The sequence below is a fragment of the Kitasatospora sp. NPDC004240 genome (assembly GCF_053603215.1).
Genome location: NZ_JBSGFD010000066.1, coordinates 1 through 42,482 on the forward strand (window position 1 = coordinate 1; position 42,482 = coordinate 42,482).

Consider the following 42,482-nt stretch of genomic DNA (forward strand, 5'->3'; position numbering starts at 1 on the left):
TCGCCAATGCTCCGCAGTGGCTCCCTCCTCCGCCTTGCGATGCACGCACCCCAACGCCGCGGCCTATCCGACAAGATCCACAAGACACGCCCTAGCCCCCCAGGTCCGATCACGGCCCGGTTCCCCCCTCGCGGGGGAGCCGGGCCGTGTGCATTCCGGCCGGATCGGCGGCCCGCCCGGCCTGCCCGGACCTGTGCGGCCCCGCTCCGTACGGCCTCCCTCCGTGGGCGAACCGGTGGCGTGATCTCCACCCGGGCCCGTTGACCGTGAACATGTCGCACACGAGACTTTCACGCGGCCTCCACAACTGGCGCACCGTCACCACGGTTCACGGGCCAGCGGGTCGACCGGCTCACCGTCTACGGAAGGACCTCCTCGATGCGTCGTACCGCCGCCGTGTTCGCCACCGCCCTGCTGGCCGGGGCCGCCGCGCTCACCGCGCCATCGGCGAGCGCCGCTCCGGCCGCGCAGTCCGCCACGACCCGCCCGGGCCCGGGCGGCATCGGGAGCTGCACCGAGTCCGGCAACTCCGCGACCTGCACCGGCCTCGACCCGATGCAGACCTGGAGCGTCGGGGGCACCTGCGCGACCTGGGACTTCACCACCAACATGTACGTCTTCTCGCAGGCGTGGAGCGGCACGATGACCGGCGACGGCACCGCCACCGCGACCTGCTGGGGCATGGGCATGTGGTGGGGCGGCGGCGTCTCGTTCGGCCCCGCCGTCCCGGCCGGCCCGGTCGGGCAGATCAGCGGCTACGCGGGCAAGTGCGTCGACGTGCGGGGCGGCGTCGTCAACAACGGCACGCCCGTCCAGATCTGGGACTGCCTCGGCAACGTCAACCAGCGGTGGAAGATCGGCGCCGACGGCACCATCCGCGCCCTCGGCAGGTGCCTGGACGTCCAGGGCGGCAGGACCGGCAACGCCACCCGGGTGCAGATCTACGACTGCAACGGGACCGGCGCGCAGCAGTGGCAGGTCCGGGCCGACGGCTCGATCCTCAACCCGCGGTCCGGCCGCTGCCTGGACAACCTGGGCTTCTCCACCACCAACGGCAACCAACTGGGCATCTGGGACTGCAACGGTGCCGCGAACCAGGTCTGGCACGTGCCCGCCTGATGCGCGCGGCAGCCCGGTCCACCGACTCACCCTCACCCCTAAGGACTTCTTCGATGCGTCGTACCGCCACCCTGTTCGCCACCGCCCTCCTCGCAGGAGCCGCCGCGTTCATCGCGCCGGCCGCCAGTGCCGCGCCGGCGGCTCCGGCCGCGCAGTCCGCCACGACCGTCCCCGGCCCGGGCGGCGTCGGGAGCTGCACCCAGTCCGGCGCATCCGCCACCTGCACCGGCCTCGACCCGATGCAGACCTGGACCCTCGGGGGTAGCTGCGCGACCTGGGACTTCAACACCAACTCGTACGTCTTCTCGCCGCTGTGGAGCAGCTGGGTCACCGGCAACACCACCACCTCCGCAGGCTGCATCGGCATGGGCACGCCATGGTGGGTCGGCGTCTCGTTCGGCCCCGCCGTCCCGGCCGGCCCGGTCGGGCAGGTCACCGGCCTGGCGGGCAAGTGCCTGGACGTGCGCGGCGCCAGCATGGCCAACAAGACGCCCACCCAGGTCTGGGACTGCCTCGGCAACGTCAACCAGCGGTGGAAGATCGGCACCGACGGCACCATCCGCGCCGTCGGCGTCTGCCTGGACATCTGGGACGGCCGTACCGGCAACGGCACCCAGGTGCACACCGGCCCCTGCAACGGCAACATCGCCCAGCAGTGGTGGGTTCGCGGAGACGGCGCGATCGTCAACACGAAGTCCGGCCGCTGCCTGGACATCCGGGGCTACGACACCACCAACGGCAACGTCGTCCAGCTCTGGGACTGCAACGGCACCTCGAACCAGCTCTGGCACCTGCCCGTCTGATGCCGCGTCGCGGCCGCCCGGCCCGGGGGGAAGACCCCGGGCCGGGCGGCCGCCGTTTCGTCGTGCCCGCGAAGGCGCCCCGGCGGGGCCCGTTCAGGCGGGGCCGTTCAGGCGGTGAGGGCGGAGGCGGCCGCCGCCGTCGCCCGGGCCCGGTCGTAGCGCTCCAGGAGGAGGGCGGCGACCTCGGGGGCCGGGCCGAGGACGTCGGCGAGCAGGTCGGCGCAGCCGGTCGAGGCCTCGGCGATGCGGTCGGGGAGCTGGCCGGGGGCGAGCAGATAGGGGGCGACGGCGACCCGTTCCGCGCCGCGCGCGCGCAGGGCGGCCACGGCCTCGGGGACGCGCGGGCCGGCGGCGGAGGCGTAGGCCACCTCGACGGCGGCCCAGCCGCGGGTGAGCCGCCACTCGGCGGCGACGGCGCGGGTGGCGGCGTCGGCGGCCGGGTCGGAGGAGCCGGCCGCGGCCAGGACGACGCCGGTGCGGGCCCGGACGCCGGGGTCGGCGAGGTCCGGCGCGGCCTCGGCGAGGCGGCGGTCCAGCGCGGCGAGCAGGAGCGGTGACGGGCCGAGGACGTCCGCGACGGGGAGGTCGGCGCCGGCGGAGCGGAGCGCGGCGGGGATGTCGTGCTTGGCGTGGAAGGCCCGGTTGAGCAGCAGCGGGACGGCGACGGCCGGGGACAGCCGGCCGACCACCTGCGGGATCCGCGGCGCACAGTGGTCCAGGTAGGCGGTGGCCACCTCCGGCCCGGGGCGCAGTGCCCGGACCTGTTCGACCAGGGCGGCCACCGTCGCGGCGTGCCGGGGGTCGCGGCTGCCGTGGGCGATCAGCAGCAGGGCGGGGCCGCCCGCCGCCACCGGGGTGGCGGGGGCGGCGGACAGCCGGCGGGTTCGCACGGGACGGGTGCCTTACTTCGCGGCGGCCAGCAGGCCGCGGTTGCGCAGTACCCGGCGCTCGATCGGGGTGAACACCAGCAGTTCGATGGCGATCCCGACGAGCAGGATGAGGATGATGCCGAGCAGCACGCCCGCCATGTCCGAGAACTCGCGCTGGTTCTCCAGGTACCGGCCGAGGCCGAGGCCCAGGTCGGGGGAGGAGGCGACGAGTTCGGCGGCCATCAGCGAGCGCCAGGAGAACGCCCAGCCCTGCTTGAGGCCGGCCAGGTAGCCGGGCAGTGCGGCGGGCAGCAGGATGTGGCGGGCACCGGCCAGGCCGGAGGCGCCGATGGTGCGGCCGGCCCGCAGGAACAGCGGCGGCACCTGGTCGATGCCGGCCACCAGGCCGTTGGCGATCGAGGGGACGGCGCCGAGCAGGATGACCGCGTACATCATCGAGTCGTTGATGCCGAGCCAGATGACGGCGGCCGGCACCCAGGCGACCGAGGGCAGCGACTGCAGGCCGGAGAGCACCGGGCCGAGGGCGGCCCGGACCGGCTTGACCCGGGCGACCAGCAGGCCGATCGGGGTGCCGATGACGACGGCGACGACGAAGCCGGAGATGCCCCGCCAGACGCTGGTCCAGATGATCGAGAACAGCGTGCCCGCCGTCCACAGGTCACCGAGGGCGGCGCCGACGTCGGCCGGGCTGGGCAGCTTGTACGCGGTGGTCACGTGCAGGCTGTACGCGCCCTGCCAGACCGCGAGCACCAGCGCCACGCCGAGCAGCGGGGGCAGGGCCTTCTGCCGCAGCGTCTCGCCGACGGACCGCTTGGTGGTGACGACGGCGTCGAGCGCGTCCAGCCCGGCCTCGACGCCGGCGGTGTCGGACTCCGGGCGCTTGTCCAGGGTGGGGGTGGTCTCAGTGCTTGCCATGGCGGCGGATCTCCCCACGCAGTTCTTCGGTGATCTCGATGGACAGGTCGGCCACGCCGGCGGACTCGATGCGGCGCGGCTGCGGCAGGTCGATCCGCCACTCACGGGCGACCCGGCCGGGGCGGGAGGAGAGCAGGACGACGCGCTCGGCCAGACGGACGGCCTCGCGCACGTTGTGGGTGACGAACAGGACGGTGAGCCGGCGCTCGGCCCAGATCCGGGTGATCTCGTCGTGCAGGACGTCCCGGGTGATCGCGTCGAGGGCGGCGAACGGCTCGTCCATCAGCAGCACCTGGCTGCCCTGGGCGAGGGCGCGGGCCATCGCGACGCGCTGGCGCATGCCGCCGGACAGCTCGTGCACGCGCTTGCCGTACGAGCCGCCGAGGCGGACGAGTTCGAGCAGCCGCTCGGCCTCGGCCCGGCGCTCGGGGCGGGGGACGCCGTTGAGCCGCAGGGCGAGTTCGATGTTCTTGCCGGCCGTGAGCCAGGGGAACAGCGCGTGCTCCTGGAACATCAGCGCGGGACGGCCGCCGGGCACCTCGATGGTGCCCGCGGAGGGCTTGTCGAGTCCGGCGACCAGGTTGAGCAGGGTGGACTTGCCGCAGCCCGAGGCTCCGAGCAGCGTGACGAACTCGCCGGGGGCGACGTCGAGGGTGATGTCGTCCAGGACGTGGGTCGCCGCTCCGGGGCGGCCGAAGGACTTGTGCACGTTCGAGATCCGGACGGCGGGCGCGCCGTCGCGGGCCTCGGTGCCGGGGACGTCTTCCGAGGTGGTCAGTGCCGTGGTCATCCGGGCACCTCCTGCGTGAGTGGTCATGGCCCCTCTCCCCCGGCCTGAGCGGCCGGGGGGACCCCCAGCCCGCCGGCGGGCTGGGAGGGGAAGGGATGGCGAAGTGGGAGCCGGGGTCCGGCCCCGCCCGGCCCGTGACTGGGCATCGACCGGGCGGGCGGGGTTCCGGACCGCGGAGCTTGAGCGCGGCGGCGCGTTCACCGGAGGGTGGGTCGCGCCTACTTGGTGCCGAGTCCGGCGTCCGCCACGGGGCCCTGGCCCTTGGCCTGGAGCACCTTGTTGAGCAGCGTCAGGTCGTAGATGCCGTTCAGGTTGGGCTTCTTGAGCAGGCCGGCGGTCACCGCGTTGTCGGCCTCCTTCTGCAGGGTCCCGGCCAGCGGGTCGTCCAGGAAGTCGATGTCCGCCCAGGCCGGGTCGAGGACGGCCGCCTCCAGCGCGTTGCCGGCCTCCTTCTTGATGGCCTCGTTGGCGATCGCCTTGGCCTTGTCGGGGTCGGCCTTGATGAAGGCGTTGGTGTTCACCGAGCCGCGCAGGACGGCCTCGACCACGTCCGGGTGCTCCTTGAGGAACTTCTGCGAGACGATGATGTTGGTGATCACGAACTTCTTGTCCGGCCAGAGGTCCTTCTCGTTGAGCAGGACCTTCGCGCCGAGGGTGACCAGCTTGGACGCGGTGGGCTCGGGCACCCAGGCGCCGTCGATGGAGCCCTGCTTGTAGGCGTCCGGGGTGACCTTGTTGTCCGAGCGGACCACCGAGACGTCGCCGGCGCCGGACTGCGCGTCCACCTTGTAGCCCTTGCCGGCCAGGTAGTTGAGCAGCGCCACGTCCTGGGTGTTGCCGAGCTGCGGGGTGGCGATCTTCTTGCCCTTGAGGTCGTCCAGGGAGGAGATCTTGTCCGGGTTGACGACCAGCTTGACGCCGCCGGAGGCCGAACCGCCGACGATCTTCAGGGACTTGCCCTCGGACTTGGTGTAGCCGTTGATCGCCGGGGAGGGGCCGATCCAGCCGATGTCGATGGAGCCGGCGTTGAGCGCCTCGATCTCGGCCGGGCCCGCGTTGAAGACCTGGGTCTTGATCTTGGTGCCGCCCAGCTCCTTCTGGATCAGGCCCTCCTGCAGGCCGACCAGCGCGGTGCCGTGGGTCAGGTTGGCGAAGTAGCCGATCTTGACCGTGTCGGCGGAGAGCTTGGCGCCCGAGGAATTCGCGGCCGGAGCCGCGTTGTCGGACTTGCTGTCCTCGCTCTTGGAGCCGTAGCCGCAGGCCGTGAGCAGGGCCACCGCGGTGAGCCCGGCTATCGCGGCCGCGGCCGGCCGTCTGATCCGGCCGGCCGCCGGGCGTGCGGGCCTATCGGAGGCGTGGGCGTGCGGAAGTTCCTGGTTCGGTGCCATGGGGTGCGTCCTGTTCTGGACGGGACCGCCGGGGCGGTCTCGGACGGAGGTCGGAAGGCTGTGCTTGCGGCATCCCGCGATGCCGGGCAAGCCGGGCGGACGTCGGCTGTGGGATGACGGCCGCCCGGTGACAGGGGATCAGTGCCCCTGTCGGCCCACACATCGGGTCAGCCCGCCCTGGCCGCTGCCGAGGACGCCGCTGCCGATGCGGCCGCCTTCCTTGTCCATGCCCGAGAACGCCTCGCTGGGCATCAGACCCAGTCCTCCTCGTCGGGTGCGTCCGGCGCGCCGGCGGCGCGCACGGTCTCGAAGGCCTCGCCCGCCATGCCGGCGGTGAGGGTGGTGCCGTCGGCCGGGTCGATCAGCAGGAACGATCCGGTCCGGCGGTTGTCGGTGTAGTCGTCGAGCGCCAGCGGCTCCGCGGTGCGCAGCACCACGTGGCCGATGTCGTTGACCCCCAGCCCCTCGGCGCCGGGGCGCTGTTCGAGGCTGTCGATGTCGATCCGGTACGAGATCTCCTTGACCAGCGCGCGCACCGTGCGGGTGGTGTGCTTGAGCAGCACCTTGGCGCCGGGGAGCAGCGGACGCTCGTTGAGGTGGCAGACCGTGGCCGCGATGTCCTTGACGGGCTCGGGGGCCGGGCCGGCCGCGATCAGGTCGCCGCGGGAGACGTCGATGTCGTCGGCGAGGCGCACGGTGACCGACTGGGGGGCCCAGGCGATGTCGGTGGCCCTGCCGAGGGCGTCGATGCCGGCGATGGTGGTGGTGTGGCCGGAGGGCAGGACGGTGACGGGGTCGCCGACGCGCAGGACGCCGGAGGCCAGCTGGCCGGCGTAGCCGCGGTAGTCGGGGTGCTCGTCGGTTTGCGGGCGGATCACGTACTGGACGGGGAAGCGGGCCGGCTCGGCGCTGGGGTCGCTGCCGACCGGGACGCTCTCCAGGTGCTCCAGCAGGGTGGGGCCGCCGTACCAGTCCATGTGGGCGGAGGGCTCGACGACGTTGTCGCCGGCCAGCGCGGAGATCGGGACGGCGACGACGTCCTCGACGCCGAGGGAGGCCGCGTAGGCGGTGAACTCGGCGGCGATGGCGGCGAAGACGGGCTCGGCGTAGTCGACGAGGTCCATCTTGTTGACGGCAAGGACGACGTGCGGCACCCGCAGCAGGGCGGCGACGGCGGCGTGCCGGCGGGTCTGCTCGACGACGCCGTTGCGGGCGTCGACGAGGACCACGGCGAGCTCGGCGGTGGAGGCGCCGGTGACCATGTTCCGGGTGTACTGCACGTGGCCCGGGGTGTCGGCGAGGATGAACCGGCGCCGGGCGGTGGCGAAGTAGCGGTAGGCCACGTCGATGGTGATGCCCTGCTCGCGCTCGGCGCGCAGGCCGTCGGTGAGCAGCGCCAGGTCGGGGGCGTCCTGGCCGCGGTTGCGGGAGGCGTGCTCGACGGCCTCCAGCTGGTCGGCGAGGACCGACTTGGAGTCGTGCAGCAGCCGGCCGACCAGGGTGGACTTGCCGTCGTCGACGGACCCGGCGGTGGCGAAGCGCAGCAGCGAGGTCGCGCTGGTCTCGATGGTCGTGCTCATTTAGAAGTACCCCTCGCGCTTGCGGTCTTCCATCGCGGCCTCGGACAGCTTGTCGTCGGCCCGCGTCGCGCCGCGCTCGGTGAGGCGGCTGGCGGCGATCTCGGCGATGACGGCCTGGATGTCGGCGGCGTCCGAGTCGACGGCCCCGGTGCAGGACATGTCACCGACCGTGCGGTAGCGGATGAGGCGGCGCTCGACCGTCTCGTGCTCCTTGGGGCCGCCCCACTCACCGGCGGTCAGCCACATGCCGCTGCGGGCGAAGACGTCGCGCTCGTGGGCGTAGTAGATCTCGGGGAGCTCGATGCCCTCGCGCTCGATGTACTGCCAGACGTCCAGCTCGGTCCAGTTGGAGAGCGGGAAGACGCGCACGTGCTCGCCGACGGCGTGCCGGCCGTTGTACAACGACCAGAGCTCGGGGCGCTGGCGGCGCGGGTCCCAGGCACCGAACTCGTCGCGCAGGGAGAAGACGCGCTCCTTGGCGCGGGCCTTCTCCTCGTCGCGGCGGCCGCCGCCGAAGACCGCGTCGAAGCGGCCCTTCTCGATGGCGTCCAGCAGCGGGACGGTCTGCAGCGGGTTGCGGGTGCCGTCGGGGCGCTCGCGCAGCCGGCCGTCGTCGATGAAGTCCTGGACGTGGGCGACGTGCAGGCGCAGGTTGTGCTCGGCGACCACGCGGTCCCGGTAGGCGATGACCTCGGGGAAGTTGTGGCCGGTGTCCACGTGCAGCAGCGAGAAGGGCACGGCGGCCGGCCAGAAGGCCTTGAGCGCCAGGTGCAGCATGACGATGGAGTCCTTGCCGCCCGAGAAGAGGATCACCGGGCGCTCGAACTCCCCCGCGACCTCGCGGAAGATGTGCACCGACTCGGCCTCCAGCGCGTCCAGGTGGGACAGCGCGAAGGGGGTGTCGTCGGCGTGCACCAGGTGCTGGGTCGCGGTCGTCATGCGAGGCCCCTCTCGGTCAGGAAGGCGTGCAGCTCGGCGGCGCTCTCGGCCACCTCGCGGCCCTGGGTCTGCAGACGCAGCTCGGGGTCCACGGGGGCCTCGTACGGGTCGTCCACGCCGGTGAGTCCGGAGATCTCCCCGGCGGCCTGCTTGGCGTACAGGCCCTTCACGTCGCGCTCGGCGCACAGCTCCACCGGGGTGGCGACGTGGATCTCGAGGAACGGGGTGCCGTTGGCGGCGTGCCGCTCGCGCACGGAGGTGCGGGAGTCCGCGTACGGGGCGATGACCGGGGCCAGCACCTTGACGCCGTTGGCGGCGAGCTTCTCGGCGACGAAGCCGATCCGGGTGACGTTGGTGTGCCGGTCCTCGCGGGTGAAGCCGAGGCCCTTGGAGAGGAACTCGCGGATCTCGTCGCCGTCGAGGACCTCGACCCGGTGGCCCTCGGCACGCAGCCGCTCGGCCAGCGCGAAGGCCAGCGTGGTCTTGCCCGCGCTCGGCAGACCGGTCAGCCACACCGTGGCGCCGCGCTCGCAGGGGGCGGCCGCGGGGGCCGCCTCTGCGGCTCCGTCGGCGGCCGGGGTGGTGGCTGTGCTCACGGTCGTTTCTCCAGTTGGTCGTTGACGGTGGGTCGGGTCGGGGTCAGAGATGGATGCCGCACTCGGTCTTGCCGGAGCCGGACCAGCGGCCGGCGCGGGCGTCCTCGCCCTCGGCGGGCTTGCGGGTGCAGGACAGCGGCGAGCAGCCGATCGAGGTGTAGCCCTCCCACAGCAGCGGGTTGAGCAGCACGCCGTGGGCGTTGACGTAGGCGTCGACGTCCTCCTGCGTCCACCGGGCGATCGGGGCGAGCTTCACCTTGCGGCGCTTTGCGTCCCAGGACACCACCGGGGTGTTCGCGCGGGTCGGCGACTCGTCGCGGCGCAGGCCGGTGGCCCAGGCGTCGTAGCCCGCCAGGCCGCGGTTGAGTGGCTCGACCTTGCGCAGGGCGCAGCACAGGTCCGGGTCGCGGTCGTGCAGGTTCGGCCCGTACCGGGCGTCCTGCTCGGCCACGGTCTGCAGCGGCGTCAGGGTGATGACGTTGACCGGCAGGACGGCCGCCACCGCGTCGCGGGTGCCGATGGTCTCGGCGAAGTGGTAGCCGGTGTCCAGGAACACCACGTCCACGCCGGGCATGACGGTCGAGGCGAGGTGGGCGACGACCGCGTCCTCCATGGAGGAGGTGACGCAGAACCGCTTGCCGAAGGTGTCGGCGGCCCACTTCAGGATCTCCTGGGCGCCGGCCTCCTCCAGCTCACGGCCGGCCTCGGCGGCGAGCCGCTCGTGGTCGACGTCAGTCGCGCTGGTCATGTGCGGTACCCCCGTGGGTCGGTGACAGCAGGCCGAGGAACTTCAACTGGAAAGCCCGGCGGCAGCCGTGGCATTCCCAGGCGCCGTGTCCGGTCTCGGACGGACGCAGGTCCTCGTCCCCGCAGTAGGGGCAGTGGAAGGGCGCGGCTCGCTCGCTCATCGCCCACCTCGCTCCGCTCGGCGCCCGCTTCGCGAGCACACGCACAGCTTGTTGGTTCTCCCCCGGCCTTCGGCCAGGGGTACCCCCATGCTCCGCTCGCTCACGACAGCTGCTCCTCGCTGGCCCGGGCCGTCCACTGGGCGAAGCGCTCGCCCTCGGCGCGGTCCTCGCGGAAGCGGGTCAGGACGCGCTCGACGTAGTCGGGCAGGCCCTCCTTGGTGACCTTGAGCCCGCGGACCTTGCGGCCGAAGCCGGCCTCCAGGCCCAGCGCGCCGCCCAGGTGCACCTGGTAGCCCTCGACCTGGGCGCCGTTCTCGTCGCTCACCAGCTGGCCCTTGAGGCCGATGTCGGCGACCTGGATGCGGGCGCAGGCGTTGGGGCAGCCGTTGATGTTGATGGTCAGCGGCTCGTCGAAGTCCGGCAGGCGCTTCTCCAGCTCGTCGATGAGCGTGCGGCCGCGCTCCTTGGTCTCGACGATGGCGAGCTTGCAGTACTCGATGCCGGTGCAGGCCATGGTGCCGCGGCGGAACGGCGACGGGGTGACCCGCAGGTCCAGCGCCTCCAGGCCGGCCACCAGCGACTCGACCCGGTCCTCGGCGATGTCGAGGACGAGCATCTTCTGCTCGGCGGTGGTGCGCAGCCGGTCGCTGCCGTGGGCGGCGGCGAGGTCGGCGACCTGGCCCAGCAGCTTGCCGTCGACCCGGCCGACGCGCGGCGCGAAGCCGACGTAGTAGCGGCCGTCCTTCTGCCGGTGCACGCCGACGTGGTCGCGCCAGCGGCCGGCGGGCTGGGCGGGGGCGGGGCCGTCCACCAGCTTGTACTTGAGGTACTCGTCCTCCAGCACCTGACGGAACTTCTCCACGCCCCAGTCGGCGACCAGGAACTTCAGCCGGGCGCGGTTGCGCAGGCGGCGGTAGCCGTAGTCGCGGAAGATGCCGATGACGCCGCCGTAGACGTCCGCGACCTCGTCCAGCGGGACCCAGGCGCCCAGGCGGACACCGAGCTTGGGGTTGGTGGAGAGGCCGCCGCCGACCCAGAGGTCGAAGCCGGGGCCGTGCTCGGGGTGGACCACGCCGACGAAGGCGACGTCGTTGATCTCGTGCGCGACGTCCAGCAGCGGGGAGCCGGAGACGGCGGACTTGAACTTGCGCGGCAGGTTGGAGAAGTCCTTGTTGCCGATGAAGCGGCGCTGGATCTCCTCGATGGCGGAGGTGCCGTCGATGATCTCGTCCTCGGCGATGCCGGCCACCGGGGAGCCGAGGATGACGCGCGGGGTGTCGCCGCAGGCCTCGGTGGTGGACAGGCCGACGGCCTCCAGCTTCTGCCAGATCGCCGGGACGTCCTCGATCCGGATCCAGTGGTACTGGACGTTCTGCCGGTCGGTCAGGTCGGCGGTGTTGCGCGCGTACTGCTCGGAGACCTCGGCGATCGCCTTGAGCTGGGCGACCGTCAGCCGGCCGCCGTCGATGCGCACGCGGAGCATGAAGTACTCGGCGTCCAGCTCGTGCGGCTCCAGGATCGCGGTCTTGCCGCCGTCGATGCCCTCCTTGCGCTGGGTGTACAGCCCCCACCAGCGCATCCGGCCGCGCAGGTCCGCCGGGTCGATGGAGTCGAAGCCCCGGTGCGCGTAGATCGTCTCAATACGTGTCCGCACATTGAGACCGTCGTCGTCCTTCTTGAACTGCTCGTTGGCGTTCAGAGGGGTGAAGTGGCCCATGCCCCACTGGCCCTCGCCGCGGTGACGGGTCACCTTGCGAGCGGCGGCGGGGCGCCGCGCGGGGGCGCGGTCGGCCGTGGGCTCGGCGGTCTCGGGGGAGGTGGCCATGGTGAAGTCCTTCGGGGCAGGTGGCTCTGGCGCCGGGTGGTCGCGGGGCGGTGCTCGGCGGTGCGGTGCTGCTGTGACCTGCTGGTTTCTCAGGGCCGGGAGAAGCAGTGACCGTGGCCGGTGGGCGCCTGCGCGTCCGCGTCGGCGGGGACGGCGAGGTGGTGGCGCCGGGGTGCGGTGGAGGCAGCGGGGTGGGGCTCAGGTCACCGGACAGATGGCGCTGGACACGCGAAGGAGATCGACGTGGAGTCGACCTACTAGGGTGGTTCCGGCGCTTGGCATGGCAAGAGATTCGCACGGGGAGCGACGTGCGGTCCACTAACGTCCGCATGATGGACGTTGAGGACTCGCATTTCGAGACGCTCTGACGTTCCGGCCGCTCGCCGGATCCCCGGCCCGGCGGCCCGTCCACGAGCCGCCCGCGAGCCGTCCACGAACCGCCCGCGCGGGCGTCGACGGTACTCCGAACTCCCGGCCCCGGGGCGGCCCCTCCCACGTCCCGGTGCGGCCCCTCCCGCGTTCCGTGCGGGCCCGTACGGCCCCGGTGCCGGCCCGCCCGCCGCCGAGCGGTCCGCATCACAGCCCGGCGAGATCGGCCCCCGTCGCCCGGCCCGATACCGTTAGCCCTGTGCAACCAGCAGGCGAAACGACGAAACCGAACCCCGAGCGGCCCTCACGTCGTCGGGGCAAGGGATCCCGGCGCGCGGCGAAGCAGGTGACCTGGCGCAGTACCGCCTGGGCCCTGATCAAGGACACCACCAACACCTGCGTCGAGTACCGGGTCACCGGACTCGCCGCGGAGGCCGCCTTCTTCACCCTGCTCTCGATCCCGCCGCTGCTGCTCTGCCTCGCCGGCACGCTCGGGTACCTGGACGAGTTCCTCGGCGCGGGCACGATCGACAAGCTGAAGCAGGACATCCTCTCGGCAGCCGGGACGGTCCTCTCCGACTCGTCCATCAAACAGGTCGTCGTCCCGCTGCTGGACGACGTCTTCGACCACACCCGGCCCGACCTGATCTCGATCGGCTTCCTGCTGTCGCTCTGGTCGGGCTCCCGGGCGCTCTACATCTTCATCGACACCATCACCGTCATGTACGGGCTGGACGGCAAACGCGGCATCGTCAAGACGCGGCTGATGTCGCTCGGCCTCTATCTCGGGGCGCTGGTGATCGGCTCGCTGGTGCTGCCGCTGCTGGTGGCCGGCCCGGGCCTGGTGGTGGCCGCCGTCCCCGACTCGGCGACGCTGGTCAACGCGCTCTACTGGCCCGCCGCGATCCTGCTGCTGATCGTCTCCCTCACCACGCTCTACCACCTCGCCGTGCCGGTCTCCACGCCCTGGCGCGAGGACATCCCGGGCGCCCTGGTCGCGCTGGTCGTCCTGGTGGTGTGCAGCGTGCTGCTCCGCCTCTACCTGGTCAGCTCCGTCGAGGGCCCCTCGGTGTACGGCTCGCTGGCCGCGCCGGTGGCCGTCCTGCTGTGGATCGGCGTGGTCGCGCTGGCCGTCCTGATCGGCGCCGCGATGAACGCCGCCATAGACCGCCGCTGGCCCACCCTGGAGACCGCCGACGCCCGCGCCGAGAACGAGCGCGCCCACGAGGAGGCCGCGGCCGCGGTGGTCCGCGAGGTCGCCGCCCGCCGCGCGGTCGAACGGGCCCGCCGGGCGCGCGAGCTCGGTCTCGCCGAGGGCGCCGAGGAGGAGTACGCGGGGGAGGAGGACGCCGAGGACCTCGACGCGCCCTCCGAGTACCCGGAGCGCTGGGCCGACGTGCTGGCCGCCGACGACATCCGCGGCCGCCTCGGCCCGCGCGGCGGCGGTCCGCACCACCGGCCCGCCCCGCCCCCGCCGGACAGCGACCGCCCGACCGCCCCGCCGCCGGACTGGACCCTGCCCAGCTACCCGCCCCGCCCGCCGTGGGATCAGCAGCGCTGACGGGCGGGGTGTTCGCGGTGGCCGGTGTTCGCGCAGGCCCGCGGAGGGATGAGAGGGTCGCGGATAAATCGGTTGGCGCCGCCGTTCGCGTTGGCTAGCGTGGGCAGCGTCCGGATCGAGGGCACCACCATGGCGTACGTCATGGTGTCGATGCCCCAGGAGAGAAGCAGGAGGTGGGCCCCATGGCCGTCACCGTCGCCACGGCTGCCCTCGGCAGCACCCGCACCCCCCACCTCTTCCGCCCGGCCGCCGGCTGACGCAGCCCCGCTCGCGAGCAGTCGCCGCCCGCCGGGATCGCATTCCTCCCGAAGGGCCACCGCGTTGTTCAACGCCGCCTCTCTTTCCGTCTCCGACTTCCCCCTGTCCGGCTACGGCTGGACCTCCGAGCTCGAAGAGCTCTTCACCCCGCTCGCCGAGGCCGGTCTGGCCGCCGGCCGGATCACCCGGGTCGACCGCGGTCAGTGCGACGTCGTCCTGACCGACCCGGAGAGCGGCGCGCCGCGCACCGTACGGGCCGACACCCGCGCGGTGGGCGACGCGGACCTGATCAACTGCCCCTGCACGGGCGACTGGGCCGCCGTCGACCTCGCGGCCGACCCGATGCCCTCCGTGGCGGCGTTGCTGCCGCGGTCGACCGCGATCATCCGCAAGGTGTCCGGCAAGCGCTCCGACGGCCAGGTGCTGGCCGCCAACGTGGACACCGTGCTGATCGCGGCCTCGCTCGCCGCCGAGCCCGACCTCGGACGCATCGAGCGCTTCCTGGCGCTGGCCTGGGAGTCCGGTGCCGAGCCGCTGGTCGCCCTCACCAAGGCCGACCTGGTCGACGACGCCGACCACATCCGCGCCGACGTCGAGGCGATCGCCCCCGGCGTCACCGTGCTGGTGGTCAGCGCCGAGACCGGCGAGGGCGTCGACGTGCTGCGCGCCTGCGTGGGGCGGAGCACCGCGCTGGTCGGCCAGTCCGGCGTCGGCAAGTCGACCCTCACCAACGCGCTGGCCGGCACCGAGGTGATGACCGTCCAGGAGACCCGCTCGGTCGACGAGAAGGGCCGGCACACCACGACCACCCGCGAGCTGATCCCGCTGCCCGGCGGCGGCGTGCTGATCGACACGCCCGGTCTGCGCGAGGTCGGCCTCTACGGCGGTGACGGGCTGGCGCTCGCCTTCTCCGACATCGAGGACCTCGCCGAGCAGTGCCGGTTCCACGACTGCGGCCACCGCAGCGAGCCCGGCTGCGCGGTGCGGGCGGCGCTGGAGGACGGCAGCCTTCCGCAGCGCCGGATGGACAGCTACCTCAAGCTCCAGCGCGAGAGCGACTGGATCGCGGCCCGCTCCGACGCCCGGCTCGCCGCCGAGCGGCTCCGGAAGTGGAAGACGATCACCAAGTCGATGCGGGGGCTGCCGGTGAAGCGCTGACCCCCGCCGGCGTGACCGGCCCGCCGTACCCACGGCGGGCCGGTGTGCCCGTCCGTACCGGTGCGCCGGTCGGGTGTCGGTACGCCGGGCCGTCCCGCGCGGCGGGCCGGACCGCGGCGGGCCGGGTCAGCGCAGGTCGGTGAGCAGGCGGAAGCGCTCCAGGATGACCCGGGTGCCGTCGTCCACGGTGAAGTCCGGGTCGTCCAGGGCCGCCCGCAGCTCCGCGCCGTGCCAGAAGCCCTCGTGGTCGGCGCGCCACTCGGCGACCGTCGTGTGGCCCTCGCCCTCGTCGACGGCGTGGGCGAGGTCGACCTCGGCCAGCGCGACGACCCGGACCTCGGTCACCTCGATCACGCCGACCGGGCGCTCGTCGGAGTCGACCACCACCGAGCGGGAGCCCACCTCGGGCAGCGGCTCGCCCTCGTGCTCGTACTCGGCGACCAGGCCGGTCGTGCTGGTCTTCGAGCCGTCCAGGACCGCCGCGACCAGCCGGTCCCGCAGCGGGCCGGGGAAGGCGAACAGGGCGTGCGGCAGGTCGGCGTACTCGGCGTACGATCCATCGCTCATCCCGGCAGGCTACCGACGGGACGGCCGGAGCCACCACGGGATTTCGGCCGTCGGTGCCCGGCTCCCCGGGATCGCACGCCCATGTCCGATTCCCGCCAGTCGTGGTGCCCGCCGTGCCGCAGACTGGACAGCGTGATCGACGACGACATCCGCTACCGGGCGGTGGACAGCCGGGACGCCCGCTTCGACGGGGTGTTCTTCACGGCCGTCACCACGACCGGGATCTACTGCCGGCCCAGCTGCCCGGCGGTCACCCCCAAGCGCGTCAACTGCACCTTCTACCCCAGCGCGGCCGCCGCCCAGGGCGCGGGCTTCCGGGCCTGCCGCCGCTGCCGCCCCGACTCGGTGCCCGGCTCGCCGGAGTGGAACCACCGGGCGGACCTGGTCGGCCGGGCCATGCGGCTGATCGGCGACGGCGTGGTGGACCGCGAGGGCGTCGCCGGCCTCGCCCACCGCCTCGGCTACAGCTCCCGCCAGCTCCAGCGCCAGCTGACCGCCGAACTCGGCGCCGGCCCGATCGCGCTCGCCCGCGCCCGCCGCGCCCAGACCGCCCGGCTGCTGCTGCAGACCACCGAACTGCCGGTCACCGAGATCGCGTTCGCGGCCGGCTTCGCCTCCGTGCGCCAGTTCAACGACACCGTCCGCGAGGTCTACGACCGCACCCCCAGCGGGCTGCGCGCCGAGGTCACGGCCGGCCGGCGCACCGCCACCCCGGCCGGCGGGCTCACCCTGCGGCTGGCGTACCGGGGCGCGCTCGACGGCGACCACCTGATCGACTTCCTGGCGCTGCGCGCCGTCCCCGGCGTGGAGGAGGTCGTCCCCGGCGCCCGGCCCGGCGTGCGCACCTACCGCCGCACCCTGGCGCTGCCGTACGGCCACGGCATCGCCGAGGTGGACGGCCTCGCGCCCGAGGACCCCCGGACCCGGGGCTGGCTGGACTGCCGGCTCTTCCTCGCCGACCTGCGCGACCTGCCGACCGCCGTCCAGCGGCTGCGGATCCTGTTCGACCTGGACGCCGACCCGGACGCGGTCGACGAGCAGCTGGGCGCCGACCCACTGCTCGGCCGGCTGGTGCGGGCCCGCCCCGGCCTGCGCTCGCCCGGCCACGTCGACCCGCACGAGCTGGCCGTGCGCGCCGTGCTCGGCCAGCAGATCACCGTCGGTGCCGCCCGTACGCTGGCGGGCCGGCTCGCCGAGAAGTACGGCACCGCGCTGCCCGAGCCCAGCGGCGGGCTGCGGCTGCTGTTCCCGACCGCGGCCGCGCTGGCGGTCGCCGACCCCGGGGACTTCGCGATGCCGAACGCCCGGCGCCGGGCCCTTACCGGGCTCTGTGCCGCGCTGGCCGAGGGCGTCGTCCGGCTGGACGCCGGGGTGGACCGCGAGGAGGCCGCGCAGCGGCTGATCGACCTGCCGGGCATCGGCCCCTGGACCGTCGGCTACCTGCGGATGCGGGCCCTCGCCGACCCGGACGTCTTCCTGCCGGGCGACGTCGGGGTGCGCCACGGGATCGAGCGGCTCGGAGACCCGCCCCGGGGCGCGGGCGACGGCGTGCCCGCCTGGGACCAGAAGGCCGCCGCCCGCGCGGCCGAGGCCTGGGCGCCGTGGCGCTCGTACGCCGTGCACCACCTCTGGGCCGCCACCTCCGACACCGACCACTGAACGGAGAACCACGATGACCACCACCGTCTGGACCACCATGGACAGCCCGCTCGGCACGCTGCTGCTCAGCGGCACCCTGCCGGAGGACGGCGAGGGCCCGGCCGCGCTGGCCACCGTCACCGCGCCCGGCCAGAAGGGCGCCCGGGCCGAACCCGCCGACGGGTGGGTCCGCGACCCGCAGGCGCTGGCCCCCGCGGTGGACCAGCTGACCGCCTACTTCGCCGGCGAGCGGACCGCCTTCGACCTCCCGCTCGCGCCCGTCGGCACCGAGTTCCGCCGGCAGGTCTGGGCCGCCCTGGACACCATCCCGTACGGCGGGACGGTCACCTACGGCGAGCTCGCCGCGCTGGCCGGCGCCTCGCCGCGGGCCGTCCGGGCGGTGGGTGGCGCGGTGGGCGCCAACCCGCTGCTGGTGGTCCGCCCCTGCCACCGGGTCATCGGCGCCAACGGCGCGCTGACCGGGTTCGCGGCGGGCGTGGACGCCAAGCGCTGGCTGCTCGGGCTGGAGAGCGGCTCGCTGTTCTGAGCGTTCGCGGTTCCGCGGAGGTGCTCAGCCGTCGTGGGCGTCGAGCGCGCGGGCCAGGCGCTCCAGGCCCGGCAGGGCGTTCATGACGGCGTCCCGGTCGGCGGGGGAGAGGCCGGTGAGGGCGTCGGCGATCCGCCGCTCGTGGGCCCGCTGCCAGTCGGCGAGCTGGCGGTGGCCGTCCTCGGTGAGGGCGATCCGGGCGGTACGGCGGTCACCGGGGTCGGCCTGCCGGTCGACGAACCCGGCCTCCAGCAGCTTGCCGACCAGGCCGCTGACCGTGTTGGGGGCCAGCCGCTGACGGGCCGCCAGCTCGCCGACCCGCAGCGGTTCGGCGGCGAGCGTCTGCAACAGCTCGACCTGCGCCATCGGCAGCGACTCCCACGGGTACTCCGTGCGGATGCTGCTGCGCAGCGCGCGCCGCAGCCGGGTCACCACCTTGGTGAGCTCCCGGGCGGACTCGGCCGCCGCTCCGGGGTCGTCCACGGTCGGAGCCCCGCCGGTGGACCGGGCCTCCCCGGCGGCGGAAGGGTTCGGGGGGACGGACTCGGCGTCGGGAGCGGGCGCGGACGGCATGGCGGAAATCGTAACCGCCGGTCACCCTCCGGCCATCCGCCGGTCACCCGCTCCCAGGGGGAGCCCGTGTGGCCGGCCGGCCGCACGCCCCGCCCCACACGCCCCGCCCCACACGCCGTGCAGCCGTTCGGTCACCGATCAGCTCGTAGAGAGAACATATCTGCGTCCGATATATTTCTCGGCATGAACACCGCCGCGCGCCCCGCCCCCCACGGCCCGCGCGGTGCCCCCGGCGGCTCCGGCGGCTCCGCCGTCTCGCTGCGCCAGTGGCTGGCCGTCGGCACGGTCTGCCTCGGGGCGTTCCTCGGGCAGCTCACCGCGAGCGTCACCGCGCTGGTGCTGCCGGCGCTCGGCGACCACTTCGGGGCCGGCCTCGCCACCGTGGAGTGGGTGGCGCTGGCGTACCTGCTGGTGCTGGTCGCCCTGCTGGCGCCGATCGGCTGGCTCTCCGACCTGGTCGGGCGCCGACGGATGTACGTCGGCGGGTTCGCGATCTTCGCGCTGGCCTCGCTCGGCGCCGGGTTCGCCGGCGGCCTCGGGGCGCTGATCGCCTGCCGGGCGGTCCAGGCGGTCGGCGGGGCGATGATGCAGGCCAACAGCGTGGCCCTGGTCGCCCGGGGCGTGCCGGAGCACGCGATGTGCCGGGCGCTCGGGGTCCAGGCGGCGGCCCAGGGACTGGGCCTGGCCCTCGGGCCGACGCTCGGCGGGCTGCTGGTGGAGCACGCCTCCTGGCGCTGGGTGTTCTGGGTCAACGTACCGATCGGCCTGCTCGGGCTGCTGGCCGGTCGCTTCCTGCTGCCGCCCGACGACCGGGGCCGGCGCCCCGACCCGTCCGGCGGGCGCTTCGACCTGCTGGGCATGCTGCTGCTCACCGGCTCCTCGGCGGCCCTGCTGCTCGCGCTCTCCACCGCCTCCGGGCTGCCGCTGCCCGGGTGGGCGATCGTCGCACTGCCGCTCGCGGCCGCGCTGGGCACCCTGGCGCTGGTCCGCCAGGAACGCCGGGCGACCCGCCCGATCATCGCCCCCGGCCTGGTGAACACCCCGGGCGTGCGCGGCGGTCTGGTGGTCGCGCTGATCGGCTACCTGCTGCTGTTCTGCCCGCTGGTCCTGGGCCCGGTGATGCTGGCCGGCTCGGGCACCCCGGCCGCCACCGCCGGGCTGGTGATCACCCTGCTCCCGGCCGCCTTCGCGCTCGCCGCGACCCTCGGGGGGTCCCTGCTGCCGCGCACCTGGACCGATCCGGACCGCTGCCGCCTGGGCGCGGCCCTGGCCGGTGGCGGTCTCGTCCTGCTGGCGCTGCTCCCGGCCACGGCGGCCGGCGCCGCCCTGCCGTTGCTGCTGGCCGGCTACGGGCTGGGCCTGCTGCTGCCGGCCAACAACGCCCTGGTGATGCGGGCCGTCCCGGCGCAGAGCGCGGCGGTCGGCGGCGGCATGGTCAACATGGCGCGCAGCCTCGGTACGGCGCTCGGCACCGCGCTGCCGGTGCTCGGCGTGCACCTCGCCGGGGCCGGGTCGGGTGGCCGGGTGGTGCTGGTGGCGCTCGCACTGGTCGCGGTCCTGGCCGTACGGCTCACCCCGCGGCCGCCCCGGCCCCCGGGCGACGGCGGCAGCGACGGCAGCGACGGGAACGGGAACGGGAACGCGACGGCCGGGGTACGGAGCACCCGCACCCCGGCCGGACGGAGCGTCAGGACGCCGGGACCCCCGGCGCCGCGCCGCGTTCCGTGAGCATGTCGGTGATCAGCCCGATCTCCGAGGTCTGCCCGACCACCATCGATCGGGCGAGCCGCTTCTCGGTCTCGTTCTTCGCCAGGTCGACGTAGCCCTGGGCCATCTCCACGCCGCCCTTGTGGTGCTCCAGCATCAGCTGAAGGAAGTACACCTCGGCGTCGCGGCCGCTGAGCGCGCGCAGCTTCGCCAGCTGGGTGTTGGTGGCCATGCCCGGCATCAGCGAACCGTCGTGCGGCTCGTAGACGTGGTTCATCCGCATCCAGGCCATCGGCTTCGCCGGCGAGTGCTGCGGCAGCCCCCACTGGTCGAGCCAGCCCATCATCATGCCCCGCTGGTTGGCCTGGGTGTTGATGATGTCGAAGGCGAGCGTGCGGGTGGCCGCGTCGGTCGTCCGGTCGCGGACGATGAACGACAGGTCCACCGCCTGCTGGTGGTGGGTGGCCATGTCCCGGGCGAACCCGGCCTCGGGGGAGTCGTCGGCCGGAGCGGCGACGGCGGAGGACCCGGAGGCCGAGGTGCCGCTCGCCACGAGCGCGGGCACCCCGAGCGCGAGGGCCAGCGACGCGGCCAGCGCGGCCGGCCACCAGAGCCGGCGGCGGCCTCGGGCCGGGCGCTGCCCGTCCTCGGCGGCGCCGTCCTCGGTGTCGTCCACGGCGGTCTCCTCGACGGCGTCCTCGTGGGCGGAGGTCACATCGCTCCCATGGTGCAGGAGGCGCCCGGCTCCTGGGTCTGCTTGCCCTGCACGTACTTGGTGAAGAACTCGTTCACCCGCGGGTCGGAGGCGCTCTCCACCACCAGCTGGGTGCTCCAGGCGCTCAGGGTGATGGTGCCCGGCTCGTCCGGGTACGGGCTCATCAGGGAGTAGGGGGTCGCCTTGACCTTCTCCGAGAGGGCCTTGATGTCGTCCGGGGTGGCCTTGCCGTTGTAGGTCACCCAGACCGCGCCGTGCTCCAGCGAGTGCACCGCGCGCTCGTTCTCGACCGGCTGGTCGTAGACGTGGCCCATGCAGTCCAGCCAGATCGCGTTGTGGTCGCCGCCGACCGGCGGGGTCTGCGGGTAGGTGACCTTCTCCTTGACGTGGTTGCGGCTCAGCTCGCCGAAGGTCTTCACGCCGTCGACCGGCGCGTTGGCGGCGGCCTCCTTGGCCTGCTTCTCGTTGTTGGCGTCGACCACGATCCAGGTGCCGGTGGCGATCGCGGAGATCGCCAGCACACCGGCGACCAGGCCGAACAGCACCTTGTTGCGGCGCTCGCGGCGCTGCTCGGCGGCGCGCAGCTCGGCGATCCGGGCGCGGCGGTCCAGCCCGGCCTGCTTGGCGCTGACCTTGGTGGAGGGCTTGTTGACGGGCTTGCGGGCCGGCTGGTCGGACTGCTTCGAGGCGGAACCCATGTGGTGTCCTTGTCCCCGCCGGCCGTCGGGGCCGGCGGTCAGAAGTGGGGGCGGGGAAGGCGGATCCACCCGTCCCGCCGGCCGTCGTCGACGGTGGTGGCGGGCGTCGGGCGGTGGGTTCCGCTCAGGACCGGTGCACCTGCAGTGCGTACAGGTCGGGCGCCGGGTGCGGGCCGACCAGCAGCCCGCAGGGCAGCACCCTCGGCAGCGCCTCGGTCGCCGCCGGCCGGGGGGCCGCGGCGGGCACGGGCTGCGGGGGCGGGTTGGGCAGCTGGGCGTCCTGGGTGCAGAACGGATGGCCGGAGCATCCGTCGTTGCGGGAGGGCGGACGGCCGTCGGCGGAGCACCAGGTCCAGTGCCGCGCGGTGGCGTCCAGGTGGCTCACGTGCTCGCCGTGGGCGGCGGGCTGCGGCGCGAGGTCCGGCGTCCACGGTGCGGCGGAGGCGCCCGGAGCGGCGGGACCGGCCGCGAGGGCGTCCGGTCCGGTGCCGTCCGGTCCGGCGGCGGTGCCGAGTACGACGGGAACCGCGGACTCCCGCTCCGCCGTCACCGCCTTCGCCTGGCCCGCGCACGGCAGCGCCGTGAGCAGGCCGACCAGCAGCAGCACCCACAGCGCGCCCGCCGGGCGGCCCGCGAACGCGGCCCTCCCCGGCCAGAGTGCCTTGGGCGCCGACGCGGTCATGCGGACATTTAATCAGCCGAACGGGTGAAGCGATGCCCCTCCTCCGGCCGCATTTTCGGGCCTCCTCGGTACGGATCGTCCCGGAAACGCCCTGCTCGGGGCAGAACCGGCAAGGCCGGACGGAACGGAATCCGAACACCGGGGGAACGGCCGCCGCGGCCCGGACAGACGGGTGCCCCCGATCATCCGGAAGCCGCCCCGGCCCCGTCCGGTTGTCGCCGAAACCCGGACAGCGTCGTCGCACTTCGGGACAATGACGTTCGTCCGGCCCCGCCGGGGGCGGCGAGACCACGGACCTGGAGCCGCCAGATGAGCAAGCAGGGTGCACCCGCGGAGCACCGGCCGGAGGACGGCTGGTGGGACACGGTCTACGAAGGACCGTCCGGCACCCTCCCCGACACCCCGGACGCCGTCGCGGACGCGGGCAGCGTCGACGACTGGTTCGACACCGCGGCCGGGCTCATCGGACAGCAGCGCACGGGCGACGAGCCGCCCGCCCCGCCCGAGGGGGCCCCACCCGAGGAGGCCCCGGCGGCCGTCGCGGACGCGGAGCTGCTGGAGCGGGACAGCGTCGACGACTGGTTCGACACCGCGGTGGGCGTGATCGGCCAGCAGCGCACGGCGGAGCCGGCCCCGGCGACCGCGCCGGAACCGGCTGCGGAGGCGGCCACGCCGAAGACGCCCGCGCCGGTTCCCGCGCCCGCGTCGGCGTCGGTCGAGGTGCCCCCGTCGGCCGAGGTGCCCGTGCGGCCTCCGGCGGCCGACGAGACGCACCGGTTCGAGGCGCCCGACTGGGCGGCCTGGGCGGCGAAGGGGCCGGCGGCCGGGGACGTGCCGGGGGCCGAAGCCGAGGAGACGGAGGAGACGGAGGAGGCCGTACCGGACGAGCGGACGATCGCGCTCCAGGTCCCCGCCCAGCCTGCGCCCGTGGCGGCCGAGCCCGTGGAACCGGTGCCCGAGCAGCCCGAGCCCGTGGAGCCCACCCTCGATCTCGCCAAGCCCGGGCCCGTCCCCCCACGGATCCCCGCCCTGTCCCCCCGCGTCCAGGCCGCCGAGTCCTTCGACCCGGAGCCCTTCCGCCCCGAGCGCTCCCCCCGGGAGGTCACCCAGGAGCAGCCGGTCAGCTTCCGCGACCCCGCCCCGTCCCCCCGCGTCCAGGCCGCCGAGTCCTTCGACCCGGAGCCCTTCCGCCCCGAGCGCTCTCCCCGGGAGGTCGCCCAGGAGCAGCCGGTCAGCTTCCGCGACCCCGCCCCGTCCCCCCGTGTCCAGGCCGCCGAGTCCTTCGACCCGGAGCCCTTCCGCCCCGAGCGCTCCCCCCGGGAGGCCGCCGGCGAGCGCGCCGAGGCGCTGCGCGCCGCCCGTACGCCGCTCGGTGCCCCGGATCCCGCGCCCGCCGTCCCGCACGTCGGCGAGCGCCCGCCCACCTACGGCTCCGAGCCGACCGCCCTGCCGGCCGCCGAGCCGGACACCCTCGGCGGGGTCGTCCCGGACACCGTCCTGGAGGGCGCCCAGTACGGCCCGGCCACCCTGCGCGCGGTGTCCGTGCGCGGTGACTCCGCCCGCTACCGGGGCGAGCCGAGGCGCGACGCGCTGCTGGTGACCCGGTTCGGCGAGGGTGCGGACGGGCTGCTGCTCGCGGTGCTCGCCTCCTACCGGCGGACCGCCGACGACCCCGGTGCCCCGGCGGTGGCCGCGGCGACCGCCGAGGCCTGCCGCCAGCTCGCCGCCGCGATCGGCCGCAGCCGTGCCGGACTGGCCGCCGATCTGCGGGACGGCGCCCGCGACCGCCTCCGGTACGGCCTCCAGCGGCTGGCGACCAGCGCCGTCGCCCCGCTGCGCGCCCTGCGGTCCGGGCCGGAGGAGGGGCCCGGGGCGGCGGAGGGCCCCGAACCGGGGGAGGAGGCCGCCGCGCTGCACTGCATGCTGCTGTCGCTCGACCCGGCCGCCGGGCACCGGGCCGCGTTCGGCACCGGCCCGGGCGGGCTGTACCTGCTGCGCTCCGGCCACTGGATCGACGCGTACGCCGCCCGGCTGCTGCACCACCCGGACGGTCCGCCGCCGGGGGCGGCCGGCGCGGCCGCGGAGTCCCGGCCGTTCCGCTTCCGTCTGGTCCCGGCCACGCCCGGGGACATCCTGCTGCTCTGCACCCCGGGGCTGGCCGGGCCGGTCGCCGACGAGCCGGCCGTGGCCCACTTCCTCGCCACCCACTGGGCGCACCCGCACCCGCCGGGCACGGTCGACTTCCTGCGCCAGGTGCAGGTCCGGGCCAAGGGCTACGCCGACGACCGCACCGCGGCCGCGCTCTGGACGGAGTGACCCGGGAAGGCGGAGCTCAGCCCAGCAGCACCCGGCAGACCGCGGTCGCCTGGGCGAGGGCCTCCGTCCGGCGCGCGCCCGGGAGGCCGATCGCGACCGGGACGGCCAGGCCGTCCAGCAGCGCCCGGATCTGGACGGCCCGGTCGGCCGCCGAGCCGGGGCCGAACCGTCCGGCGGCCGTCCCCTCCTCGATCAGTGCGACCAGGTCGGCCTGCCAGGGCGCCTCGATCTCCAGCTGCCCCTGCCGGATCTCCTCGCTGGCCGGCGAGCGCCCCCACACCTCCACCCAGAGGATCCAGCGTGGGTCGCCCGGCCCCTCGGGCAGGTACAGCCCGGCGTAGTCGTCGAGCCGCCGCCACACGTCGCGGTCCGGCCCGGCGGCCAGCGCGGCACTCCGCCGCCGGCCCAGCTGCTCCTCGCTCCAGCGCAGCGTCTCCAGCAGCAGCTGGTCCTTGCTGCCGAAGTAGTAGAGCAGGTGTCCGGCGCTCATCTGGAGCTGTTTGCCGAGGCCGGCCATGGTCAGTTTGGCGAGCCCGTGCTCCGCGATCGCGGCCCGCGCGGTGGCGAAGACCTCCTCGCGGGGGCGCGCCGGGCGGCGCGGACGAGGGTCCGCCATGTGCTGCTCTCCTCCTGCTGCTGAGGTCTCTTACGATACGTGCCGTGGTCGGAGCGGTACGGAGGGGGAACTCCGAGGGTTCGGGGCGCCGGTGATGCGGGTACGAACAGGGTGATGGCGCTCCCGATCCGAGGGGGTGGCGATGACCACTCTGATCGCCCTGCTGGCCGGACTCGGCCTCGTGGTGGCCGCGCTCGCGTTCTTCCTGCACCGGCGTCGCGGCGGTCCCACCGAGAACATCGACGGCGTGCGCGCCGAGGCCGAGCGCCTCGCCGAACTGCGCGCGCTGCGCTCCTCGTACAGCTCGATCGCGATGCACAGCACCCACGGCCTCACCACCGACGACCTCGGGAGGTACCACCACTAGGTCCCCGCATGCCCCCGGGCGGCCGCCACCGCGTCGGTGTAGAGCTCGGTGGTCAGGTCGCCCTCGGGGATGCCGAGCCGGGCCAGCACCGCCCGGACCGCGGCCAGGGCGGCGGGCAGCCCGTCCTCGTCCCCGGCGGCCGTCTCCACCTCCAGGAAGGTCCCGTCGAGCTCCGGCACCCGGACCAGGGTGGCCAGCAACTCCCGTCCGCCGTCGGTGAAGCGGTGGTTGCGGCAGTGCTTGGTGAAGGCGAGCCGCGGTACCAGGCCCAGGCCCCGGACGACGGCGTCCGCGGCGGCGGGGTCGGTCACCGCGGTCTCGTGCTCGGGCTTCGACCCGGAGACCGGGTCGACCCGCGCGCCCTTGAAGGTGAGCAGGTGGCGGCCGCCGTCCACGGTCCGGATCCGCAGTTCCCGGTCGGACCCCAGCAGCTCGCCGTCCGGCGTGTCGTAGTAGGTGTCCCGGTAGACCTGCTCGACGCCGGGGCCGTACGCCTCCTCCAGCCGGCGCCGTACGGTCGCCGCGTCCCGCACGACGGCCTTGAGCTCGGCCTCGATGGCCATCCCGGACACCTTCCTCCGGCAGGACGGGCGCGGGTCGTCCGCCACGGGCGGCCAGGCTATCCACGCGGGCGGGCGGACCGTCGACGGCCCCGGCCCCGGGAGCCTTTCGAAGGGCTCCCGGGGCCGGGCGGGACGGATCAGGCGCTCGGCTGCTGCTGGGTGATGCAGTGGATGCCGCCGCCGTTGGCGAAGATCTCGCGGGCGTCGACGAGTTCCACGGTGCGGCCGGGGTAGGCCTGGCGGAGGATCGCGGCGGCCTGCTCGTCGCGCGGGTCGTCGAAGGCGCACAGGACCACGGCGCCGTTGCAGACGTAGTGGTTGATGTACGAGTAGTCGACGGGCTCCTCCTCCTCGTCGAACAGGACGGTGGGGGCCGGGAGTTCGATGACCTCCAGGGCGCGGCCGCGGGCGTCGGTGGAGGCGCGCAGGAGGGCGACGAGCTCCTCGCACACCTCGTGGTCGGGGTGCGCCGGGTCGGGCTGGACGTGCGCGACCACGACGCCGGGGCGGACGAAGGAGGCGACGATGTCGATGTGGCCGCGGGTGCCGAACTCGTCGTAGTCGCGGGTGAGTCCGCGCGGCAGCCAGATCGCCTTGGTGGTGCCGAGGAAGGCGTGCAGCTCGGCCTCGACCTGCTCCTTGGTCCAGTCGGCGTTGCGGCCCTCGCCGAGCTGGACGGTCTCGGTGACCAGGACGGTGCCCTCGCCGTCGACGTGGATGCCGCCGCCCTCGTTGATCAGCCGGGAGGCGAAGCGCTGAACGTCCGTCAGTTCACTGATGTGCTCGGCGATGTGCTGGTCGTCGTCCCAGCGGGCCCAGGACTGGGCGCCCCAGCCGTTGAAGATCCAGTCGGCGGCGGCGACCGAGCCCTCGCCGTTCACCAGGAAGGTCGGGCCGATGTCGCGCATCCAGGCGTCGTTCAGCGGGCGCTCGACGATCTCGACCTGCTCGGAGACGTACTTGCGGGCCTCCGCGCTCTCGCCGGTGTTGACGATCAGGGTGACCGGCTCGTACCCGACGATGGTGTTGGCGACCGCGGCCCAGGCCTCGCGGCCGGCGTGCAGCTGCTCGGGGCTGTCGAAGGTGGGGTTGGCGGTCGGGAAGGCCATCCAGGTGCGGTCGTGCGGGGCCCACTCGGCGGGCATCCGGAAGCCGAGCGAGGCGGGCGTGGCGGGGCTGGTCATGAGGGCGGAGTCCTAAGCGGGGGAGGGGTGTTCAGAGGAAGTAGAGGCGGCTGAGGGAGACGCTGTCGGCCGGGTCGGAGCGCAGCGGCGAGCCGTCGAGCGACACCAGGCCGGTCTCGGTGACCTCGACGTGGCCGATCCGGGCGTTGCGCACCATGTCGCGCGGGCCGATGCCGCGGGTGCCGCGGACGCCGACCCGGCGGCGCCGGGTGGGCAGGCCGTCGGCGGCGCGGTCCAGGTAGGCGCCGTCGGCGGCGGCCTGGGCGACGAAGGCGACCGAGATGTCGGCGGCGGTCGCGCCGTGGGCGCCGAACTGCGGCCCCAGCACGAGGGGTTCGCAGCGGTCGGTGGAGGCGTTGGGGTCGCCGACCACGCCGTACGCGGGGAACCCGGCCTTGAGCACCAGCTGCGGCTTGGCGCCGAAGTGGTCCGGGCGCCAGAGCACGATGTCGGCGAGCTTGCCGATCTCGATCGAGCCGACCTCGTGGGCGAGGCCGTGCGCGATGGCGGGGTTGATGGTCAGCTTGGCGATGTAGCGCAGCACCCGCTCGTTGTCGTCGCCGGCCAGGGTGGTGCCGTACGAGCCGGAGCCGTCCATCGGGCCGAGTTCGGCCTTCATCTTGCCGGCCATCGCGAAGGTGCGGCGGACGGTCTCGCCGGCCCGGCCCATGCCCTGGGCGTCGGAGGAGGTGATGCCGATGACCCCGAGGTCGTGCAGCACGTCCTCGGCGCCCATCGTGCCGGCCCGGATGCGGTCACGGGCCATCGCGGCGTCGCCCGGCAGGTCGACCTTGAGGTCGTGCGCCGAGACGATCATGCCGAAGTGCTCGCCGAGGGCGTCGCGGCCGAAGGGCAGGGTGGGGTTGGTGGAGGAGCCGATGACGTTCGGCACGCCGGCCATCTTGAGCACGTTGGGGACGTGTCCGCCGCCGCAGCCCTCGATGTGGAAGGCGTGGATGGTCCGGCCCTCCAGCACCTTGAGGGTGTCCTCCACCGAGAGGCACTCGTTCAACCCGTCGGTGTGCAGGGCGACCTGGACGTCGTACTCCTCGGCGACCCGCAGCGCGGTGTCCAGGGCGCGGGTGTGCGCGCCCATGTCCTCGTGGACCTTGAAGCCCGAGGCGCCGCCCTCGGCCAGCGCCTCCACCAGCGGGGCCGGGTCGGAGGACGAACCGCGGCCCAGGAAGCCGATGTTGACCGGCCAGGCGTCGAAGGCGTTGAACGCGTGCCGCAGCGCCCAGGGCGAGTTGACGCCGACGCCCCAGACCGGGCCGAACTCCTGGCCGATGATCGTGGTGACGCCGGAGGCCAGCGAGGCCTCCATGATCCGCGGCGACAGCAGGTGGACGTGGGTGTCGATGGCGCCGGCGGTGGCGATCATGCCCTCGCCGGAGACGATCGTGGTGCCGGTGCCGACCACCACGTCCACGCCGTCCAGGGTGTCCGGGTTGCCGGCCCGGCCGATGGAGGCGATCCGCCCGCCGATCAGGCCGATGGAGGTCTTGCGGACGCCCTGGATCGCGTCGATCACCAGTACGTTGCTGATCACCACGTCGCAGGTATCGCGCACCGCGGCGGGCTTGAGGTGCAGGCCGTCGCGCGCGGTCTTGCCGAACCCGGCCAGGAACTCGTCGCCCGGGGCCTGGGAGTCGGACTCGACCCGGACGATCAGTCCGCTGTCGCCGAGCCGGATCCGGTCGCCGGCCCGGGGGCCGTGCACGGAGATGTAGTCATGGGGGGTGATGGCGCTCACGAGTCCACCTCCGCGTCGTCGAAGTTGATCAGGTAGCCGGTCGCGCGGGCCTTCTCCAGGGCGGCCTCCTTCGCGCCGGGCGCGTCCAGCGGGCCGTCCACGAGCCCGGCGAAGCCGATCGCCACCCGGGCGCCGCCGATCGGGACCAGCCCGACCTCCACCGTGGCGCCGGGGTCGAAGCGCACCGAGGAGCCGGCCGGCACCGCGAGGTGGGTGCCGTACGCGGCGGCGCGGTCGAAGGCCAGCCGGGGGTTGGACTCGAAGAAGTGGAAGTGCGAGGTGACCGAGATCGGCACGTCGGAGGTGTTGTGGACGGGCAGCACCACGGTCTCCTCGATCGGGTCGTAGCCGACGCCGTCGCCGATCAGCGCCCCGCCCGGGGCCTCGTCGCCGAGCGAGCCGACGCCCCGGAAGGGGTCGTTGACCACGGCGAGCCGGGTGCCGTCGTCGAACACCGCCTCGACCTGGACCACGGTGACCACGTCCGGCACGCCGGGCAGGACGTCCTCGGCGCTCAGCACGCTGCGGCCGGCCTCGATGGCCTCGGCCAGGCGCCTGCCGTCGCGGGCGGCCTCGCAGACGGTGTCCGCGATCAGCGCGGTGGCCTCGGGGATGTTGAGACGCACGCCCCGGGCTCGGCGGGCGCGGGCCAGCTCGGCTGCTGTGAAGATCAGCAGCCGGTCCCGCTCGGTGGGGGTCAGTCGCACGGTTCCTCGCTCGCGGTCGCCGGTGGGGTGATGAAGTTAGAACGGCGTTCAAACGCTCCGGGTCATTGAACCCGGCCCGGGTCGCCCTGTCCAGCCTTGCCGCTGCGGCCGCGTCCGGCGCGCCGAAGGCGGCCAACGGGTCGGACCGGCGGTGGGCGGATCGAGGGCGGGCGGCGGACGGCCACGGGCCGGGGCGGGACGACGGCCGGGCAGGCCCCGGGCGGTCGTGGGTGGTCGTGGCGACCGCGTCGGCCAGGGGTCGCGAAAGGGGCGGTGAGGGGGCGGCGCGGGGCGCGGGAGCGGTCGCGCCGGCGCCCGACGGCCGTCGAAAGGGGTCCTACGCCTCGCAAACCTGTCCGGAGCGGTGAGCCGGATCACGGGGAGCGCCCCGTGCGCCTTTCACCCCGGGTGATCGGACGCACACTGTTGCAAACGCCGCCAACTGGGCATGAGGATGGATGGTCAGAACGAGGGGCTGCCCGGCCGGCGGGGGATCCGGTACCGGGTGCCCGTATCGAGGGCGGGGGCATGTGTTGATGGACGGTCAGTCGCGATTCCCGAGGCAGCGGACGAGTTCGGGGGACGCGTACCGGTCCAGGTCCCAGGGGGGCGCGGCGGCGTCCGGGGTGCCGGTGCCCGCGCCGGGGTGCGCGCTGCACCGCCGGCTGCACCTGGCGCTCGACCCCGCGGACCTGGTCGCGGTGGGGGCCGTGCGGCACCGGCTGCGGACGGCGCTGAGCCGCTGGGGGGTGCCGGAGCTCGCCGACACGGCGGAGCTGCTCTCCTCCGAGCTGGTCACCAACGCGCTGCTGCACACCGGTGACGGCGCGGTGTTCGACGCGGTGCTCTCCGCGGACCTGCGGCTGCGGATCGAGGTCCGGGACGGCGCCGCCCGGCTGCCGGGCCGCCGCCGCGACCCGGAGGCCGAGTACGCGACCTCGGGCCGCGGGCTGATGCTGGTCGAGGCGCTCGCCGACGACTGGGGGGTGCAGCTGCGGGGTGACGGCAAGGTGACCTGGTTCGAGCTGGCGCATTCCTGATCGCACACCACTCTCCGGCCCCGCGCGTCCGGCGGCACACCGTCCGGACACGGTCGGCCGGGCTTCCGTCCGAAGGCACCCGGTGCTTCCCGGAATGCCGCCGTTCGTGATCGAACGGCACTCTTCGCGGAAGGCTTCGGGAAAGATTTCCGGGCCGTTCCCATTGCCGCTCGGCCGAACATTGGACAGGATGGTGGGAATCTGTGTGCCCATGTGCGGGAACCGGCGGGGAGAACCGGCCTCGACCGACCACCGTCCATCGGCACCGTCCGATCCAGCACCACCCATCACATCGCCTCGCGGCCCGCCCGGACGGCCGGCGCGGTCCGCCACGGCAGCGGCAGGAGCAGCATGCCCACTGAGCCCGAGTCGCCGGGGCCGGCGCGTTCTCCCGGCCCGTCCGCAGCCGGGTCGTCGGCCGACGCCCCCGTGCCCGCCGGAACGGTGTCCGCCGGACCCGTCCCGGGCGCGCCGTCCGTCCCCGGCCGGGCGGCCCGTCCGCCCGCCCAGGCGGTACGCCGGCACGCGCTGCGCACGACCCAGGGCCTGGCCGCCGGCCGGCTGGCACCGATGCTCTCGGGCGGGCTGCCGGCCACCACCGGGGACTCCACGCCGGACTGGCTGGAGCCCGCGATGGCGGCCAACGGCATCGGCTCCTTCGACTGGGACATCCGCCGCGACGTGCTGGAGGGCGACCAGCGGGCCTGCAGCATCCTCGGCCTGGACCGGCTGGACAAGGGCCGCTTCGACCGCACCTCGGCCTCCTTCCTGGCGCTGCTCCACCCCGAGGACGCCCCGGTCGTCCAGCGCCGGGTCGAGCGCGCCGTCCAGGAGCTCGGCCAGTGCGGCGCCTACTACCGCACCGTCGGGCCGAACGGGGCGATGAAGGCGGTGCGCTTCCGCGGCCGGGTACTGGCCGACGCCTTCGGGCGGGCCTCCCGGATGGTGGGCTTCGTCTGGGACGCCACCGTCGAGCTGCACAAACGCGACCGCGCCGACCGGATGGCCCTGCTGCGCGAGGAGCGCTCGCGGTTCATCAAGGAGGCCGCCCGGGCGCTCTCCGAGGCCGTCACCGTCCGTGACGTGGCCCGGGTCTTCACCGAGCTGCCGCTGCCCGGCCTGCCGCCGGACGGCCTGGTGCTGGCCTCCTTCGAGGCCGGCCGGGTCCAGGTCCTCGGCGCCAGCGGCTACCGGGAGCAGGACCTCGGCGCCTACGACCGGGCCGTGCTGCCCGCCGCCCACCCGGCCGCCGAGGCGCTGCGGCACCGGGCGCCGGTGTTCGTCCCCAGCCGCGACGAGTACCGCGACCGCTACCCGGAGGTGTGGGACGCCGCCAGCCGGATCCCCCGCAGCTCCTGGGCCTTCCTGCCGCTGGTCGCCAGCGGCCGGGCGATCGGCGTCTGCGTGGTCAGCTTCGACGACGACCGCGAGCTGGACGCCGACGAGCGCACCCTGCTCTCCACCCTCGGCGGCCTGGTCGCCCAGTCCCTGGCCCGGGCCCGGCTGCACGACGCCGAGCACGAGCTCGCGGCCGGCCTGCAGCGGGTCATGCTGCCGCGGACCGTGCCCTCCGTCCCCGGCGTGACCACCTCCGTGCGCTACCTGGCGGCCGGCTCCGGCCTGCAGATCGGCGGCGACTGGTACGACGTGGTGCCGCTGCCCGGCGGGCACGTCGGGCTGGTCATCGGTGACGTCCAGGGCCACGACGTGCACGCGGCCGGCATCATGGGCCAGCTGCGGATCGCCCTGCGCGCGTACGCCGCCGAGGGTCACCCGCCGGCCGCCGTGATGGCCCGCGCCTCCCGCTTCCTGGCGGACCTCGACACCGACCACTTCGCGACCTGCACCTACGCCGAGGTCAACGTCGACTACGGCGTGGTCTACGCCGTACGGGCGGGCCACCTGGACCCGATGGTCCGGCGCGCCGACGGCTCCGTCGCCGTGGTGCCGGTGGCCGGCGGGCTGCCGCTGGGCATCGCCCCGGACGAGGAGTACCGGGTCACCCGGTTCAGCCTGGACCCGGGTGAGACGGTGCTGCTCTGCACCGACGGCCTGGTGGAGGCCCGCGGCATGGACCTCGACGAGGGGATCGGCCGGCTCACCGACGTGCTGGGCGGCCCGCTGGCGGCCCGCGGCGAGTCCGCCCGCGACCCGCTGGAGGACCTCGCCGACCGGATCGCCTCCCAGGCCGCCGACTCCAGCGAGCGCGAGGACGACATAGCGCTGCTGCTGCTCCGCTGGGACGGTCCGGCGGGCGGCCTGGCCGCCCAGCAGCTGCGCCGCCGGATCGGCCAGGCCGACCTGGCCAGGATCGCCGAGGTGCGGGCCGAGCTGCGGGACGCGCTGCGCCGCTGGGGCGTCGCCGAACTGGTCGACACCGCTGAGCTGCTCGCCTCCGAGCTGGTCACCAACGCCATCCGGCACACCGACCGGGACGCCATGTTCACCGCCCGGCTCTACCGGGAGCCGGTGGACGACGGCGGCCGGGCCCGGCTGCGGGTCGAGGTGGAGGACGAGTCGGACCTCTGGCCCACCCGCCGGACGCCGGGGGAGCAGGCCTCCTCCGGACGCGGGCTGATGCTGGTCGAGGCGCTGGCGGACGGCTGGGGGGTGGAGCCCCGCGGCTCGGGCAAGCGGATGTGGTTCGAGCTCACCGCGACACCGGTGCCGGCCGCCTGACCCGTGCCGGCCCCGTGCCGGACGCCCCGCCGCCCGGAGGCCTGCCGCGACGGGCGCGGCGGGCCTCCGGACCGGACCGCGGCGTGCAGTGGCGTCAGCCGAACTGCTGCTCCAGGTCCTTCAGCTTGCGCTCCAGCGAGTCCAGCCGGGGCAGGGCCACGGTGTCCTCCTCCAGGGTCAGGTCGATGGTGCGCCGCTCCGGACGGGCCGGCAGGCCCGGCTGCACCACCGTGCCCCCGGCGGCCCCGCCACCCCGCCCGGCAGGGTCCGGGGCCCCGTCGGAGCCGGCTCCCGGGCCGTCCCCCGGAGGGCCGGCTATCGCGGATTCCGATCCGGATTCCAGTTGCCGCGGGCGGGCCGCGCCGCGCTGGCGCCACACGCTGTTGGTGCGGTTGATGGCCCGGATCTCGGCCCGCTCGCGGCGTCCGGCCAGCCGGCGGCGCTCCCGTTCGGCGGTCTTCTCCCGCTTGTCGTCGCGGACCTCCTCGACCGCCTCGTCCAGGCTGCGGACGTTCTCCAGGAGCATCAGCGACCAGGCCGCGTACGTCTCCCGGGGGGCGCGCATCCAGCGCACGATGCGGATCTGCGGCAGCGGCCGGGGCACCAGGCCCTGCTCGCGCAGCGCGGCCCGGCGGGTCTGCTTGAGCGCCCGGTCGAACAGCACGGCGGCCGAGAGGGACATGCCCGCGAAGAACTGCGGGGCGCCGGCGTGGCCGAAGCCGCGCGGCGCGTGCACCCAGTTGAACCAGGCCGAGGCTCCGGCGAACAGCCAGACCAGCAGCCGGGATCCGAGCGCGGCGTCGCCGTGGCTGGCCTCGCGGACGGCGAGTACCGAGCAGAACATCGCCGCCCCGTCGAGGCCGAACGGCACCAGGTACTCCCAGCCCCCGGAGAGGTTGAGGTTCTGCACCCCGAAGCCGACCAGGCCGTGGAAGGAGAGCGCGGCCGCGACCGCGGCGCAGCAGAACAGCAGGGTGTACGAGGCCGCGCCGTAGAGGGATTCCTTGCGTCGGCGCCGTTCCTCGGATCGCTCCCAGGAATCCGTGGCGCCGGCGGCCGATCCCCGGTTCCGGGCCAGCGCCACCAGTACGGCGCTGACCAGCAGCACCGCAACGCCGGTGACGGCCCACCCGAGCGGTATGTCGGACAGTTTCATCGCCTGAACCAGCCTCGCTTTCCTGCGTCGTGACGGCCCCAGTGACGGTGGGGAACCATCATGGCGGATGTGCGGGCGTCGAATGGCTGATTCGCTGTCAATGCGCTGAGTTCAGCGATTTCTGACGCAGAGACAATCCCATCGTATTATTTATTTACGGAGATGAATTCCCGGAATTCCGGGCCCGGGCGGGTGTGCCCCCAGGGGAATTCGGTCAACCCCGCGTGACGCGGGGGCAACCGCCGCACAGGTCCCCCGGCCGGACGGTGTACACCAGGCAGCAACTGGCCCGGACCCGGTCCGCCGCACCCGTCGTCCCGGACGAACCCGGCGAACCCGGTGAACCCGGCGAACCCGGCGCGCCCGTCGGCGCGGGGCCGAAGCCCGCGCCCGGGGTGAACGGCGCGCAGTCCGTCGCCAGCAGCGCGGTGAGCTCGGCCCGCGCCCGGTCCTCCTCGCCGAGCGGCCCGGCCAGGTGCCACAGGCCCTCCACCGTCGCGTCCGTCGCCATCGCCCAGAGCGTGGACGGCCCGCGGCGCACCTCCGGCCGGAACGCCGCCAGCAGCGGCGTCAGGAACCCGCCGAGCGCCGAGCGCAGCCGTCCGGCCAGCTCCGCCGCGTCGGCGACCGGACGGGCGCCGGGCAGGACGGCCGCCGGGTCGTCCGCCAGGCAGGCGAAGGCCCCCGGGCGTACGGTCAGCTCCCCGGAGGCCCGGCGCACCGAGACGTCCCCGGCCGTCAGCAGCGGTACCCGGCGCTCCAGGAACCACGGCAGGGTGAACAGCAGCGAGGCCGGCCAGCAGAACCGGTGCAGCGCGAAGCCGGCCGCGACGTCCGGGCGCAGCGGCGCGCCGTACCGGGTCAGGCCGTCGCGGGCGTCGTGGGCGATCAGGGCGCGCAGGGCCGCCGGGTCGGTCAGCAGCTCGGCGCCGGAGATCCAGCCGTCGCCGGTGCGCGGCGGGCCGTGGTGGATCCGTACGGCGGGGAACAGCTCGGTGAGCCGGGCGTGGGCGGCGGCGCAGGGGGCGGGGGCGTCCGCGGGGGTGGCCGTGGGGGCGGCCGGGGCGGTGTCCCGGGTGAGGCCCGGCAGGGCGGTGGCCGGTACGACGGTGCAGGGGGTGACGGTGCTCGTGGCGAGGGCGTCCGGGGCGGGGGAGTCCGGGCGGCCGGAGAGGGGGAGGGCGGTCATGGGGGCGGGCCAATCGGGTCGGCCGGAGCCGGTGCGGGCCCGCCCGCTCGGCCGGCCGGGAGCGGCGGCCGAGCGGGCGCCGTACGGCGGTGCCGCGGTACGGCGGTGCGGCCCCGGACGCCCGGCGGGCGCGGCCGGACGGGGCCTGGCGGGGCCCGGTGGCGACAAGGCGACCCGGCCGAGGCGCTGCTCCCCCCGGCCAGGTAAGGCTTACCTTAGCCGATGTTCCCGTCCGGGGCCGCCTCGACGCGTCCGTCCGGGCGGGTGACGGGCGCGGCGGACGGGGGAGCCGGGCGCCGGCGCCGGGGCGCGCCCGGCGTGGAGAGGGTGCCCGCCGCCGGAGCGGAGGGCGTGGACGCGGGGGGTGTGGGAGCGGGCCGCCGGCCCGGAACCGTCCCGGGCGCCCCCGCCGCACCGTGCGCGCCCGGCGCGTACAGCGCGCTCAACTGGCGTGAGAGCCACACCGGCACACCCCCCAGGGCCTGCACCAGCCGGGCGGCCTCGGCCCGCAGCCGGGCCGCCTCCTCCGGCGTGGAGACCTCGGCCAGCGCCGCCAGCGCCGGTGCCACGCCCACCGTGAAGCCGAGCTGTTCACGCAGCCGCAGTGAGGCGTCGAACCCCTCCCGGGCCCGGACCTGGTCGCCGGAGGCCAGTGCCAGCGCCGCCAGGTGCCGCCAGGTGTAGGAGCGCAGCAGCTCGTCCCCCCGCTCGCCGGCCCCCTCGTGCGCCCGGCGGTAGGCGATCCAGGCGGCGGTCCGGTCGCGCAGCAGGTTCTCGGCGACCAGGCCGCGCCGGAAGTCCAGCAGCGGGCGCCCGGGGGCGTCCGGCGGCAGCAGCGCGGAGGTCCGGCCGAGCGCGGCCTGCGCCTCGTCCAGCCGGTCGCGCGGGCCCAGCACGCTGGCGACGTACGCCAGGAAGCCGCGGGCGCAGGACGCCGCGGCGCGCTGCTCGGTGCTGCTCACCAGGGCCTCGGCCAGGCGCAGCGCCTGCTCCGCCTGGGTCCAGTGGGCGGCGGTGAACAGGCACTGCTCGATGAGGAGTTCGGCCCTGGCGAGGGCCGCCGTCGGGTCCCGTTCGGCGGCCGGGCGCAGCAGCTCCGCGGCCTCCTGCCAGCAGGCCCGGGACCGCAGCCGCCAGACGGTGTCCCCCGGATCGGGGGGCGCCGGCCCCCGATCGCCACGGCCCTCCGGGCCCAGTCCGTGCTCCGACAACGCCACCTCCTTGTGTGCGCCATCCGGCGAGCGCGGACCCGCCCCACCGGCCCGCTCCGTGGCGGCAATTCAACACGGGGGCGAGCTTGTGCACCAGATCACGAGCGCAGGTTTATGCGGTCGGGCACGGGTGGCGGTCAGGTGTGCCAGTGGAGTTCAGGAGGTCCAGCCGGTCTCCATCAGGGCCTCGGCGGCGCCGTTGGCGGGCTGCGGGACGCCCGCGAGGTCCAGGCTGAACAGGGCGACCAGCAGTTGTTCGCCGCGCACGGTGGCCTGGTGCGAATAGCCCGCGAGGGTGAACATCGCGGCGGCCATCTCCTCGGCGTGCAGGGTCTGCAGCCACAGGCACTCGACGGACTTCACGTCGGCGGGCTCGGTCCAGGTGTCCACCTGGGCGACCATCCGGCTGCCCAGCAGGGTCACGCCGTCGCGCTCCTGGGCCTCGGTCAGCTCCAGGTCGTCGAAGCCGAGCCACTCCAGGTAGCGGGCGGCGGTGAACACCGCGTCCTGCGAGGTGCGCACGGGATGCGGACGGAACGGGGCGCGCCGACGCCAGGAGGCGGACCGTCCGGCGGGCGGGGCCGGCACCGGCGCCCCCAGCGGGTGGGCCGGGTACGGGCGGGAGCCCTGCGGGCCGGTGGCGCCGAGCGGCCCGCCGACCGGGTTGCCGCCGCCGAGGCGGGTGGTGCGGTCCACCGGGAGGCGGACGGTGGCGCCGCAGTTGCAGGTGAACTCGGGCTGCGGCCACTGGTCGGAGCGGCCGCAGTGCGGGCAGCGCATGCTCAGCCAGGAGTCCTCCCAGGAGCGGAAGCGCACCTGCACCGGGACCCCGCCGCGCAGCAGCGGCACCTTCAGCGAGGCGCCGCACGGGCAGGGCAGCGACGGCGGCTCGTACAGGTGCTCGCGGCGGCAGGCCGGGCAGCGGATCGCGCGGGCGGCACCGGGGGACTGCTGGGTGGCGGGGTGCTGGAGCGGGTCGTGCCCTGTGAGGTCGTCCCGCCCGGGGTGTCCGTCGTGCCCTGTGAGGTCGTCCCGTCCGGTGAGGTCGTCGCGGCCGGTGTAGTCGTCGGGCAGTCCGGACATCGCGGGCACCGTCCGTTCGGGTCGGCTGGGCAGGTCGTGTCCCATGCTCCCCGATCGCTGCGGGCCGTGGCGCGGAATGAGGCAATCCTCAGGGAGAGATCAGGGGTATGCGTTCGATTTCTCGTCGGTGGGGAGGAGCGTGCGCCGCCCGTGCGGGGGAGGCGCACCCGCTCTGACCGGGGACGGTCAGGTCCGGCTCAGCCGTCCGTCCAGCGGGCGAGGTCGGCCGGGGTGTCCAGGTCGTCGGGGACGGCCACATCGGCGCACTCCACCAGCGTGAGTTCAGCCGCGTGCGCCCCCAGCAGGGTGCGCGCGCCGGAGTCTCCGGTGGCCCCGGCGGCGGCCTCCGCGAAGTACCGGGCGCCGATCAACACCGGGTGCCCCCGCCGCCCGTCGTACGCCGCCGCGGCCAGCGCCGCCCCCGCCCGGTGGGCCGCCAGCAGCCGGGCCACCGCCTCCGGGGTCACCCCCGGGGTGTCCACCAGCATCACCAGCGCCGCCGGGGCCCCGGGCGGCAGCGCGGCCAGCCCGGCCCGCAGCGAGGAGCCCATGCCGCCCGCCCAGTCCGGGTTGTCCACCAGCCGGCAGTCCGGCAGGGCGGCCTCGGCCCGGACCCGCTCGCGGGCCGCGCCCAGCACCACCGTCACCGCCCCGCAGCCGCCCGCCCGGACCACCGCCACCGCGTGCTCCACCAGCGGCCGCCCCCGGTACGGCAGCAGCGCCTTGGGGCGCCCGCCGAGCCGGCGCCCGCCACCGGCCGCCAGCACCAGCGCGGCCACCGGGTCCTCCGTCGTCATGCGCCCAGCCTGCCTGCCGCGGACCGCCGCGCGCAGCCCGACCGGACTGTACGAATCCACAAGGCGATGGCGCGGGTCACCGCCGCTCCCCGGCGGTTCGGCCGCTGGAACTCCCGGCGCGCTGCCCCTGTACTGGGTCGATGAACACCGCACCGCGCCCGCTGGTGGACCGCTTCGGCAGGGTCCACACCGATCTGCGGGTCTCGCTCACCGACCGCTGCAACCTGCGCTGCACCTACTGCATGCCGGCCGAGGGCCTGGACTGGCTCCCCAGGGCCGAGGTGCTGGACGACGAGGAGGTGGTCCGGCTGGTGCGGATCGCCGTCCGGCGGCTCGGCATCACCTCGGTGCGGCTCACCGGCGGCGAACCGCTGCTGCGCCGCGGCCTGCCCGAGCTGATCGGGCGGATCACCGCGCTCGGCCCCGAGGTCTCGCTGACCACCAACGGCATCGGGCTGGCCCGCACCGCCGGGGCGCTGGCGCTGGCCGGACTGCACCGGGTCAACGTCAGCCTCGACACCCTGCGGCCCGAGCGGTACGCGGCGATCACCCGGCGCGACCGGATCGCCGACGTGTTCGCCGGGCTGGCCGCCGCGCGGGCCGCCGGGCTGGACCCGGTGAAGGTCAACGCGGTGCCGGTGCGCGGGGTCAACGACGACGAACTCGTCGACCTGGTCGGGTTCGCGGCCGTGCACGGCTACCGGATGCGGTTCATCGAGTCGATGCCGCTGGACGCCCAGGGCGCCTGGGACCGCGACAGGATGATCACCGCCGACGAGGTGCTGGCCGTGCTCGGCGCCCGCTGGGAGCTGGTCCCGGTCGGCCGGCACGGCAACGCCCCCGCCGAGGAGTGGCGGATCGCCGGCACCGACACGGTGGTCGGCGTGATCGCCTCGGTCACCCGCCCGTTCTGCGGCGGCTGCGACCGGGTCCGCCTCACCGCCGACGGGCAGCTGCGCAACTGCCTGTTCGCCACCCAGGAGTCCGATCTGCGGGCGCTGCTGCGCGGCGGCGCCGACGACGCCCGGATCGAGGCCGCCTGGCGCGCCACCATCGCCCGCAAGGGCCCCGGCCACGACATCGGCTCGGCCGACTTCGTCCGCCCCGACCGCCCGATGTCGGCCATCGGCGGCTGACCCGGGCGCGGCGGCGGGCCCGAGGGCCTGCCACCTGCGCGGATCCCGGTGTGAGCGGTGTGATCACCGGATGATATTCGTGTGCGGTGAACCCGACCCTCGCCCGGCTCTCCCGCCGCGCACTCCCCGCCTCGCTGGCCGCCGCCCTGGCCGCCTCGGTGCTCGCCGGCTGCTCCGGCACCGACCGGAACGCCGCCGGCCCCGCCCCCGCGGGCACCGCCGCCTCCCCGTCCGCGGCCCCCTCCGCCGCGCCCGCCCCGACCGCCCGTCCCACCGGCGAGGCCGATCCCGCGCTCAAGGACTTCTACACCCAGCGGATCACCTGGGCGCCCTGCGCCGACCTCCCCGGGACCGACAAGGTCGACGAGTCCAAGGTGCAGTGCGCCACCCTCAAGGTGCCGCTCGACTACACGAACCCGGGCGCCGACACCGTCGACGTCGCCCTCTCCCGGATCCCCGCCCTCCACCAGGACCGGCGGGTCGGCTCCCTGCTGGTCAACCCCGGCGGGCCGGGCGGTTCCGGCGTCGACACGGTCGTGTACGGCCAGGGCGACTTCGACGGCGGGCTGCACGACCGCTTCGACATCGTCGGCTTCGACCCCCGCGGCGCGGGCGGGACCCTCCCGGTCCTCTGCCTGGACGGCAAGGACCGCGACGCGTGGCTGACCTCCGACGACCCCGGCGAGGACCACGGCAAGGTCCTCGCCGAGGCCTGCCGGGCCAAGTACGCCAAGGTGCTGCCCTTCCTCGGCACCCGCGACACCGTGCGCGACATGGACGTGCTGCGCGGCGCCCTCGGCGACCGGAAGCTCCACTACCTCGGCCTGTCGTACGGGACCTACATCGGCAGCGTCTACGCCGAGGAGTTCCCGGACCGCGTCGGCCGGCTCGTCCTGGACGGCGCCACCGACCGCGCCACCGACCTGCTGCGCCAGAACATCGAGCAGCAGGCCGGCTTCGAGCGCTCGCTGCGGCTGTTCGCCGAGGACTGCGCGAGGAAGCCGGCCGACTGCCCGCTCGGCTCCGACCCGGCCACCGCGCCGCAGAAGCTCGCCGACTTCCTGGACGGTCTGAAGCAGAAGCCCCTCACCACCGGGGACGGCCGCCGGCTCACCTCCGCCGCGGCCTGGACCGGCGTGGCGAACCTGCTCTACGGCGGCGACGAGAAGTCCTCCACCGACCTGCGCAACCGCCTCGGCTGGGCCATGGTCCGGGGCAAGGGCGACCACCTGCTCGCCGCCGCCGACCGCTACAACGGCCGCGGCGAGGACGGGAAGTACAGCCCCTCCGCCGACGCGTACACCGCGATCCACTGCGCCGACGCCCCGCAGGCGCCCACCGAGGACGAACTGCGCGCCCTGCTCGGCGACCTGGCCGGCAAGGCCCCGCTGATGAGCCGGCACGCCCCGCTCCAGGCGCTCTTCGACCCGGACTGCCGCAGCTGGCCCTTCCGCTCCCCGGAGAAGCCGCACCGGATCAGGAACAACGGCGCCGCGCCGATCGTGGTCGTCGGCTCCACCGGTGACCCGGCCACCCCGTACGCGTGGTCCGAGAAGCTCACCGAGAGCCTCGGCCAGGCGGTGCTGCTCACCCGCGAGGGCGAGGGGCACGTCGCGTACTGGCGCAGCTCCTGCGTCCGCGACAAGGTGAACGCCTTCCTGGTCGACGGCACCGTGCCGGCGGCCGGGACGCGCTGCGCCACCGGCTGACCCCGGCGCACGACAACGCGAGGGGCGCACCGCCGTGGCGGTGCGCCCCTCGCGTCAGGGGGTGGGGCAGGGGACGGGTCAGCCGGTGGTCGGCGCCGTCAGGTCGTAGACCGTGGTGCCGCCGACCGTGCGGGCCGTGAAGTGGGCGGTGACCCAGGCCTCGATCTCGGCGGACATGGTGTTCCCACCGCCACCGGGGCCGCCACCGGGGCCGCCGCCGGGGCCGTTGAAGGTGAGGCCGTCGGTGCCCGCTCCGGGGGCCTCGACCCCGCTGTTCCGGCGGGCGTTGCCGCCGCCCAGGAAGTAGTGGATCCTCCCCTCCTTCACGTACTGCTGGAAGGCCTCCAGGCTCAGCGAGGGGTCGGTGCTGTTGAAGCCGCCGAGGGCCATCACCGGGACCCGGGTGGCGAGCTGGTAGCTGGCCGCGTTCTGCGAGCCGAGGGTGGCGGCGGCCCAGGTGTAGCGGTCGGCGTCCTGCTTGAGCAGGGCGGCGGCCTCGGCGCTCACCTGGGCGCCGTTCAGCAGGCCGCCGCCGGGGCCGGTGGAGACGGTGAACTCGCGGGTGTTGCCGCCGTCCTGGACGATGTTCCCGCCGCCGCCGTCGACGCCGCCGGGGAACTGGCCACCGGGAGCCTGCCCGCCGGGGAACTGCCCGCCCGGAGCCTGCCCGCCCGGAGCCTGCCCGCCCGGAGCCTGCCCACCGGGGAACTGCCCGCCGGGCCCCTGGCCAGCCGGGTGGCGGGCGCGGCC

At 74.8% G+C, this 42,482-nt stretch carries 39 protein-coding genes and 2 pseudogenes; 13 read left to right on the top strand and 28 right to left on the bottom strand.

What is annotated here, in order from left to right; genetic code table 11:
* The first annotated feature begins 378 nt into the window (after positions 1-378).
* Together ACWEQL_RS19540 and ACWEQL_RS19545 are read left to right on the top strand one after the other, a co-directional pair.
* Complete coding sequence (locus ACWEQL_RS19540; protein ID WP_452151513.1) at positions 379-1,119, top strand: RICIN domain-containing protein; 741 nt, start codon at positions 379-381, stop codon at positions 1,117-1,119.
* Positions 1,120-1,172: 53 nt separating this feature from the next.
* A complete protein-coding gene (locus tag ACWEQL_RS19545) occupies positions 1,173-1,922 on the top strand; it encodes an RICIN domain-containing protein (protein WP_452151514.1) in 750 nt (249 codons plus the stop codon).
* 107 nt (positions 1,923-2,029) lie between these two features.
* Here the strand turns inward: ACWEQL_RS19545 and ACWEQL_RS19550 are convergent, their stop codons facing one another.
* From ACWEQL_RS19550 to ACWEQL_RS19600, 11 genes are all read right to left on the bottom strand, one after another.
* Complete coding sequence (locus ACWEQL_RS19550; protein ID WP_452151515.1) at positions 2,030-2,812, bottom strand: sirohydrochlorin chelatase; 783 nt, start codon at positions 2,810-2,812, stop codon at positions 2,030-2,032.
* Between the two features lie 12 nt (positions 2,813-2,824).
* Positions 2,825-3,727: an ABC transporter permease gene (locus tag ACWEQL_RS19555; protein WP_452151516.1), complete on the bottom strand. Its 903-nt coding sequence runs from the start codon at positions 3,725-3,727 to the stop codon at positions 2,825-2,827.
* Positions 3,714-4,517, bottom strand: coding sequence for an ABC transporter ATP-binding protein (locus ACWEQL_RS19560; protein ID WP_452151517.1), 804 nt, complete (start codon positions 4,515-4,517; stop codon positions 3,714-3,716). The genes ACWEQL_RS19555 and ACWEQL_RS19560 overlap by 14 nt, the downstream gene beginning before the upstream one ends.
* Positions 4,518-4,735: 218 nt before the next feature.
* On the bottom strand, positions 4,736-5,905 hold the full coding sequence (locus ACWEQL_RS19565) for an aliphatic sulfonate ABC transporter substrate-binding protein (protein ID WP_452151518.1): 1,170 nt from the start codon (positions 5,903-5,905) through the stop codon (positions 4,736-4,738).
* Positions 5,906-6,156: 251 nt separating this feature from the next.
* Entirely contained in the window at positions 6,157-7,485 is a 1,329-nt protein-coding gene (locus ACWEQL_RS19570; protein WP_452151519.1) for a sulfate adenylyltransferase subunit 1, read from the bottom strand.
* Entirely contained in the window at positions 7,486-8,424 is a 939-nt protein-coding gene (gene cysD, locus ACWEQL_RS19575; RefSeq protein ID WP_452151520.1) for a sulfate adenylyltransferase subunit CysD, read from the bottom strand.
* The gene (gene cysC / locus ACWEQL_RS19580) at positions 8,421-9,020 is read right to left on the bottom strand and encodes an adenylyl-sulfate kinase (RefSeq protein WP_452151521.1); all 600 of its coding nucleotides are present in this window, start codon (positions 9,018-9,020) and stop codon (positions 8,421-8,423) included. Before cysC ends, cysD begins: the two co-directional genes overlap by 4 nt.
* Positions 9,021-9,063: 43 nt before the next feature.
* Positions 9,064-9,768 carry a phosphoadenylyl-sulfate reductase gene (locus tag ACWEQL_RS19585; RefSeq protein ID WP_452151522.1) on the bottom strand — a complete coding sequence of 235 codons (705 nt, stop codon included), beginning with the start codon at positions 9,766-9,768 and terminating at the stop codon, positions 9,064-9,066.
* Complete coding sequence (locus tag ACWEQL_RS19590) at positions 9,752-9,928, bottom strand: hypothetical protein (RefSeq protein WP_452151523.1); 177 nt, start codon at positions 9,926-9,928, stop codon at positions 9,752-9,754. The genes ACWEQL_RS19585 and ACWEQL_RS19590 overlap by 17 nt, the downstream gene beginning before the upstream one ends.
* A 100-nt stretch (positions 9,929-10,028) precedes the next feature.
* The gene (locus ACWEQL_RS19595; RefSeq protein ID WP_452151524.1) at positions 10,029-11,753 is read right to left on the bottom strand and encodes a nitrite/sulfite reductase; all 1,725 of its coding nucleotides are present in this window, start codon (positions 11,751-11,753) and stop codon (positions 10,029-10,031) included.
* Positions 11,754-11,951: 198 nt separating this feature from the next.
* Positions 11,952-12,035 carry a putative leader peptide gene (locus ACWEQL_RS19600; protein ID WP_310593185.1) on the bottom strand — a complete coding sequence of 28 codons (84 nt, stop codon included), beginning with the start codon at positions 12,033-12,035 and terminating at the stop codon, positions 11,952-11,954.
* A 433-nt stretch (positions 12,036-12,468) separates the two neighbouring features.
* On the opposite strand from ACWEQL_RS19600, the gene ACWEQL_RS19605 reads away from it, so the two are divergent.
* A complete protein-coding gene (locus ACWEQL_RS19605) occupies positions 12,469-13,683 on the top strand; it encodes a YihY/virulence factor BrkB family protein (protein ID WP_452151525.1) in 1,215 nt (404 codons plus the stop codon).
* Here the strand turns inward: ACWEQL_RS19605 and ACWEQL_RS19610 are convergent.
* Complete coding sequence (locus tag ACWEQL_RS19610) at positions 13,671-14,012, bottom strand: hypothetical protein (RefSeq protein ID WP_452151526.1); 342 nt, start codon at positions 14,010-14,012, stop codon at positions 13,671-13,673. The genes ACWEQL_RS19605 and ACWEQL_RS19610 overlap by 13 nt on opposite strands.
* Here ACWEQL_RS19610 and rsgA point away from each other — a divergent pair.
* Positions 14,005-15,099, top strand: coding sequence for a ribosome small subunit-dependent GTPase A (rsgA, locus tag ACWEQL_RS19615; protein ID WP_452151527.1), 1,095 nt, complete (start codon positions 14,005-14,007; stop codon positions 15,097-15,099). The genes ACWEQL_RS19610 and rsgA overlap by 8 nt on opposite strands.
* A 126-nt stretch (positions 15,100-15,225) precedes the next feature.
* Here the strand turns inward: rsgA and ACWEQL_RS19620 are convergent, their stop codons facing one another.
* Positions 15,226-15,666, bottom strand: coding sequence for an ASCH domain-containing protein (locus ACWEQL_RS19620; RefSeq protein ID WP_452151528.1), 441 nt, complete (start codon positions 15,664-15,666; stop codon positions 15,226-15,228).
* Positions 15,667-15,747: 81 nt separating this feature from the next.
* On the opposite strand from ACWEQL_RS19620, the gene ACWEQL_RS19625 reads away from it, so the two are divergent.
* Positions 15,748-17,325 (top strand): DNA-3-methyladenine glycosylase 2 family protein, encoded by a 1,578-nt coding sequence (locus ACWEQL_RS19625; RefSeq protein WP_452151529.1) that lies wholly within the window; start codon positions 15,748-15,750, stop codon positions 17,323-17,325.
* Between the two features lie 13 nt (positions 17,326-17,338).
* Positions 17,339-17,851 (top strand): methylated-DNA--[protein]-cysteine S-methyltransferase, encoded by a 513-nt coding sequence (locus ACWEQL_RS19630; RefSeq protein WP_452151530.1) that lies wholly within the window; start codon positions 17,339-17,341, stop codon positions 17,849-17,851.
* 24 nt (positions 17,852-17,875) lie between these two features.
* On the opposite strand, the gene ACWEQL_RS19635 is transcribed toward ACWEQL_RS19630, so the two are convergent.
* Positions 17,876-18,424, bottom strand: a complete 549-nt coding sequence (locus ACWEQL_RS19635) for a MarR family winged helix-turn-helix transcriptional regulator (protein WP_452151531.1) — start codon at positions 18,422-18,424, stop codon at positions 17,876-17,878.
* Between the two features lie 183 nt (positions 18,425-18,607).
* Between ACWEQL_RS19635 and ACWEQL_RS19640 the strand changes: the two genes are divergently transcribed.
* The gene (locus ACWEQL_RS19640) at positions 18,608-20,152 is read left to right on the top strand and encodes an MFS transporter (RefSeq protein WP_452151532.1); all 1,545 of its coding nucleotides are present in this window, start codon (positions 18,608-18,610) and stop codon (positions 20,150-20,152) included.
* Here ACWEQL_RS19640 and ACWEQL_RS19645 read toward each other — a convergent pair.
* The 3 genes from ACWEQL_RS19645 to ACWEQL_RS19655 form a co-directional block, all read right to left on the bottom strand.
* On the bottom strand, positions 20,112-20,726 hold the full coding sequence (locus ACWEQL_RS19645) for a DUF305 domain-containing protein (RefSeq protein ID WP_452151550.1): 615 nt from the start codon (positions 20,724-20,726) through the stop codon (positions 20,112-20,114). The genes ACWEQL_RS19640 and ACWEQL_RS19645 overlap by 41 nt on opposite strands.
* 116 nt (positions 20,727-20,842) lie before the next feature.
* Positions 20,843-21,544, bottom strand: a complete 702-nt coding sequence (locus ACWEQL_RS19650) for a DUF3105 domain-containing protein (RefSeq protein ID WP_452151533.1) — start codon at positions 21,542-21,544, stop codon at positions 20,843-20,845.
* 124 nt (positions 21,545-21,668) lie between these two features.
* Positions 21,669-22,226, bottom strand: coding sequence for a hypothetical protein (locus tag ACWEQL_RS19655; RefSeq protein WP_452151534.1), 558 nt, complete (start codon positions 22,224-22,226; stop codon positions 21,669-21,671).
* Between the two features lie 309 nt (positions 22,227-22,535).
* Between ACWEQL_RS19655 and ACWEQL_RS19660 the strand changes: the two genes are divergently transcribed.
* A complete protein-coding gene (locus tag ACWEQL_RS19660; protein ID WP_452151535.1) occupies positions 22,536-24,542 on the top strand; it encodes a hypothetical protein in 2,007 nt (668 codons plus the stop codon).
* A 16-nt stretch (positions 24,543-24,558) separates the two neighbouring features.
* Here ACWEQL_RS19660 and ACWEQL_RS19665 read toward each other — a convergent pair whose 3' ends face one another.
* A complete protein-coding gene (locus ACWEQL_RS19665) occupies positions 24,559-25,158 on the bottom strand; it encodes a TetR/AcrR family transcriptional regulator (protein ID WP_452151536.1) in 600 nt (199 codons plus the stop codon).
* A 142-nt stretch (positions 25,159-25,300) separates the two neighbouring features.
* Between ACWEQL_RS19665 and ACWEQL_RS19670 the strand changes: the two genes are divergently transcribed.
* Positions 25,301-25,525, top strand: coding sequence for a hypothetical protein (locus ACWEQL_RS19670; RefSeq protein ID WP_452151537.1), 225 nt, complete (start codon positions 25,301-25,303; stop codon positions 25,523-25,525).
* Here the strand turns inward: ACWEQL_RS19670 and ACWEQL_RS19675 are convergent.
* The 4 genes from ACWEQL_RS19675 to ACWEQL_RS19690 form a co-directional block, all read right to left on the bottom strand.
* Entirely contained in the window at positions 25,522-26,088 is a 567-nt protein-coding gene (locus ACWEQL_RS19675) for a class IV adenylate cyclase (RefSeq protein WP_452151538.1), read from the bottom strand. The genes ACWEQL_RS19670 and ACWEQL_RS19675 overlap by 4 nt on opposite strands.
* A 137-nt stretch (positions 26,089-26,225) precedes the next feature.
* Positions 26,226-27,272: an agmatine deiminase family protein gene (locus ACWEQL_RS19680; protein ID WP_452151539.1), complete on the bottom strand. Its 1,047-nt coding sequence runs from the start codon at positions 27,270-27,272 to the stop codon at positions 26,226-26,228.
* Between the two features lie 31 nt (positions 27,273-27,303).
* Positions 27,304-29,025 (bottom strand): urease subunit alpha, encoded by a 1,722-nt coding sequence (locus tag ACWEQL_RS19685; RefSeq protein WP_452151540.1) that lies wholly within the window; start codon positions 29,023-29,025, stop codon positions 27,304-27,306.
* The gene (locus tag ACWEQL_RS19690; RefSeq protein WP_452151541.1) at positions 29,022-29,732 is read right to left on the bottom strand and encodes an urease subunit gamma; all 711 of its coding nucleotides are present in this window, start codon (positions 29,730-29,732) and stop codon (positions 29,022-29,024) included. The genes ACWEQL_RS19685 and ACWEQL_RS19690 overlap by 4 nt, the downstream gene beginning before the upstream one ends.
* 632 nt (positions 29,733-30,364) lie before the next feature.
* On the opposite strand from ACWEQL_RS19690, the gene ACWEQL_RS19695 reads away from it, so the two are divergent.
* Together ACWEQL_RS19695 and ACWEQL_RS19700 are read left to right on the top strand one after the other, a co-directional pair.
* Positions 30,365-30,772 (top strand): ATP-binding protein, encoded by a 408-nt coding sequence (locus ACWEQL_RS19695; protein WP_452151542.1) that lies wholly within the window; start codon positions 30,365-30,367, stop codon positions 30,770-30,772.
* A gap of 351 nt (positions 30,773-31,123) precedes the next feature.
* A complete protein-coding gene (locus tag ACWEQL_RS19700) occupies positions 31,124-33,451 on the top strand; it encodes a SpoIIE family protein phosphatase (RefSeq protein WP_452151543.1) in 2,328 nt (775 codons plus the stop codon).
* Positions 33,452-33,545: 94 nt separating this feature from the next.
* On the opposite strand, the gene ACWEQL_RS19705 is transcribed toward ACWEQL_RS19700, so the two are convergent.
* From ACWEQL_RS19705 to ACWEQL_RS19725, 5 genes and pseudogenes are all read right to left on the bottom strand, one after another.
* Entirely contained in the window at positions 33,546-34,607 is a 1,062-nt protein-coding gene (locus ACWEQL_RS19705; RefSeq protein ID WP_452151544.1) for a DUF2637 domain-containing protein, read from the bottom strand.
* Between the two features lie 214 nt (positions 34,608-34,821).
* The gene (locus ACWEQL_RS19710) at positions 34,822-35,796 is read right to left on the bottom strand and encodes a (2Fe-2S)-binding protein (RefSeq protein ID WP_452151545.1); all 975 of its coding nucleotides are present in this window, start codon (positions 35,794-35,796) and stop codon (positions 34,822-34,824) included.
* A 407-nt stretch (positions 35,797-36,203) separates the two neighbouring features.
* Positions 36,204-36,992, bottom strand: a pseudogene (locus ACWEQL_RS19715) (hypothetical protein); the annotation flags it as partial.
* 171 nt (positions 36,993-37,163) lie between these two features.
* On the bottom strand, positions 37,164-38,090 hold the full coding sequence (locus tag ACWEQL_RS19720) for a hypothetical protein (RefSeq protein WP_452151546.1): 927 nt from the start codon (positions 38,088-38,090) through the stop codon (positions 37,164-37,166).
* Positions 38,091-38,287: 197 nt separating this feature from the next.
* On the bottom strand, positions 38,288-38,887 hold the full coding sequence (locus ACWEQL_RS19725) for a nucleotidyltransferase family protein (RefSeq protein WP_452151547.1): 600 nt from the start codon (positions 38,885-38,887) through the stop codon (positions 38,288-38,290).
* Between the two features lie 140 nt (positions 38,888-39,027).
* Between ACWEQL_RS19725 and moaA the strand changes: the two genes are divergently transcribed.
* Positions 39,028-40,023 carry a GTP 3',8-cyclase MoaA gene (gene moaA / locus ACWEQL_RS19730; protein WP_452151548.1) on the top strand — a complete coding sequence of 332 codons (996 nt, stop codon included), beginning with the start codon at positions 39,028-39,030 and terminating at the stop codon, positions 40,021-40,023.
* Between the two features lie 86 nt (positions 40,024-40,109).
* On the top strand, positions 40,110-41,732 hold the full coding sequence (locus ACWEQL_RS19735) for an alpha/beta hydrolase (protein ID WP_452151549.1): 1,623 nt from the start codon (positions 40,110-40,112) through the stop codon (positions 41,730-41,732).
* A 78-nt stretch (positions 41,733-41,810) separates the two neighbouring features.
* Here the strand turns inward: ACWEQL_RS19735 and ACWEQL_RS19740 are convergent.
* Positions 41,811-42,482 (bottom strand): annotated as a pseudogene (locus ACWEQL_RS19740) (glycosyl transferase); the annotation flags it as partial.

Coding starts and splice junctions, on each gene's coding strand:
- ACWEQL_RS19540 (WP_452151513.1), top strand. CDS start 379: ATGCGTCGTACCGCCGCCGTGTTCGCCACCGCCCTGCTGGCCGGGGCC.
- ACWEQL_RS19545 (WP_452151514.1), top strand. CDS start 1,173: ATGCGTCGTACCGCCACCCTGTTCGCCACCGCCCTCCTCGCAGGAGCC.
- ACWEQL_RS19555 (WP_452151516.1), bottom strand. CDS start 3,727: ATGGCAAGCACTGAGACCACCCCCACCCTGGACAAGCGCCCGGAGTCC.
- ACWEQL_RS19560 (WP_452151517.1), bottom strand. CDS start 4,517: ATGACCACGGCACTGACCACCTCGGAAGACGTCCCCGGCACCGAGGCC.
- ACWEQL_RS19565 (WP_452151518.1), bottom strand. CDS start 5,905: ATGGCACCGAACCAGGAACTTCCGCACGCCCACGCCTCCGATAGGCCC.
- ACWEQL_RS19570 (WP_452151519.1), bottom strand. CDS start 7,485: ATGAGCACGACCATCGAGACCAGCGCGACCTCGCTGCTGCGCTTCGCC.
- cysD (WP_452151520.1), bottom strand. CDS start 8,424: ATGACGACCGCGACCCAGCACCTGGTGCACGCCGACGACACCCCCTTC.
- ACWEQL_RS19585 (WP_452151522.1), bottom strand. CDS start 9,768: ATGACCAGCGCGACTGACGTCGACCACGAGCGGCTCGCCGCCGAGGCC.
- ACWEQL_RS19590 (WP_452151523.1), bottom strand. CDS start 9,928: ATGAGCGAGCGAGCCGCGCCCTTCCACTGCCCCTACTGCGGGGACGAG.
- ACWEQL_RS19595 (WP_452151524.1), bottom strand. CDS start 11,753: ATGGCCACCTCCCCCGAGACCGCCGAGCCCACGGCCGACCGCGCCCCC.
- ACWEQL_RS19600 (WP_310593185.1), bottom strand. CDS start 12,035: ATGCCAAGCGCCGGAACCACCCTAGTAGGTCGACTCCACGTCGATCTC.
- ACWEQL_RS19620 (WP_452151528.1), bottom strand. CDS start 15,666: ATGAGCGATGGATCGTACGCCGAGTACGCCGACCTGCCGCACGCCCTG.
- ACWEQL_RS19625 (WP_452151529.1), top strand. CDS start 15,748: ATGTCCGATTCCCGCCAGTCGTGGTGCCCGCCGTGCCGCAGACTGGAC.
- ACWEQL_RS19630 (WP_452151530.1), top strand. CDS start 17,339: ATGACCACCACCGTCTGGACCACCATGGACAGCCCGCTCGGCACGCTG.
- ACWEQL_RS19635 (WP_452151531.1), bottom strand. CDS start 18,424: ATGCCGTCCGCGCCCGCTCCCGACGCCGAGTCCGTCCCCCCGAACCCT.
- ACWEQL_RS19640 (WP_452151532.1), top strand. CDS start 18,608: ATGAACACCGCCGCGCGCCCCGCCCCCCACGGCCCGCGCGGTGCCCCC.
- ACWEQL_RS19650 (WP_452151533.1), bottom strand. CDS start 21,544: ATGGGTTCCGCCTCGAAGCAGTCCGACCAGCCGGCCCGCAAGCCCGTC.
- ACWEQL_RS19655 (WP_452151534.1), bottom strand. CDS start 22,226: ATGACCGCGTCGGCGCCCAAGGCACTCTGGCCGGGGAGGGCCGCGTTC.
- ACWEQL_RS19660 (WP_452151535.1), top strand. CDS start 22,536: ATGAGCAAGCAGGGTGCACCCGCGGAGCACCGGCCGGAGGACGGCTGG.
- ACWEQL_RS19665 (WP_452151536.1), bottom strand. CDS start 25,158: ATGGCGGACCCTCGTCCGCGCCGCCCGGCGCGCCCCCGCGAGGAGGTC.
- ACWEQL_RS19670 (WP_452151537.1), top strand. CDS start 25,301: ATGACCACTCTGATCGCCCTGCTGGCCGGACTCGGCCTCGTGGTGGCC.
- ACWEQL_RS19675 (WP_452151538.1), bottom strand. CDS start 26,088: ATGGCCATCGAGGCCGAGCTCAAGGCCGTCGTGCGGGACGCGGCGACC.
- ACWEQL_RS19680 (WP_452151539.1), bottom strand. CDS start 27,272: ATGACCAGCCCCGCCACGCCCGCCTCGCTCGGCTTCCGGATGCCCGCC.
- ACWEQL_RS19700 (WP_452151543.1), top strand. CDS start 31,124: ATGCCCACTGAGCCCGAGTCGCCGGGGCCGGCGCGTTCTCCCGGCCCG.
- ACWEQL_RS19705 (WP_452151544.1), bottom strand. CDS start 34,607: ATGAAACTGTCCGACATACCGCTCGGGTGGGCCGTCACCGGCGTTGCG.
- ACWEQL_RS19710 (WP_452151545.1), bottom strand. CDS start 35,796: ATGACCGCCCTCCCCCTCTCCGGCCGCCCGGACTCCCCCGCCCCGGAC.
- ACWEQL_RS19720 (WP_452151546.1), bottom strand. CDS start 38,090: ATGTCCGGACTGCCCGACGACTACACCGGCCGCGACGACCTCACCGGA.
- ACWEQL_RS19725 (WP_452151547.1), bottom strand. CDS start 38,887: ATGACGACGGAGGACCCGGTGGCCGCGCTGGTGCTGGCGGCCGGTGGC.
- moaA (WP_452151548.1), top strand. CDS start 39,028: ATGAACACCGCACCGCGCCCGCTGGTGGACCGCTTCGGCAGGGTCCAC.